This window comes from Paenibacillus sp. FSL H8-0260 (assembly GCF_045040625.1).
In the GTDB taxonomy this organism is placed as follows: Bacteria; Bacillota; Bacilli; order Paenibacillales; family Paenibacillaceae; genus Paenibacillus_AQ; species Paenibacillus_AQ odorifer.
The window spans coordinates 3114258-3171928 of sequence record NZ_CP150298.1 but is presented as its reverse complement, the minus strand read 5'-3'; the positions used below and the strand labels follow the sequence as shown (position 1 = coordinate 3171928).

The 57671-nt window shown below is 41.4% G+C and carries 65 protein-coding genes and 1 pseudogene (2 of these 66 cut by a window edge); 12 read left to right on the top strand and 54 right to left on the bottom strand.

The window, feature by feature from the left end; translation table 11 throughout:
* From MHI51_RS14180 to MHI51_RS14150, 7 genes are all read right to left on the bottom strand, one after another.
* Window positions 1-1187 carry the 5' portion of an extracellular solute-binding protein gene (locus MHI51_RS14180; RefSeq protein ID WP_179087440.1) on the bottom strand. Its footprint begins 499 nt before the window's first position, so only the first 1187 of its 1686 coding nucleotides appear in the window; its start codon is at window positions 1185-1187; its stop codon lies beyond the left edge, outside the window.
* 72 nt (window positions 1188-1259) lie between these two features.
* Window positions 1260-2156 (bottom strand): carbohydrate ABC transporter permease, encoded by an 897-nt coding sequence (locus tag MHI51_RS14175; RefSeq protein WP_036678249.1) that lies wholly within the window; start codon window positions 2154-2156, stop codon window positions 1260-1262.
* Window positions 2157-2185: 29 nt separating this feature from the next.
* Window positions 2186-3154 (bottom strand): sugar ABC transporter permease, encoded by a 969-nt coding sequence (locus MHI51_RS14170; RefSeq protein WP_076129315.1) that lies wholly within the window; start codon window positions 3152-3154, stop codon window positions 2186-2188.
* Between the two features lie 244 nt (window positions 3155-3398).
* Window positions 3399-4619 (bottom strand): FAD-dependent oxidoreductase, encoded by a 1221-nt coding sequence (locus MHI51_RS14165; RefSeq protein WP_405173972.1) that lies wholly within the window; start codon window positions 4617-4619, stop codon window positions 3399-3401.
* A gap of 84 nt (window positions 4620-4703) precedes the next feature.
* A complete protein-coding gene (locus tag MHI51_RS14160) occupies window positions 4704-5264 on the bottom strand; it encodes a YeeE/YedE thiosulfate transporter family protein (RefSeq protein ID WP_232061338.1) in 561 nt (186 codons plus the stop codon).
* A gap of 22 nt (window positions 5265-5286) precedes the next feature.
* Window positions 5287-5514 (bottom strand): sulfurtransferase TusA family protein, encoded by a 228-nt coding sequence (locus tag MHI51_RS14155; RefSeq protein WP_076129313.1) that lies wholly within the window; start codon window positions 5512-5514, stop codon window positions 5287-5289.
* Between the two features lie 66 nt (window positions 5515-5580).
* Window positions 5581-6270, bottom strand: coding sequence for a YeeE/YedE thiosulfate transporter family protein (locus MHI51_RS14150; RefSeq protein WP_076135115.1), 690 nt, complete (start codon window positions 6268-6270; stop codon window positions 5581-5583).
* 173 nt (window positions 6271-6443) lie between these two features.
* On the opposite strand from MHI51_RS14150, the gene MHI51_RS14145 reads away from it, so the two are divergent.
* Window positions 6444-7328, top strand: a complete 885-nt coding sequence (locus tag MHI51_RS14145) for a LysR family transcriptional regulator (protein ID WP_076135116.1) — start codon at window positions 6444-6446, stop codon at window positions 7326-7328.
* Between the two features lie 2 nt (window positions 7329-7330).
* Here MHI51_RS14145 and MHI51_RS14140 read toward each other — a convergent pair whose 3' ends face one another.
* The 9 genes and pseudogenes from MHI51_RS14140 to MHI51_RS14100 all read right to left on the bottom strand — a co-directional run bounded on the left by MHI51_RS14140 (window position 7331) and on the right by MHI51_RS14100 (window position 11983).
* Entirely contained in the window at window positions 7331-7546 is a 216-nt protein-coding gene (locus MHI51_RS14140) for a sulfurtransferase TusA family protein (RefSeq protein ID WP_076129310.1), read from the bottom strand.
* Window positions 7547-7560: 14 nt separating this feature from the next.
* Window positions 7561-7887, bottom strand: a pseudogene (locus MHI51_RS14135) (PhzF family phenazine biosynthesis protein); the annotation flags it as partial.
* 43 nt (window positions 7888-7930) lie between these two features.
* Entirely contained in the window at window positions 7931-8662 is a 732-nt protein-coding gene (locus tag MHI51_RS14130) for a DUF5071 domain-containing protein (protein WP_405173971.1), read from the bottom strand.
* Window positions 8663-8706: 44 nt separating this feature from the next.
* Window positions 8707-9147, bottom strand: coding sequence for a hypothetical protein (locus tag MHI51_RS14125; RefSeq protein WP_175617375.1), 441 nt, complete (start codon window positions 9145-9147; stop codon window positions 8707-8709).
* A gap of 386 nt (window positions 9148-9533) precedes the next feature.
* Entirely contained in the window at window positions 9534-9698 is a 165-nt protein-coding gene (locus MHI51_RS14120) for a GNAT family N-acetyltransferase (RefSeq protein ID WP_405174062.1), read from the bottom strand.
* Between the two features lie 96 nt (window positions 9699-9794).
* Window positions 9795-9926: a hypothetical protein gene (locus MHI51_RS14115; protein WP_256718900.1), complete on the bottom strand. Its 132-nt coding sequence runs from the start codon at window positions 9924-9926 to the stop codon at window positions 9795-9797.
* Window positions 9927-9936: 10 nt separating this feature from the next.
* Entirely contained in the window at window positions 9937-10452 is a 516-nt protein-coding gene (locus tag MHI51_RS14110) for a TlpA disulfide reductase family protein (protein ID WP_076217918.1), read from the bottom strand.
* Between the two features lie 15 nt (window positions 10453-10467).
* Window positions 10468-10995 carry a ClbS/DfsB family four-helix bundle protein gene (locus MHI51_RS14105; protein WP_076194318.1) on the bottom strand — a complete coding sequence of 176 codons (528 nt, stop codon included), beginning with the start codon at window positions 10993-10995 and terminating at the stop codon, window positions 10468-10470.
* A 121-nt stretch (window positions 10996-11116) separates the two neighbouring features.
* Window positions 11117-11983 (bottom strand): S66 peptidase family protein, encoded by an 867-nt coding sequence (locus MHI51_RS14100; protein ID WP_405173970.1) that lies wholly within the window; start codon window positions 11981-11983, stop codon window positions 11117-11119.
* Window positions 11984-12154: 171 nt separating this feature from the next.
* Here MHI51_RS14100 and MHI51_RS14095 point away from each other — a divergent pair, with 171 nt between their 5' ends.
* Window positions 12155-12649 carry a hypothetical protein gene (locus MHI51_RS14095; protein WP_076217920.1) on the top strand — a complete coding sequence of 165 codons (495 nt, stop codon included), beginning with the start codon at window positions 12155-12157 and terminating at the stop codon, window positions 12647-12649.
* Window positions 12650-12711: 62 nt separating this feature from the next.
* Here MHI51_RS14095 and MHI51_RS14090 read toward each other — a convergent pair whose 3' ends face one another.
* From MHI51_RS14090 to MHI51_RS14080, 3 genes are read right to left on the bottom strand one after another with little or no spacing between them, the layout of a single operon-like run.
* Window positions 12712-13185: a GNAT family N-acetyltransferase gene (locus tag MHI51_RS14090; protein WP_341002444.1), complete on the bottom strand. Its 474-nt coding sequence runs from the start codon at window positions 13183-13185 to the stop codon at window positions 12712-12714.
* A gap of 41 nt (window positions 13186-13226) precedes the next feature.
* Window positions 13227-14258 (bottom strand): Gfo/Idh/MocA family protein, encoded by a 1032-nt coding sequence (locus MHI51_RS14085; RefSeq protein ID WP_076275709.1) that lies wholly within the window; start codon window positions 14256-14258, stop codon window positions 13227-13229.
* Between the two features lie 18 nt (window positions 14259-14276).
* Window positions 14277-15164 carry a sugar phosphate isomerase/epimerase gene (locus MHI51_RS14080; protein WP_076217922.1) on the bottom strand — a complete coding sequence of 296 codons (888 nt, stop codon included), beginning with the start codon at window positions 15162-15164 and terminating at the stop codon, window positions 14277-14279.
* Window positions 15165-15288: 124 nt separating this feature from the next.
* Between MHI51_RS14080 and MHI51_RS14075 the strand changes: the two genes are divergently transcribed.
* Together MHI51_RS14075 and MHI51_RS14070 are read left to right on the top strand one after the other, a co-directional pair.
* On the top strand, window positions 15289-16173 hold the full coding sequence (locus MHI51_RS14075; RefSeq protein WP_076217923.1) for an AraC family transcriptional regulator: 885 nt from the start codon (window positions 15289-15291) through the stop codon (window positions 16171-16173).
* Between the two features lie 28 nt (window positions 16174-16201).
* Complete coding sequence (locus MHI51_RS14070) at window positions 16202-17023, top strand: DUF2785 domain-containing protein (RefSeq protein WP_076275710.1); 822 nt, start codon at window positions 16202-16204, stop codon at window positions 17021-17023.
* An 89-nt stretch (window positions 17024-17112) separates the two neighbouring features.
* On the opposite strand, the gene MHI51_RS14065 is transcribed toward MHI51_RS14070, so the two are convergent.
* From MHI51_RS14065 to MHI51_RS14035, 7 genes are all read right to left on the bottom strand, one after another.
* Window positions 17113-17907: a hypothetical protein gene (locus MHI51_RS14065; RefSeq protein WP_405173969.1), complete on the bottom strand. Its 795-nt coding sequence runs from the start codon at window positions 17905-17907 to the stop codon at window positions 17113-17115.
* Window positions 17908-17982: 75 nt separating this feature from the next.
* Window positions 17983-19086 (bottom strand): Gfo/Idh/MocA family protein, encoded by a 1104-nt coding sequence (locus tag MHI51_RS14060; RefSeq protein ID WP_076217926.1) that lies wholly within the window; start codon window positions 19084-19086, stop codon window positions 17983-17985.
* 20 nt (window positions 19087-19106) lie between these two features.
* Entirely contained in the window at window positions 19107-19829 is a 723-nt protein-coding gene (locus tag MHI51_RS14055) for a ThuA domain-containing protein (RefSeq protein ID WP_342410800.1), read from the bottom strand.
* A 25-nt stretch (window positions 19830-19854) separates the two neighbouring features.
* A complete protein-coding gene (locus MHI51_RS14050) occupies window positions 19855-21015 on the bottom strand; it encodes a Gfo/Idh/MocA family protein (RefSeq protein ID WP_076185992.1) in 1161 nt (386 codons plus the stop codon).
* A gap of 10 nt (window positions 21016-21025) precedes the next feature.
* On the bottom strand, window positions 21026-22069 hold the full coding sequence (locus tag MHI51_RS14045; protein WP_076194330.1) for a LacI family DNA-binding transcriptional regulator: 1044 nt from the start codon (window positions 22067-22069) through the stop codon (window positions 21026-21028).
* A gap of 189 nt (window positions 22070-22258) precedes the next feature.
* Entirely contained in the window at window positions 22259-23008 is a 750-nt protein-coding gene (locus MHI51_RS14040) for a sulfite exporter TauE/SafE family protein (RefSeq protein WP_340012539.1), read from the bottom strand.
* 359 nt (window positions 23009-23367) lie between these two features.
* Window positions 23368-24243, bottom strand: coding sequence for a LysR family transcriptional regulator (locus MHI51_RS14035; protein ID WP_076278999.1), 876 nt, complete (start codon window positions 24241-24243; stop codon window positions 23368-23370).
* Window positions 24244-24371: 128 nt separating this feature from the next.
* Here MHI51_RS14035 and MHI51_RS14030 point away from each other — a divergent pair, with 128 nt between their 5' ends.
* Entirely contained in the window at window positions 24372-25265 is an 894-nt protein-coding gene (locus MHI51_RS14030; RefSeq protein WP_076129293.1) for a DMT family transporter, read from the top strand.
* Between the two features lie 71 nt (window positions 25266-25336).
* On the opposite strand, the gene MHI51_RS14025 is transcribed toward MHI51_RS14030, so the two are convergent.
* The 6 genes from MHI51_RS14025 to MHI51_RS14000 all read right to left on the bottom strand — a co-directional run bounded on the left by MHI51_RS14025 (window position 25337) and on the right by MHI51_RS14000 (window position 31358).
* Window positions 25337-26836 (bottom strand): MDR family MFS transporter, encoded by a 1500-nt coding sequence (locus MHI51_RS14025; protein WP_076194336.1) that lies wholly within the window; start codon window positions 26834-26836, stop codon window positions 25337-25339.
* 247 nt (window positions 26837-27083) lie between these two features.
* The gene (locus MHI51_RS14020; protein WP_405173968.1) at window positions 27084-27824 is read right to left on the bottom strand and encodes a stalk domain-containing protein; all 741 of its coding nucleotides are present in this window, start codon (window positions 27822-27824) and stop codon (window positions 27084-27086) included.
* A 129-nt stretch (window positions 27825-27953) separates the two neighbouring features.
* A complete protein-coding gene (locus tag MHI51_RS14015) occupies window positions 27954-28718 on the bottom strand; it encodes a M15 family metallopeptidase (RefSeq protein WP_405173967.1) in 765 nt (254 codons plus the stop codon).
* A 14-nt stretch (window positions 28719-28732) separates the two neighbouring features.
* Window positions 28733-29644, bottom strand: a complete 912-nt coding sequence (locus tag MHI51_RS14010) for a hypothetical protein (RefSeq protein WP_076129290.1) — start codon at window positions 29642-29644, stop codon at window positions 28733-28735.
* Between the two features lie 59 nt (window positions 29645-29703).
* Complete coding sequence (locus MHI51_RS14005; RefSeq protein WP_405173966.1) at window positions 29704-31029, bottom strand: FtsW/RodA/SpoVE family cell cycle protein; 1326 nt, start codon at window positions 31027-31029, stop codon at window positions 29704-29706.
* On the bottom strand, window positions 31026-31358 hold the full coding sequence (locus MHI51_RS14000) for a PadR family transcriptional regulator (RefSeq protein WP_036678319.1): 333 nt from the start codon (window positions 31356-31358) through the stop codon (window positions 31026-31028). The genes MHI51_RS14005 and MHI51_RS14000 overlap by 4 nt, the downstream gene beginning before the upstream one ends.
* 81 nt (window positions 31359-31439) lie before the next feature.
* On the opposite strand from MHI51_RS14000, the gene MHI51_RS13995 reads away from it, so the two are divergent.
* The 4 genes from MHI51_RS13995 (at window position 31440) to MHI51_RS13980 (ending at window position 34299) form a co-directional block, all read left to right on the top strand.
* On the top strand, window positions 31440-31988 hold the full coding sequence (locus MHI51_RS13995; RefSeq protein ID WP_076218012.1) for a hypothetical protein: 549 nt from the start codon (window positions 31440-31442) through the stop codon (window positions 31986-31988).
* A gap of 137 nt (window positions 31989-32125) precedes the next feature.
* Window positions 32126-32620 (top strand): hypothetical protein, encoded by a 495-nt coding sequence (locus MHI51_RS13990; protein ID WP_076275718.1) that lies wholly within the window; start codon window positions 32126-32128, stop codon window positions 32618-32620.
* A gap of 268 nt (window positions 32621-32888) precedes the next feature.
* The gene (locus tag MHI51_RS13985; RefSeq protein WP_081387354.1) at window positions 32889-33422 is read left to right on the top strand and encodes a PadR family transcriptional regulator; all 534 of its coding nucleotides are present in this window, start codon (window positions 32889-32891) and stop codon (window positions 33420-33422) included.
* A gap of 58 nt (window positions 33423-33480) precedes the next feature.
* Window positions 33481-34299, top strand: a complete 819-nt coding sequence (locus MHI51_RS13980; RefSeq protein ID WP_076275719.1) for an SDR family oxidoreductase — start codon at window positions 33481-33483, stop codon at window positions 34297-34299.
* 195 nt (window positions 34300-34494) lie between these two features.
* On the opposite strand, the gene MHI51_RS13975 is transcribed toward MHI51_RS13980, so the two are convergent.
* Window positions 34495-35949 carry a DHA2 family efflux MFS transporter permease subunit gene (locus MHI51_RS13975; RefSeq protein WP_076130929.1) on the bottom strand — a complete coding sequence of 485 codons (1455 nt, stop codon included), beginning with the start codon at window positions 35947-35949 and terminating at the stop codon, window positions 34495-34497.
* Between the two features lie 50 nt (window positions 35950-35999).
* Window positions 36000-36569 (bottom strand): TetR/AcrR family transcriptional regulator, encoded by a 570-nt coding sequence (locus MHI51_RS13970; protein ID WP_076186025.1) that lies wholly within the window; start codon window positions 36567-36569, stop codon window positions 36000-36002.
* Window positions 36570-37743: 1174 nt separating this feature from the next.
* Here MHI51_RS13970 and MHI51_RS13965 point away from each other — a divergent pair.
* Window positions 37744-38178 (top strand): DUF4395 domain-containing protein, encoded by a 435-nt coding sequence (locus MHI51_RS13965; protein WP_076126204.1) that lies wholly within the window; start codon window positions 37744-37746, stop codon window positions 38176-38178.
* Between the two features lie 11 nt (window positions 38179-38189).
* Here MHI51_RS13965 and MHI51_RS13960 read toward each other — a convergent pair whose 3' ends face one another.
* From MHI51_RS13960 to mraY, 14 genes are all read right to left on the bottom strand, one after another.
* A complete protein-coding gene (locus MHI51_RS13960) occupies window positions 38190-38723 on the bottom strand; it encodes a hypothetical protein (RefSeq protein ID WP_076218015.1) in 534 nt (177 codons plus the stop codon).
* A 64-nt stretch (window positions 38724-38787) separates the two neighbouring features.
* Window positions 38788-39228 carry an NUDIX domain-containing protein gene (locus MHI51_RS13955; protein ID WP_076126199.1) on the bottom strand — a complete coding sequence of 147 codons (441 nt, stop codon included), beginning with the start codon at window positions 39226-39228 and terminating at the stop codon, window positions 38788-38790.
* A gap of 26 nt (window positions 39229-39254) precedes the next feature.
* Complete coding sequence (locus MHI51_RS13950; protein ID WP_076280737.1) at window positions 39255-40130, bottom strand: serine/threonine protein kinase; 876 nt, start codon at window positions 40128-40130, stop codon at window positions 39255-39257.
* 46 nt (window positions 40131-40176) lie between these two features.
* The gene (locus MHI51_RS13945) at window positions 40177-40446 is read right to left on the bottom strand and encodes a PQ-loop domain-containing transporter (RefSeq protein WP_076301900.1); all 270 of its coding nucleotides are present in this window, start codon (window positions 40444-40446) and stop codon (window positions 40177-40179) included.
* Window positions 40447-40526: 80 nt separating this feature from the next.
* Window positions 40527-41516 (bottom strand): ROK family protein, encoded by a 990-nt coding sequence (locus MHI51_RS13940; protein ID WP_405173965.1) that lies wholly within the window; start codon window positions 41514-41516, stop codon window positions 40527-40529.
* 36 nt (window positions 41517-41552) lie between these two features.
* Window positions 41553-43052 (bottom strand): PLP-dependent aminotransferase family protein, encoded by a 1500-nt coding sequence (locus MHI51_RS13935; protein WP_076301898.1) that lies wholly within the window; start codon window positions 43050-43052, stop codon window positions 41553-41555.
* A gap of 31 nt (window positions 43053-43083) precedes the next feature.
* Window positions 43084-43395, bottom strand: a complete 312-nt coding sequence (locus tag MHI51_RS13930; RefSeq protein ID WP_036686713.1) for an AzlD domain-containing protein — start codon at window positions 43393-43395, stop codon at window positions 43084-43086.
* Entirely contained in the window at window positions 43392-44108 is a 717-nt protein-coding gene (locus MHI51_RS13925) for an AzlC family ABC transporter permease (protein ID WP_076301897.1), read from the bottom strand. Before MHI51_RS13925 ends, MHI51_RS13930 begins: the two co-directional genes overlap by 4 nt.
* 148 nt (window positions 44109-44256) lie before the next feature.
* Window positions 44257-45360, bottom strand: a complete 1104-nt coding sequence (locus MHI51_RS13920) for a PRK06851 family protein (protein WP_076126187.1) — start codon at window positions 45358-45360, stop codon at window positions 44257-44259.
* A gap of 109 nt (window positions 45361-45469) precedes the next feature.
* On the bottom strand, window positions 45470-45907 hold the full coding sequence (locus tag MHI51_RS13915) for an NUDIX hydrolase (RefSeq protein ID WP_076218042.1): 438 nt from the start codon (window positions 45905-45907) through the stop codon (window positions 45470-45472).
* A gap of 67 nt (window positions 45908-45974) precedes the next feature.
* Complete coding sequence (locus tag MHI51_RS13910; protein ID WP_076126181.1) at window positions 45975-46595, bottom strand: thermonuclease family protein; 621 nt, start codon at window positions 46593-46595, stop codon at window positions 45975-45977.
* 152 nt (window positions 46596-46747) lie between these two features.
* Entirely contained in the window at window positions 46748-47917 is a 1170-nt protein-coding gene (locus MHI51_RS13905) for an MFS transporter (RefSeq protein ID WP_076305482.1), read from the bottom strand.
* Window positions 47918-47998: 81 nt separating this feature from the next.
* Window positions 47999-48310 carry a helix-turn-helix transcriptional regulator gene (locus tag MHI51_RS13900; protein ID WP_076183917.1) on the bottom strand — a complete coding sequence of 104 codons (312 nt, stop codon included), beginning with the start codon at window positions 48308-48310 and terminating at the stop codon, window positions 47999-48001.
* Between the two features lie 106 nt (window positions 48311-48416).
* The gene (mraY, locus tag MHI51_RS13895) at window positions 48417-49370 is read right to left on the bottom strand and encodes a phospho-N-acetylmuramoyl-pentapeptide-transferase (protein WP_405173964.1); all 954 of its coding nucleotides are present in this window, start codon (window positions 49368-49370) and stop codon (window positions 48417-48419) included.
* Between the two features lie 295 nt (window positions 49371-49665).
* On the opposite strand from mraY, the gene MHI51_RS13890 reads away from it, so the two are divergent.
* Both MHI51_RS13890 and MHI51_RS13885 read left to right on the top strand, forming a co-directional pair.
* Window positions 49666-50286, top strand: coding sequence for a TetR/AcrR family transcriptional regulator (locus MHI51_RS13890; protein WP_076218025.1), 621 nt, complete (start codon window positions 49666-49668; stop codon window positions 50284-50286).
* 47 nt (window positions 50287-50333) lie between these two features.
* Window positions 50334-52637, top strand: a complete 2304-nt coding sequence (locus tag MHI51_RS13885; RefSeq protein ID WP_405173963.1) for an MMPL family transporter — start codon at window positions 50334-50336, stop codon at window positions 52635-52637.
* 112 nt (window positions 52638-52749) lie between these two features.
* Here MHI51_RS13885 and MHI51_RS13880 read toward each other — a convergent pair whose 3' ends face one another.
* From MHI51_RS13880 to MHI51_RS13855, 6 genes are all read right to left on the bottom strand, one after another.
* Window positions 52750-53883 carry a GNAT family N-acetyltransferase gene (locus MHI51_RS13880; protein WP_405173962.1) on the bottom strand — a complete coding sequence of 378 codons (1134 nt, stop codon included), beginning with the start codon at window positions 53881-53883 and terminating at the stop codon, window positions 52750-52752.
* Between the two features lie 36 nt (window positions 53884-53919).
* Window positions 53920-54549, bottom strand: a complete 630-nt coding sequence (locus MHI51_RS13875; RefSeq protein WP_405173961.1) for a hypothetical protein — start codon at window positions 54547-54549, stop codon at window positions 53920-53922.
* Between the two features lie 113 nt (window positions 54550-54662).
* Window positions 54663-55448 (bottom strand): ABC transporter permease, encoded by a 786-nt coding sequence (locus MHI51_RS13870; RefSeq protein ID WP_076190041.1) that lies wholly within the window; start codon window positions 55446-55448, stop codon window positions 54663-54665.
* A gap of 6 nt (window positions 55449-55454) precedes the next feature.
* A complete protein-coding gene (locus tag MHI51_RS13865; RefSeq protein ID WP_051491475.1) occupies window positions 55455-56204 on the bottom strand; it encodes an ABC-2 family transporter protein in 750 nt (249 codons plus the stop codon).
* Window positions 56205-56331: 127 nt separating this feature from the next.
* Window positions 56332-57387 (bottom strand): ATP-binding cassette domain-containing protein, encoded by a 1056-nt coding sequence (locus MHI51_RS13860; protein WP_076126169.1) that lies wholly within the window; start codon window positions 57385-57387, stop codon window positions 56332-56334.
* A 78-nt stretch (window positions 57388-57465) separates the two neighbouring features.
* Window positions 57466-57671, bottom strand: partial view of a GTP cyclohydrolase II gene (locus MHI51_RS13855; protein ID WP_076126167.1) — the 3' portion only. Its footprint extends 577 nt past the window's final position; only the last 206 of its 783 coding nucleotides appear in the window; the start codon falls outside the window, past its right edge — the gene reads right to left on this strand; its stop codon occupies window positions 57466-57468.

Here is a 57671-nt window from a genome sequence, read left to right as displayed (position 1 = left end):
AGAACCATAGAACCTTCTGGTCCTGTCATCCAGTCAAGCATAGCGAATACAGCCTCTGGATTTTTAGCGTTTTTAGTGATTGTAGCAACGTTCCAACCTAACTGATTATACGTTCCTGGAGTAATCTTACTTTGATCCAAACCAGCTTTGTAAATCGGTTTAATAAACATATATCCAGCTTCCGGATCCGTCTTCTTCATCTCTTCATCAGCAGTGGCGAGCAATTTCATTGGATCAAAAGTCGCAATAACAGCAAACTTGCCATTCATCGCTTTCTCTCTAATTTGATCTTCTGTTTGAGTATTCGCATCCTGCGTCATTAGCTTCTCACGCATTAATTTAGCAGCAAATACAACTGACTCACGGAATCCTTCATCCTTGTATATCGAACCCATTTTGTCGCCATCAGGTACGGCGTATATTCTAGTATACGACAGATTACTCTCTTTAAAAGAGGAGAATAACTGGTCAATTCCGTTACCATCTCTCGCTAAACCCGTCTCGAACGGAATAACGTCAGGGAACTTCGCCTTAACAGCATTTAAATAAGCATACAAATCATCTGTCGTTTCTAGCTTAGGTGAACCAAGCTCTTTGTAAATCTTTTTATTAATAGCATAACCGGCGTTTCCGTTTGGTTGAGTTGTATAATAATTCGGCAGCTGATAGATCTTCCCATCAGGGGAACGAAGCAATTCCATATGTCCAGCTGTTAAGTATTTCTTAAAGTTTGGATATTTATCAATATATTCATCCAAAGGAACTAGCATATCCGCTTGGCGAAGACGTTCTACGTCAGCACCTTTCTCGGTCCACACAATATCCGGCAGCTCGTTACCAACGATCATCGTTTGCAGCTTTTGAGCGTTATTACCACCAGAGCTAATTCCTGTGACATTGATCTTCAGATTATCTAAAATCCATTTAGAAGCAGCATCTTTGCCCCATTTCGGCATTTGATACCAGCCGTAATTTCCGTAGAATGAGACTTCAAGCGGTTCTTTCCCTAATTCATACAAATCAGCCGCAGGAGCTTCAGTTGCTGTGTTGACCGCTGTTCCTCCTTCTTTCTCTGGTTCAGCAGTTGCCGCCGGAGCGCTTGAATTGTTGCCACCACAACCCGCAACCAAAGTCGTTAATAGCAAGGTAGACATCATACCGAGAAGCATCTTTCTCTTAGTCTTCAATGTATTTTCCCCTTTCAATTTGTAATCTATGTTCAAAGCAATACGCTCTAAACCCATTCTCATTCTATCATCCTACTCTTTCAATGATCCGACCAAGACCCCTTTAACGAAGAATCTTTGTAGGAATGGATACACACATACAATCGGAATGGTTGCAACCATGATCGTAGCCATCGTTAATGACTTCGAGGTTATTTTCTTTGCCGAGTTAATATGAGCAATGGAGCTTGCATCTACATTAGACAGCTGTTCTGAAGCAATATTAGAGAACAATATCTGTCTTAAGATGGTCTGAATCGGCATTAACTCCTCTTTCGTAATGTAAATACTCGCTACGAACCACTCATTCCAGTGATTTACTGCTGTGAACAAAGATAATGTTGCTATAACTGGTCCCGACAAAGGAAGTACGATGCGGACAAAAGTCCCCCAATATCCGCAACCGTCAATCTTTGCTGACTCCTCTAAACCTTGTGGAAGACCTTGAAAGAAGGTCCGGAATATGATCATATTCCATACGCTGACCAGTGCAGGAATTATAAACACCCAAAATGAGTTGAAGAGACCTAAACTTCTGATAAGCATGTATGACGGAATGAGTCCCCCACCGAAATACATAGTAATGATACACATAATCATGTAGTATTTGCGACCCATCAGTTCACGCTTCGACATTCCATAAGCGAATATCGAAGTGGCCAGTATCGCTGTTACTGTACCGATTACTGTCCGCAATGTAGCAATGACGAATCCACCCATTAGACGAGAATCTTCAAAAACGATCTTATAATTCTCAAGCGTGAACTCACGGACCCAGAAAGTAACTCCACCTTTCGAAGTATCCATCCCCTCATTAAAGGAAATAACAAGTGAGTTCCAAAATGGATAAAAAGCGGAAAATGCCAGTAAGGTCAAAAATACATATATGAATCCTATAAATATTCGATCTCCTATATTAATACGTTTCATAGTTTGGTCCCCCTATATTGAGTAATTCATTACCACAAGCTGTTCCCTGCTCTTCTGGCAATGAAGTTGGCAAAGGTAAGTAATGTCACGCTGATCACGGCCTTGAACAATCCGATAGCAGTCGCATAGGAGTACCTGAAATTGTCTATACCGACACGTACAACATATACATCAACTGAATCTGACACTTCTCGCAGAGCTGGATTGGAAGCTAGGATCAAAATATCTTCGAATCCTGCATTCACCAGATTACCGATTGCCAAAATCATAAAGATGATTACAACTGGCATAATTGAAGGCAACGTTATCAAATATATCTGTTTAAACCGACTTGCACCATCCATCGAAGCCGCTTCGTATAAATGCGGGTCAATACCAGCAATGGCAGCTAAGTACACGATTGAAGCAAATCCAATTTCTTTCCATACATTGGTTGTAACTAAAATGCCCCAGAAATATTCTGTCATGGAAAGGAAGTTGATCGGTTCATCAATGAATTTCAATTTCTCAAGCAGCATATTTATACTGCCGTTATCTACGGATAACATCGAGGTAACCATTGAGCCGATAACTACCCAAGATAAGAAGTGAGGCAAGTAAGTAACGGTCTGAATCACCCGTTTAAAGAACATCTTACGGACTTCGTTCAGCATTAACGCCAAAATAATCGGTGCAGGAAATCCAAAACAAAACTTCAGTAAGCTGATGATGATTGTATTTTTCATAACCACTTCAAATTCAGGAGCATTAAAGAAGTAAATAAAGTGCTTTAAGCCAACCCAGTCACTGCTAATAAAGCTATTACCTAACTTGTAATCCTGGAATGCAATTAGAATCCCGTACATGGGGATATAGGCAAAAATAAAAACTAGAACAAGTGCTGGCAATACCATAAGCTGTAGATCTATTTGCTTAAAAAAGCGTCTGATCCCGCTAGTTCGTTGCTTGTTGAGATTCGGTCCGGATCTCTTGTCTGGTGCGACGCTTGCGTTCGCCATAGGTGAATCCTCCTTGTGATGATTTTGAAGATATGTACAGATAATTGATGTCCTTTCTCCCTCCGATATAGTTGCAACATTTATAAAATAATCATAAGGTTTAAGCGCTTTCAAAAATATATGACAAAACAACTATTATTGATACTTTGACACTCTCTTGCATTAGCTCGTCTCATATTCCTTAAGCTTGAATAAAAAAAGACACATACAGAGATAACATCTGCATGTGTCTTTGACTTTCTCCTTAATTAGCAAGAGTCCTCAGTATTTCTTCATTTATCTTTTCAGTAATTACTTTTTGGACCTTCCCATTATCCAGATAAATAATAGAAGGAACTGAATCTATCCCTAGCTTGGCAGCAAGTCCGGGTGACTTATATACATCTACCTTTGTGACCCTGACCTCCGAATGGGATTGCTCAAATCCCTCAATTAAAGGCAATAACTCCCGACAGGAAGGATCTGTGGCATTCCATAAATAAACAACAGATGCTTTGCCTTGATTCAGAATTTGATGCTCATACACCTCACATTCAGAGATATACTTCTCTGCACCATACCCTGCAATGGCACCATCGCCAACAGCGGTAGCAACTTGTTTTAGAAATTTATCGCACACATCTCCTGCTGCAAAGACCCCAGGTATATTCGTTTCCATTTTCTCATTAATAAGTACATATCCATTACGATTCAAATCTACTACCCCTGATAAAATTTCTGTGTTCGGGGTGTATCCAATAAATAAGAAACATGAATCGACCTTAACGCTTTGCAGTACATTAGATTTTAAATTTTTCAGGACGACGGAATTCAAACGTTCCTCACCTTCGAAAGAACTTACCACCGTATTCCACATGAATTCCATTTTAGGGTTTTCTAGTGCCTGCGTTTTGGCAATTTCATTACAATCCATTTTCCCATGATCATGCATGACAGATACGATCACTTTATCTGCAAACTTAGTCAGAAACATCCCTTCCTCAATAGCTGCATCACCACTGCCAACGACCATAACTGTTTTCCCCGTATTTGCAGCAGCGTCACAGGTTGCACAGAAGGAAATCCCTTTATCATATAAGAACATATCTTCATTAGCTGCACCTGTAATTCTTGGTTTTCCTCCACTGGCTATGATAATGACTTTACATTCATATCGAACCCGAAAGGTTTCCACTACTTTAATCTCTTCCGCTACCGAGACAGATTTGACATCTGTCATTTTGAAATCAACACCAAATTTTTTGGCTTGTTTATGAAATAATCCCATAAGATCTGTTCCGGTCGTTCCTTCAGGAAAACCAGGATAATTTTCTATTTCATTAGTATAAGTCGCAAGACCGCCTACCAGCGATTTTTCCAAAAGAAGTGTCTTCAATTTTGCTCGTCCACAATAGATCCCTGCTGTTAATCCAGCAGCCCCGCCACCGATAATGACGACATCATACTGTTCTGTCTTCTTTTCCATTTCAATTGACCCTCCTGTGTAGACTATGATTTCAATAAAATAGGCTGACTCTCGTCAGCACTATAAGCTCAGTCTATTTCACTTTTACATAAAGAATTTGGCCAATAATTTACTGCCTATAAATGCACCAACCAGCAGGAACAATCCAAAAATCCAGCCTGAAAGCGATAAAGAAGCTATAGCCGTAAATAATGCACCTATATTACATCCATTAGCCAGTCTAGCTCCGTACCCCATAAGCAGCCCACCAAGTACAGCCGCCACTACCTGCTTTTTGGACTTAATTTTCTTAAGCTTGAACTCGGAAGCAAACAATGTCGCTGCTAATGCACCTAAGATAATCCCTACATTTCGAATGGACCCACCATCATTCAAAAATCCGGAAGATAATGTTTTTTGAGCTTTCTCCGTACTAAAGTAAGCCCAGTTATCTACATTTCCTCCTACCAGTCGATACGCCCAAGCTCCCCAGTCCGCGAAGGCGCTGGTTACTCCCCATCCTTTTGAGAAAACAGCCAGATGTGCTGTAGCGAACACAGCGAGAAGTACAGCTCCAGTTACATAAGTAAACGGTTCTTTGAGCAATTGCTTGTAAAAGCGGTTAGACGATATCTTCAACCAGAATTCGTTCACCGTTTCATTCACCGTCCTTTCCTACTTAGCGATCCTATTTTACCTTCTCAATAACAACTTCCCACTCGCCATCATCGACCTCTTCGATTTCCACATTATGTCCCTGTTTTCTCGCCCATTCTGGTACGTTTTTCATTGCGCAGCTATGATCAATAGCAACAACTAGAACGTCTCCAACATTTAGTTCAGTCATTTTCTTTTCTGTTCTCATTAACGGTACCGGACAAGCTTCTCCCAGGCAATCAAGTGTAAATTCAGCCATCTTAAAAACCACCTTTTATATTTTTTCAAATTCCTAATAGTGAAAATATTCACGTAATAACTTAAACTAATCTGCGCTTCCCATCTTTTTCTCTTGCCATTTAACTGCAGCGATGTACAACAGAAGAATGATCAGGAACTGAACAACTAGTGCTCCAAGCCAACCAAAAACGTCTGGTAAAAATACAGTGGGTGCATCCTTTATAACGTTAGCTCTCCACCAACCCATATCATGTGATCCCCAAAGTGACCCAATGACAAAAAACACAAGTGACAACATCTGCATCGTGAATCCTTCACCTACACGCATCAATGTACCCGAAGCGCAACCCCCTGCAATAACCATGCCAATTCCGAATAATACTGCGCCAATTATCAAAGCAAAACTGATTTGACCCACATTATCCATCCCAGGAATCGGTTTACCTTCCAGGAATGCTGGATACTTTATGGCTGTAAATCCGATCGTAGCGAGAGAAAATGCTATCAGTACAGCTCTTGTTACCGATGTGCTGCCTGTAATACATGGATCTCTAAGTGATGCAGTAAAACAGAAACGTGATCTTTGCAAAATAACGCCAAACGAAATACCGAAAAGCAGGTAGACAACCATTTTATCGTGGGAATGGTCTAGGAAAAAACCAAACCCAATAATGAGAACTGTGACCAGCAACGCGATGGGCAACTGACTCTTTTTAGGTTTTCTAGGAGCTCTGGTTCGGGTTGATTTCGTTTCGGGACTTACGGTTTGCCCCATAGTCTAACACCTCCATCGTTTTATGTAATTGACTATGTGAAAATAGTAACATACTTATTTATGCTGTGGTTATCTGCTTTCTTTATGCTGTATAAGTGTTACTAATGGCACAGATGGAGCGTAATCAAGTATGCTATAGTTTGCACTAACAGCGGGCAACAGGAGGAATAAGTATGAATATGGAAACGCTTAAATTATTTTTAGATATTGCTTCGTTAAAAAGTATATCTAAAGCCGCTCAGAAATCTCATATCACCCAATCCGCACTGAGTCAGCAGTTGAAATCCTGGGAGAATACCTTAGGTTCTGAGCTTTTTGTGAGAAGTAATAAAGGGGCCAGCCTAACAGAAGCAGGGATTATAGCAGAGAAGTATGCGGAGCAAATCTGTAAATTGTATGATGATATGGTCACAGAGATCAATCATTTACAGCCAACACAACATGAGCTGTCTATTTATGCGATTCCAGAAGTCTGTAATTATGCCCTGCCATGTACCTTATATGAGGTAAAAAAGCATTTTCCCAATTGCCATATCACTCTAAACGAAGGGGCATCGTCACTAGTAGAAGAACGTTTGCTTCTTGAAGAAGGTGATGTTGGCTTTATTTCCGGGCCTTCCCCGAAATCTGAATTAAGCTCCAATATGGTGTTTTCTGATCAAGTTATGCTAGTGGCAAGCAGTACGACCGTTTGTCCTGATAAAATCACACTGAATGAGCTCCCTAAATATCCGTTAATCTGGTCCTCACAGCTTCATTGTGTGCAAAGGGCTTTAAATAACATATCTGCGGGTGAGCTTAAATTAAACATACTGTTTAATCTGGACTCCCTTGAGGCGGTAAAGCTTGCTGCAATTAGAGGACATGGTGTTGCCTTTCTGCCTTATATGTCCATAAAAAAAGAGTTGTATAGTAAACAACTCAAGATTATTCATATTGATCAGTTCCAAGTAAATAACGATGTCTACATGGTAAAAAAACATAATCAGCGTTGTGACAATGATACGAAACAATTAATTCGTTATATAGAAAAGACATTGATTGATACATTGTGTTGAACTTATATCTCAATCGTAATCTCCCATACCCCATTAATAACTTCTTGGATGGTACATTTCAAATTTGAACCACGACAGTAATCCGTGATGGAAACTTTTGCGCAGCTATGATCAGTAACCAGCATCACCTGTTCGCCATTTTGAATGGCTTTTTGATGTTTTTTTAACATCATTACTGGTACTGGACAGATTTCTCCCAGACAATCAATTTCAATCATGAAGTTACCATACTGAATTGAATGGGTAGCACCCCCACGTTTGTTTCGATCTTTATCGAGCCAGCCTCACCAAGGATCCCCTTTGTTTTTAAAGCAAATAAAGATGCCATTGTAGCATGTCCACAAAGATTGATCTCATGGCCTGGCGTAAAATACTTAAGCCTTAAATCAGCTACATCTGATGAGACTACAAAAACTGTTTCGTTAAAACCGACCTTATGAGCTATCGCTTGCATGTCACTTTCGCTCAAATGAGCCGCATCTAATACTACACCAGCTGGATTTCCTTTGTTGGGATAAGGAGAAAAAGCATCATAATGAGGTACTTTTATGTTGTTCATTGGTTAGTCTCCTTTCAATTTATTTCAGTAAAGCTTGATAACTTCACGAAGTGAGAAACTCAGCAGTAAAAATTTCTATTTCTCTTAAAACTTCTTGGCGGTTAGATATCGCATTACATATATAAAAACGGTCTTTATTGTGCTCATGAAACTGTTTAATTACATTAGGCTGTTGATTTAAGAATTCTTTATGAAGAGCTTCACAATCAATTTCAAGATGAGTATCATGAAGTTCCTTGAGTTCAAATACAAGGACATCTTTTTTGTGCTGGATTATTTCACAGACCATATCTTTTGCGTATATACCGTGAGTTAATAAGATTCTTAATGCCGATAGGTCATTGGCTTTTTCCTGTGAAATCTTAATTAATTCTGCTTGTATCTGTTGGACTTGTTTCGTGTTCCAATGATCAATTAATTTTTCGAAAATCCAATACACCCATTCTTGATCATCGCTGTGTTGATTTAGTACATCTTTAACATATGGAATCATCGGATCCCCTATTTCAAGTAAAAAACCAGCTATTTCCCCCGCACCTGGCCAATTTAAATCTTGTATCCATTCAAGCAAACCCGGCAATATGCTTTTCACACGTGGATATCCTAAACGTATGACTGTTTCAGCCGCTCCATCCCAATAGTCTTTTGATATAGGTTGTACTAATAAATGCAAAGCTTCATCCTTTATATATTGTAGCTTATTAATTGCATCTTCCTTTTCCTCTTCGCGTGTGTGCCATGATAATTTTTTGATTAGACTAGATGCTTCTTCCACTAGATTCACCCTTTGAACTTGAATTTTCCACCACGCCGTTCTAGCTACAACACTGCTTTCTTCCGCTTCATTATCCAAATTATTAATAAGACGATAACCGATGTCCCCAATAAGAAATACATCCAAATCGTTTTTTTAACCAATTCATCATTGGGATAATGGCCTTTATTATAAGCTTTTACAAAGATATCCTCTTGGGTCTTAATAGCAATGTAATCTTTTGGATCGGTATTGATAATTGAGTAGTAGGGCGTACCTTTAGGATAAATATTCGAGAAATTCCCCCTGTACGTGCCTTCCTCATCGGAATATTTAGTTACATGCCCTATCTTCTTATCGATTTCTTCGGAGGGGATGAGTTCATCGTCTGATATTTCGTAGATGTCACCTGAATAAACAACAAACGAACCGGCCCAATCCGCGTAGACCGCATGTAATGGCAATAAAGCAATTATGGCTAGAATTACAATAATGAATTTCTTCATCTCAACCTCCTAGCTTTGGGATTCGATTGATTTATAGATTGTTTTGGAATCTTTTCCATTATTTAATCCATCAATAAGCTCCACTAAACCTGACAAAGATTCCAAACCATCTATTAATTTCTGAATGGGCGATCACATCCGCGTTAAATACGTCTGGATCAATATCGTTCAAAAGTATCGTTGTTGTGACCTCTGTAAAATCTGGTTCTACATAACAGGTTGAGGATTTATTATATAGACTACAATCAGCATCAGAAGCAAAAATGAAAGAAATGCGGTGATGATTATGAGTTTCTTTCTTTTTTTGATCATAGGGATTAACTCCTTACGGTTTAGATACAAAGTGATTTCCGATAAATGTATTTATGATCCTCATCCATATCCGATTATTTCATATACCCCACACTGCGCCAAAACCTTTCATTTGCATCATTAGTCGGGGTTAACTCGATATACTTTGCACCGTCTGCATAAACATGTTTTTCGACCATTGAATAGGCAAATTCACCATACCCTAAATTCCGATACGTAGGTTCAATATAATACTCCATTAAAAAAACACTTTCCACCCTCATCAAAATAAGTAACATACATTAAAAATCCAAGCACAGTACCGTCCTTATGTATAAGAAACAAATTTAAAGGATTTATATCTCTTGTTCATCGCCCATAGATACGTGGAGAGATAATTCATCAATGTAACTATTAAAAAGTCCCCAAAATATATCTACATCCGATTGATCTTTTGCTGCAAAAACCTCTAAATGAATCGTATTCATTTCAACCTCCTTAATCATAGTTTTTAATGAAAATCTTAAACGAGCTCTCAATTGCGTCAAAATCAGTCGAGCCAATAATTTGATCCATAACCTTGCCATCAGAGTTTATAAAAAACAACGCTGGAAAAGCTTGTTCACCAAATTGTTTATGGAGATCACCTGTTTCATCTAGGAGAACGGGATACTTAATGTTGTAATCCGCCACGTATTGTTTTACTTCAGAAAGATCATCTTGATAAAGCAAATTGATTCCGTATATGTTCACTCTATTTTTATATTTCTCATACAATGAGACAATCTTAGGAGCGTCGTCATTACAATATGGACACCATGAGGTGAAAAATACGAATACAGTCGGTTTCTCCGAAAAGTCCACTTGAATTTTGTTTCCATTCGCCAACTCTTTTAGTTCAATGTTCTCAGGACTCTTAATGGGTTTAGAAGAGTTGTTTACTACGACAAGTATAATCGAGCTTAATGCAATCAAAAATATAAATGTACTTACAATAATAGATATCTTCTTCAAAAATAATCCGTCCTTTTATACTTCCTTAGTTACATTAAGCTTTTTCCATTTACGAATCTTAGAACGAAAAGTCTTAAACGGTGCTACTGAATTAATATGAATCCATTTGACCATTGGCCATCTTGGATTGTTTCCTGTCCATTTCCGCACGCCTTGCGTAAAAAGTTCTTCATCACTTAAAGAATCAATCCAGTTCTGCCACTGATGTTCTGTCTCTTGAAATAAAGATCTTAACTCATCTAATGAGTAGGCAGCATATGTATGATAAAACGATTGATATAATCCGCCAAGTTGATTCCATTTATAATCTGGTGAAGGTGTAATAACGGTTAACCCTGCTTTTTCATCCTTATCCCATTTCATAACAAGATGCAACCAGCCCAATTGATAAGCAATGATTTCTGCTGGGGTACGATCAACCCCTTCCATACGATTGTCTCTTTGGGAGTTCTCAATGCCATCAAATTCATGATCAAGAGACTGATAGGAAATATGAATCGCATCTTTCAATTCTTCTTTTGATAGATAATCGTGTGTTGACATCATACCCCTCCTTTAAATCACTTTATTAAATTACTTTACAAATGTATTATGTACTCGCTCTGATTTCAATAAATATGCTCCATTTCCAAGTTCTCTGGCAAGAGGAATTTGATAAAGAATTTTACAAAGTGATTTTATCACCCACAACAATACACTTACTGTTACTGCCATGCCCAATCTCAGCTGTCTTTATGATAGGAATGGAGGCGGAATGGCTAATTTCCTTCACATACTCTTCTACTATCGGGAATTCATTAAAGTTCTCAAGTTCTGAAAACGACCCTAGAATCAATCCAGCACAAGCATCAAAATATTTCAATTGCTGGAGCTGAGCAAAAAAGGAGACTATTTTGTTAGCTCTGCCACTTAAACTCTCCAACAATAAAATTTTGTCCGAAGGATCCGGAAAATAGCTTGTCCCTGCCAGCTTCAAAAAGCAGCGAATATTCCCCCCGATTACTATCCCGCTCATCTGGTTACCACGAACCCAATGATACCGGAAATCGTAAAGATCGTTTTGACCCTCGAAGAATGTTCGATAAAAAGCCCTTTGCTGCTCCGCCCCATCAGAAGACACTAGATTCATCAACTGATAATGATAGGATTTCGAATTATTTTGCGTATATAACGCGTTCAAAATAACTGACAAATCACTCATTCCGAAAAAGGGTTTGGGGTTCATTCGGATACTTTCATAGTCTATGTACTCTAAGATCTGATTGGCAGAATCCCCACCTGAAATATCGAATATCGCGCTAATTTCAGTATTTTTAAATAGTTGATTCAGCTCCACTGCTCTTTCCTTGGGATTGCCGCTGAAATATCCCTCTTTTCTAAACAAAGTATTAGCCACCACTACATGGAGTCCAAAGGAATGCAAAACTCTTTTTAATTCCTCTACTTTTGCTAGGTTTTCTACTCTCACACCATCTGAACAAGCAATCAGTCCTACTTTATTCCCGTGAGTAAATTTTAAGGTTGTGTTCATTTTTAATAATCCTTTCGATTCTACTTTTTAGTTTAATCTCCTCAAATTTACGATCATATTTACACCATACCATATTTAGGGATTTGAATCATTTTCTTCTTGAAATTATGAAACCACAACATGGTAATATAAGTATAATAATGCAAGATCAAATACATTGGGGGTGTACTAATGCGTAAATCACCGTTGATATTAAGCATGATATTATTATCCCTGGCGTTAATTATGGGATGTAGTTCAGAAGTAGATGATGCTACTAAAGCCGCAGAGAAATATAAAAATGTAGAATATACCGTCAAGGCTTCTGAGGATTTAATGTCTGATGAATCCATTCTTGCGCGAAATGAAGAGATGAAACCGTATTTTACAGAATACTTTTCCGAAAAGGCTATAGCGAACCGAATTACAACTATCCCATTTAAAATCGCTGATACACAAAAGCTTTCTTTAAAACCGGAAAACCTAAAATTCAACCTTTCCGAACAAAAAAAGGATATTGTCGAGTTAAAATATACGGTGGATCTTGTTTTATTGGATAAGGATGACAAAGAAAGTAAACGTGTACCTTTGGAAGGTATATTGACTCTCTTTGATGTGGACGGTAAATGGTTAGTGCAAGGGGATCGATTTGATACTGTAGCATTAATGAACTTGATTGATGGGTAAATTTGAATATCCTTCTTATCATAAAAAGCAGACTGCTCTAATGAGCAACCTGCTTTTTTGAATTACATTATTTTTTTGCTCATCCTATAATTGACCAACAAAACACCTTTTCGTTCTACACTTTGTTTCGCAATAACCTGGTACCCCAATCGTTCAAAAAAAGGTTTAGCAGTGATGCTTGCTTCGGTATCCATTTCATAAAGACCCTGTTCTTTTGCTTTCAATTCAAACTTATTCACCAATGCAGAGGCTACACCTTGCCCTTGGTAATCTTTGTGAACATATAATCGATCCAAATGTCCTTCTGCTGTCATATCAGAAAAGCCCACAATAATATTATCAATTTCGGCTACATAAGTGATATTTTGACGTAAAGAAGCTCTCCAAGTATTAAGCTTAAGTGCCTCTTCCTCTTTAGGTGCCCAAGCATCCAGCTGTTCCTGTGAGTAGTCTTGTTTGTTTACGGAATGAACTGTTTCGTAGAACAATGAGACAATTTGACTAAGATCCAATTCTCGGTAAGCTCTAATATTCATTTTGATCTCCTTGCTGGCGATTGTAGTAACAGAAGTCAATCTCAAAACTCCACTAGATCGATTTTCCGGCCAGATTCAGCACTTTCCAGCGCTCCGAACACCATTGCCATACTATACCGATTATCTCTACAATTCGTCTCTGCAGGACGTTGCTCTGCCAATGACAAGAACATCTCATCCAAACACCCTTGATGGAATGTTTTACTCATCTCAACGTTTTCACCATTTACACGCTTTACGTCACGAATGAACTTATCACTCTGATCTCCTGCAGTAACTACCTCAGCATATGGCAGCTCATGACCATCCCAGATTGCGGTTCCTTTCTCCCCGTTAACCCGCCAAGAAGCTTCCCATGACGTGGATGCACCTTCTGCACACCAAGATCCCTGATAGGTAAATATTGAACCGTCGGACATCTCGAAAATGCACACTGCCGAAGCATTCCCCTCATACCATGAGCCGGGAGGATTAAACTCCTGACAGTATACGGACACAGGGTTCGCGCCACTAATAAACCGGGCCTGGTCGAAGGTATGAATCGCCATATCCAGCAGCAACGGACTTTTCATAACATCACGGAATCCCCCGAAATGAGCCCCAAGGAAAAAGCTTGCACCGATAAATCCTGTTCTACCAATCGTTCCTGATTCTATGATTTTTCTTAAAGAACGAATACGAGGATCATAACGGCGGTTCTGCATCACAGCATGAGCGTTTCCAGTCCGTTCCGAGATCTCAACAATCTTATTACATTCCTCCATAGTCTCAGCTAAAGGTTTCTCACTAAACACATTACATCCAAGTTCCAATGCAGTGCTAGAAATATTGAAATGACTTCCTGGAACAGTAACGTCAAAGATGAGATTTGCTGCGGTCTCCTGTATCGCCTGCTTAATATCCGTAAACGTCAGACATGAAATCCCATGCTTCGCGGCCATCGCCTCAGCCGACTCCAACCTTATATCTACTAGAGCAACGATCTTAGTATCTGGACGCAATAAAGCGTATTCAATCCATGCATTAGCCATTCCTCCGCAACCTGCAACCGCTACACGGTACTGTGCTGTCATATTTCTCCCCCTGACTTATTAAAGCGGATTAGGCACAAAGCTGCCCCCGCGGCATTGTTTTAAATGATTCAAGGCATGTACTTGACCCGTCATTTCCAGTTCATCCCGATAGACAGGATCATGCCAACCTTCAATATCAATGGTGCCTTTATAACCAGCCTGACGCAAAATGGAGATAACATCCGTCCAGTTCGTATCACCAAAACCCGGAGTACGGTGCCATACATAAGGTTTCGGGCCGTGGATTCCATATTCTTTTACAATATCCCAAGCGATGGTGGCATCCTTGCCGTGTACATGGAAAATCTTATCTGTCCATTTGCGCAGCTGTGGAATCGGGTCAATCAACTGCACCATCTGATGGCAGGGCTCCCATTCGAGTCCCATATTGTCAGCAGGGACAGCGTTAAACATCTTTTCCCAGGCTATTGGATGATGAGCGATATTCCAGTCCCCTGAAGTCCAATTGCCATCCATGGAACAGTTCTCAAAAGCAATTCTTACTCCGCGATCTGCTGCTCTTTTTGTCAGCTCACCAAATACCTCGGCAAACTTCGGAATCGATTCATCAATGGACACTCCTGGTAGTCGTCCCGTGAATCCTGATACCATATCAGTACCAAATACATGAGCATGATCAATAAGCCGTTCCCAGCTCGCTAATGCATCGGAATTGTCACCCGTATTCGTCAAAGGATTGCCAAAGATGCCAACCGATGAAATCACAAAATCATGTTTTGCCGCAAGTTCTTGCACACGCTTACCAGTTTCCACAAGATCTGTTTCACCTGTAGTCTGCCAGAAGGTTAAGCTAAAAGATTCGAAGCCATGACCTACGATTTGCGGAATCACTCTAACAGCATCTCCGCCACCAACTAATGTACCTATACGCATTGTATCCTTCATCTTGTGTACCACTCCAATATTGGTTTATAGTAAGTTCTATAACCCGAGTATATACTGCATTTGAGCTTAAAACTCTTATTATATTGTGTTTATATAGTCGTATATTGTGGGAGTTGAATAAATATTGAGCTATCCTAATGATCTTAAAGAATACCCTCAATTAGAAGGAAACACCTATCCGTTTCGATTGTTTTTTAATGAATGCAGACATGCGAAAATCGGCCAGAACATCCTTTTTCTACACTGGCATGAGCATTTCGAAATCATTATCATGCAAGCAGGCAGCGCCATTTTCCACATCGACAGCAAACCCTACGAACTGCATCCCGGAGAGGTTTTGTTTGTTCCTTCTGGAGGTTTGCATGTTGGATATAGTCTGCGGGATGATCATGTCCGATTTATATCCGTCGTATTTCATAGTTCTTTATTTAAAGATTGGAAGCAAGATCCTCAACATGAACAATTCGTAGCTCCCTATTTGGAGAATCGATATCAGCTACCAGTTAAACCAGCGGCACTAGTTCCAACCTGTTCCACTTATTACTCTCTTCTGAGCACTATCGTGGATGAAGTGCATCAGAAAGGTCCTGCATTTCAGCTGATCATCAAAAATCAACTTCATCTGCTTTTTGTATTGCTCTCCCGTACCTTTTTGCCTGAACAGGTTTCTGGCAGAACAAATGAACGTCAATCCTTCAATCGTGAGCGTTTTAAGCCACTGCTGGAGTACATGGAGAACCATTTTGATGAGAAAATGACCATTGAAAGTGCCGCGAGATCCGTTAATCTAAATCCATACCATTTCTGCAAAACCTTTAAGAAGCTCACCGGCCGAACCTTCATCGATTATGTTAATCTTTGCCGCGTAAATGAAGCAGAACGTCTGCTGCTGGAGACAGATTTTACTGTAACGGAGATTGCTGGACGAGTGGGCTGCGACAATCCTAATTATTTTACCAAGCTGTTTAAGCAATATAAAGGAACTACACCATCCGGTATTAGAAAATAATTCACACTGGAAAATAGGAGCATGTAAAATGAATTTAAAAGAAACGTTGATATGCATAAAAGAAAATGATTACCAAGCACCTCCCGATACCTTCCAGTTGGTACAAGAAATGATAAATAACATTGGTTCTTTAGATGCCCAACTACGGGATGAGCTAATTTATACAACCTTATCACATTGGATCCCAGGTAATTCTCTAACTACAAACGAACTGGAACAACTTATACCTCTTATCTTGGATAAAAACCATTTGCATTTTAAGCTTGGTGAAACCAATACAGACTCTGTCTTTACTAGATCCTTCTCTATGCTAGTCATCCCACTCCTCTTCATGAGGCATAAAGAATCACCATTTCTCTCAAGAGAGCAAATTCATCAGATAAAAGAGAAGGTATTTTGCAGTGTGCAAAATGAGCGGGATTACCGGGGGTATGACGAAGAAAAAGGCTGGGCTCATGCTATAGCCCATGCAGCAGATACTTTAGATGAATTGGCTCAATGCTCCGAACTGGATGAAAATGACCTCATAACTATCCTCGATTTGTTTTACGAAAAGATGACCATAACAGATCGAATATACTCCGATGGGGAAGATGAGCGAATGGTAAGATCCATAATGAGTGTTTTAGATAGAAAAATGCTTAGTCAGACTTATGTAGAGCAATGGATTCAAAGTTTTGGTGATGTGGAGAAAAATCCAGAATTTCTTCCTGCTTTTAAACAAAAAAATAATATAAAGAACTTTTTGAAAAGTTTATATTTTCGAGTTAAATATTACAAAGTACATGCCAATCTCTGTCCAACAATCGAGCATACATTATATAAAGTAGAAAAAGTATACTATTCCTAATTAAAAAAAGTGAGGGTTAGAGCACCCTCACTTTCCATCTACAGTTCAAATACGTGGAGCACTTGCTACCTGTTGACGGGTCTATTAGATTACTCAGTAATTGCTAGCTCCATCCTCCGCACACTCGCAAGCGCGGGAAAAGATTCCAGCACCATCCCTGTATTCCATAACTTAACCTGCTGTCCAACCTGTAAATCCTTAAAGCTGATGGTCTCTCCAGCTTCATTAAACATTTCAGATTTCGCATTGAATGTGAACCAGTAAGATGGATCTTCGTTACCAGGTTCAAGGATTAGAATCCGCTTCGCCTGTTTAGTATCGATATCAACGATTGTACCTACTACATGCGGATCACCTATTTCTGAAATATCATAGGTCAACATCTTTGGATCGATCCACTTTTCAATTTCAAGCTTAGCTGCTTCCGCATCATCTGACGGAATGGTAATAGTTACTTTATTACCAATCGTATCTACACCAGAGCCGTAGAGATTCAGCTTCTGGTATAGTTCTTGTTCATGCAACAATTCTTGAGCAGCTAATAACTCTTGCATCGTATATTTCACATCATGAAGCTCATAAGTACCTGCAGTGAAAGTCTGAGCAAAGCTTTGCTCAATCTTCGAGTTCAAACCTACAATATTAATATGAACCTTGTTATCTTGCAGATAAATATCTCCGTTAGGAATCCTCTGAGCAGATAAGAAAGTCTTAACCGCGCCTGGATCATCCATTGCAGGGTTCGGAGAAGCTAGAATTTGTGGTTCTGAACTAATTACAGGAGTTGGAACCGGCTCCTTATTCGCTTGTTGAGCCTCTGAACAGCCACTGATTAACAAAATAACAACGGGAATCCATATCCAACCAATAATTATCTTACGCATCCTATTAACACCTCCACTCTTCATCTTCTCAAACGAAGACCGGAAGTGATAGGTTGCAATTTCAGGAAGAATTCTCTAATCCAAAGTGTAAGGAGCAAGACCGATTGGAAGTGCCGCAGGACGAGTGCAGGTGCTTTCCATTTCGTAGAATGAATGAGCATCAGAAGAATCATGAAAAGCCCACATTGCTTCTAATACGTGATAAGCCAGTTCACCACTGGCACGATGCCCTCTACCCGTCCGAATGGCGTAAGCCATATCTGCTGGTCCAATCCCGCGGGTATTCTGATCATACCCTGACAACAACGGCTGTTCCGTCCACTCATTCTCACCCATAAGCCGGAGTTTCACGGGACCCCCAAAGTTATTCGGGTCTGGAACTTGAATCGTTCCTAGCGTTCCGTAGATTTCTATATGCGGCAGGTTGCTCCCGCCAAAGATATCAAAGCTTGTAATCAACGTTGCAATGGCACCATTTTCAAATCGTAAGGTTCCGGCTACGTGAGTTGGAATTTGAACAGGAATTTTATTCCCAAATTTCTTCTCGCTTGTAATCGTACGTTCTTCCAGCGCTTTCCCAGTCATTCCGCTAACCGTATGAATAGGACCCAGCAGCTGCACCAAAGCCGTCAAATAGTAAGGACCCATATCGAACATTGGACCTCCACCAGCGGCATAATAAAATTCCGGATCTGGATGCCAATGCTCATGTCCACGGCCCAGCATAAACGAAGTAGCTGCAACAGGTTCGCCAATTACTCCTTCATCTATCAGCTTCAAAACCGTTTGAATTCCCGCTCCGAAGAATGTCTCCGGTGCACTGCCCACAAGTACTCCCTTTTCCCGCGCAGCTGACAGAACTTTGCGGCCTTCTTCTCTCGTCACAGCTAGAGGTTTCTCAACGTATACATGTTTACCCGCTTCAATAGCTTTCAGGCATACTTCCGCATGAACAGCTGGGATCGTTAAGTTGATTACGATTTCTATCTCTGGATTATTCAGTAATTGTTCTGTGGTATAGACGTTTGGAATATTGTATTTATCCGCTTGTTCTTGTGCTCTCACCAAATCCAAATCTGCACATGCAACTAGATCAAGGATCTCGAACTTTTGACAGTTCTCCATATAGATGCTACTGATTTTACCGCATCCAATAATACCAACTTTGACTTTATCCATTCGCTGATCGCTCCCAGAATTTATTGACTGTCTGCCATTCCACTATAGCTATTCCTAACCCCCGAAACATTGGATAATGCTTGCGCTTTACCTTCAGCTGCCCATATTAACCCTCTGCGCATCATTTCACGCACTTGCGGCTGATCTACAATGTCCGCATGATGCCCCAGTGAATTATAATAAACTCTGCCCAAGCCCCAACGTTTTGTCCAAGCTACTGGCATATCAACAGCCTTATTATACGAATGAGGTCCTTCAACTACTGGAAAACGAGTCGTAGCAAGCACTTCAACAGCTGGATCTACGTGCAGATAATATTGCTCTGAGCAAACGCTGAAATCTTCTAATCCTTCTACCAGAAGACTTGAGCTTTGACAAATCTCTACGGTATAGTTAACGCCGTCATTCCCAGGATGAGCTACCCATTGTCCACCCGTCATAAACTGCCAATCTACATTATTACGAAAAGAATCACACATCCCGCCATGGCAACCGGCAAGACCTGTTCCATGCTGTACAGCTGCGGAGACATGATTCACAAAATCCTGCTCGATTGTACCCATCGTCCATACCGGAACGATCAAATCTAGTCCAAGAAGCTTATCTGCATCAGCAAAAGCCTCCAGTGTATTCGATACTTCAACTTCAAACTGTTCCTCTTGCAGCATTTTAGCGAATATATCCGCTACCTGCTCAGGCTCATGACCATCCCAACCGCCCCATACAATCAATGCTTTTCTCATCTTCAGCACTCCTTCTAAGGTTAGATTACATCTCAGATAAATCGACCCACCGGCGTTCATCAATAGAGCGTTCTACTGCCTCTAACACCGCTTGGCATTTCACTCCATCATTGAAATTTGGTTCTGGCTGACGACCTTCTTCAATTGCGTTAGAAAGCTCCAGCATTTCGTGAATAAACGTATGTTCAAAACCAATCGTATGACCAGGCGGCCACCAAGCCTCTGCATACTCATGAGCAGGATCGGTCGCCAGCACACGGCGAAAACCTTGCACATCCTCGGCATCCGAGGTCAAATAAACTTCCAATTCATTCATACGTTCAAAGTCGAATTTCACACTGCCAAGACTTCCATTGATCTCAAAAGAATTGGTAGAGCGATGACCCGCTGCGAATCTTGTAGCTTCAAAGCTGCCCAGAGCACCATTATCAAAACGGGCTAAAAACAAGGTGGCATCGTCAACGGTAACCTTACCCTTGGGTGCATCCTTATCTCCTTTAGCGCTTAAACCAGTCATTTCAGCGGCGAGCGGACGCTCTTTTATGAAGGTCTCGCTCATGCCGATTACTTCCTTCATATCACCTACTAAGAAATGAGCCAAATCTATGAGATGCGCCCCCAGATCTCCATGCGAACCCGAACCGGCGATATCCTTCTGCAGTCTCCATACTAAAGGGAAATCCGGATCTATTATCCAATCTTGTAGAAACCAAGCCCGAAAATGATAAATCTTTCCCAGCCGCCCACTCTCTATGAGCTTCTTAGCCAGTCGAACTGCCGGAGAAAAGCGATAATTAAAACCAACCATATGTGTAACTCCCGCGTCTTCAGCAGCTTGCAGCATTTCACGGGAATCCGCCAAGGTCAGCGCAAGTGGTTTTTCACAAAAAATATGTTTACCTGCTTTGGCTGCTGCCAAAGCTATCTCCTTATGCGCGTTGCTGGGAGCATTAATATCTATAAGATCAATATCCTCTCGAGCGATCAGATCCTTCCAGTCCGTAACACAATCCGCCCAGCCTAACTGCGATGCAGCTTCTCCAAGCGCTTCACTATTACGTCCACAGATTACAGACATTTCCGGTTTAAGCGCTTTCGGGAAAAACATAGGCAAACTGCGATAAGCATTACTGTGGGCTTTACCCATAAATTTATAACCGATCATTCCAATGCGAAGCTGTTTCATCTTATTCCTCCTAAGTGTTGATAGATTTAGATGAAGCTCGTATAACTAGTTCTGTCGGTAATTTGATCTGTACGGCTGGTGCGGGTACTTCTGCCAGATTGTTTCCCAGCAATTCAATGATTTGGGCTGCGGCAAGTTCACCTAGTTCGTAAAAGGGAACCCGCACACTGCTTAATGCAGGTGTGGTAAGCTCCGCAGCTTCCGAATCATCATAACCCACAATAGCTGGCAGGCGATCCCTTGGTATTCCTAACTCCTGTAGTCCTTGCTGCAAACCTATGGCCATCCGATCATTGGCGGCCATAATCGCATCAATCTCATTCAGCAAAGGCAACATTTCTTTGGCAGCTATAATTCCGCTTTTCCGGCTGAAGTTACCTTCGAACAAAAGTGAAGAGTCTACAGAAAGATTCACCTCTGCCAAAGCGCGGGTATACCCCGTTAAACGATCTCGGCTGTTGGAATAAGATTCTGGCCCATTTAGAAAAGCAATCCTCTTAAACCCTTGTTCCAGTAAGTGTTTAGCCGCTTGCCAGCTTCCTTCGACATGATCGGCATCCACCTCGTGAAAAGCTTCCCCAGCAAAATGCTGATTAATCAGACAAAAAGGATGGTCTTCTTCCTTCAAACGGCGGAGTGAGGCTAGCTCACCTGGCTCTTCTTTAGCGCCAAGCACAATGCAAGCATCGATCTTCCGCATCTTAAACAACTCGTTATAATCCATTGGCGCTTCGGCATTCCGAAACAGCATTAACAGATCATAACCCTCTTCTCGCGCCTTGCTCCCTATTCCACTTAATATTTCCGAAAAATAATAAGTGGAGAACAAGCGGGCTTTCGGCAAATAAGGCATCACTACACCCAGGTTCCCGCTCCGTCTACGAGCAAAGCTCTGAGCAAGTGAACTAGGGGTATAGCCTAGCTTCAGTGCAGCTGCCAACACACGTTCCTTCGTTTCTTCCTTAATCGGACCAACATTGTTTAACACGCGAGATACTGTGGCTTCTGAGACACCTGCAAGCTCGGCAACCTCTTTACGGCTGGCGATATAAATTCCTCCTTCTCATAGGTTATGAACAGTGACATTTAGCCTCGTTCAATTCGCTATTCGAAAACGCATTCATTTAATGTACGCGCGTACATTTTCTCATGAACAAGGCTCTTCGTCAACCCTAAGATTGGATAAATTTAAAAGACGTTCATATACAGTAAGGGGGAAGAACGTCTTTCTTTTTCTTTTCAACTATCCGCGAGGCACTAGCATTAGGACACCAAGTAAAATGATAATCAGAAATAAGTAACTCTCAAATTTTTTAGCAGGAATACGTTTATTCACATATACCCCAAGGACCGTAGCTAAGAGAATTGCTGGAATAGAATATCCATAAAGAACAAGAGCATCCACCGTCCACAATCCCCCGATAGCATGACCCGTTACAACGAGTACACCAGAAATAAGAAAATGAGCTTGCAACGTACCCCGAAAACGATCCGGATTCCATTGTCGTAAAGTACCATAGATCACGACAGGGACACCATTAAAGTTATAAGCACCGCCAAGTACACCCGAAGCGAATCCGAAAGGATACACCCAGCCTTTTGCCTTAAGCAAGGGATGATCGATCGTCTTAAATATTCTCTTCTTAATCACCGAATAAACTCCATAAACAATCAAAAATATACCAAGTCCAGTCATAATTACACTTGCCGGTGCTAAATAAAGCATGACAAGTCCTACAGGAATTCCTATCACTGTTGAGAGTGCTAATCGAATCAAAATAGATCGTTCTATATGCCGCCACCCACTCACAACTGTAAGTGAGGCAACCGTGAGGCCTGCCAATCCAATCAAAGAAACTGAGGTATGTAGAGGAATCGGGAGCAGTGCAAGCAGTGGCATGCTCACAATCGCTTCACCAAAACCAAACACGGTTCTCATTAAGGCACCTATAAATACTGCTACTACGACAAGTGTAATTATTGTAACGCTCAATCGCTTAATCCTCCTCCTAATCTTATCCATCCGTAATTGTGCATAAAGTCCTCACATTTCCAGAACATCTGAATACATTCCTTATTTCCACTCTTCTAATTATAACATATTAATTATTGTAAAACAGATATTAATAGAGGATAAACATGCAATTTAACGTCTCTCAAATCCTCTATAATGCCGTAAAAACTATAAGATAATGGAGATATACATATATTTAATGAAAATCCTTTAAAATCAATTACAGCGGCCTGTGTGTAGTTCCTGTTTTCTGAAAAACTAGCTGAAGTACTAAACAAAAAAACTGATCTCCCTTAACTTTGATGAGGTATCAGTTTCTTATTTTTTGACGTATTTATTTAGGTGTTATCTTTCAGCCACACCTGCACATGCTTTAGGAATTTTTTGGTGACGGGAGAAGCATATTTCATAGAGTGGACAGCAATTCCTAACGATCTGAAACTACGTTCCTCCAATTCTAGCATGGCCACATTATAATTTTGCCGGGTCAAGACAAGCTCTGGCAAAATACTAATGCCAAGGCCTTTCTCCACCATCGACATAATGGCATAGTCATCACCTGCTGAGAATTTAACATGAGGTTTAATACCCGCCTTATCCAGCACACGTCTAACATCATAATCCGAGCCTGCTTTCGGGATAATGAAATCCTCCTTAGCAATTTGCGATAAGGAAAGAAAGGGTTCTGCACTAAGTGGATTCTCTTTAGATACAATCCCTAACATCCGGTCTTTTTTTAAAGGAATTACGTCAAACTTCTCACGTGTAGGCAGTGAAATAAAACCGCAGTCGATCACTCCAGCCTCTATCCACTGCTCAACCTCCAAATAACCGCCTTCCATCAGCTTGATTTCTATATATGGGTATTCACTGCGAAATTGCTTAATCATCCCTGGCAGCCAATGCACAGACACACTGGTGAACGTACCGATGGTGATCGTGCCAATCTCTAGCCCGTGGATGTCCGCTACCTCCTGCTTCAATTTCTCGTTCCATTTCAAGATTTCACGGATAGGCTGCAGAACTTGTTCCCCGTTTACCGTTAATTTCACACCGGATCTATTTCTAATTAATAACGCGAACCCAAACTCCATCTCCAAGCTGCTAATGGTGTGACTAATTCCGGATTGCGTAAAACCCAACATTTCTGCTGCTTTTGTTAAGCTGCCTAGCTCTACAACTTTCAGAAAAATCTCATATTTATTAATGCTCAACCTCTGTTCCCACCCTTATAAATTACATAAGTTTTACTCATGTATCCTATGATAAACATTCAGTTACCTTATGTATAGAGCCGTATTATACTATATTGAGTTGAAAATGAAGAAGGATGGATGAAGAGATGAAACCGCTCAAAGCTGAGCTGCTGCTGTTAGTTGTAACATTATTTTGGGGCTCCTCCTACATATTTATGAAAATGGGGTTAGGTACGTTAGGCGAATTCAATCTGATTGCACTCCGCTTCGGACTTGCTTTTATATTAGCCGCTATGATATTCCACAAACGATTAAGACGAGTAGACATGAGAACATTAAAATATGGTGCTCTCCTCGGATTCCTCCTGCTAGGCGTATTCACATGTATAACCTTCGGACTTCAAACAACCACCACCTCAAATGCAGGATTTTTAGTTGCATTGACGGTTATTTTTGTACCGATCTTGGATCGAGTTATTTTCAAAAAAAGAGTTGCACCTCCGCAAGTGTTCGGCTCCATCCTCGCCATAGCCGGGATTGGACTTCTTACCTTAAATGCAACCTTAACTATTCAACCGGGTGACTTTCTGTGTATTCTTTCGGCAGTGTTCTATGCGGTACAGATCTTATTTACAGGCAAGGCGGTAAAAGAATGTGATTCCCTGAATATTGGAATCTTGCAGTTAGGATTTGCCGGAGGGTTGGCCTTAGTGTTGTCCGCAATCTTCGAGACACCTTCGCTCCCCTCTACTTTGCCAGGTTGGGCAGCAATTCTAGCGCTTGGTATCCTATGCAGTGCCTGTGGCTTCATCCTGCAACCTATTGCTCAAAAATATACTTCACCAACCCGCACCGGACTAATCTTCTCCCTTGAGCCGGTCTTCGCTGCGATGTTTGGTTATTGGTTCGCTGCTGAGAAGTTATCGATGCAAGGCTATGCTGGCGCAGCGCTTGTTCTGTTGGGAATCGTGGCTTCTGAGCTGCTTGGTAAAGCAAGTCTCCCCGCATCGTGGGCTCAGAAGAAACCAGAGCATTTATAACAATAAAGGCGTCGTTCAACTATACAAGCTGAACGACGCCTTTTCTATATTATCTAAGTTTATGGATTCCATTAATGCCCCATCATCATCGCCGCATCTGCCTTCTGTCCCTCTCCAGAGGTAGGATCGCCAGCAGAAAGCTTAGGCTTGCGCAAAATAATACTCATCAATACACCTACCACTCCTATGCAGCCAGACAGGAAGAACACATCATCAAAACCACTAACTGCGGCTGTCAAAGGATTACTTCCCGCTTTCAGTGCTCCCATATGAACAGCGATCTGACTAGTCAGGTAACCTGTCATTCCAGCTATAGCAAATGAAACAACGACTTGTTGAGCAGCAGCAGTAAGTGAAGTTACACTTCCCACCCATTCACGTGGAGCAGCATTCAAGACATGAGTATTCAAAGGCATCATCGTTAGACCCATCCCAAAGCCTAAGAAACCCAGGTATGTCATAATTAACGATAAATTTGTTGTAACACTAATTCCGGATAACAGGAACAAGGTGACCGTAATGATACTAAGTCCAACAAACGCCAGCGGACGAGCCCCGATCTTATCAAACAACCTGCCGCCAATCGGCATTCCGATTGCTGAAGCTAAAGCCTGCGGAAGTAGAATCAAACCGGTCTCCAGCGGGGTATAGCTTCGAATCTGCTGCAGGTAAAGGGGCACAAATAACATGGACCCAAACAAAGCAGCTTGCATAACCCAAGTTAAAATAATACCCCGAGTGAAATCCGACGAACGGAAAACTCGCAGTTGTAAAAGCGGATTTTTGTGAAGCAGCTCCACAATGACAAGAAGGATCAATGCAACCCCTCCAACAGATAAGCCAACAATAGCGGGAGTAGACGACCAGCTTGTTCCACCGCCTTCATTCACCCCATAAGCCAACATAGAGAAGGCAATTGGGGCAAGGATAATGCCTAGGATATCGAGTTTGCCTTTGCTCTTTTGTTCAGACTTCGGCAAATATTTAACACCAAGAATAATGCCAACAATTCCAATAGGTACATTAATCAGAAAGATCCAGTGCCAGCTTACGTACTCCACCAGCCAACCGGATAAGACTGGACCGAGTGCCGGTGCTAAGAGCATTGGAATACCAAGCATCCCCATAATAGAACCTCGACGTTCTACTGGAGCTAATTTAAAAACCATCGCCATCCCAATGGGAGCAACCATCCCCCCGCCAAGACCTTGAATGACTCGAAAAATAATGAGCTGAGATGAGCTTTGTGCAACCGAACATAACATAGAGCCAAGAATAAACATCGTAAGAGTTGCCAGAAAAACTTGTTTCGATCCAAAACGATCGGTCATCCAGCCCGCGAGTGGGATTACTGCCGCTAAAGCTAAAGTATAACCCGTAATCGCCCACTGAATCGTTTTGAGATCGGAAGCAAAATAATCAACCAGCTTGGGAACGGCCACATTCACAACAGTACCATCCAGAATAACCATAATCATACCGACAATAATAGCAAGAAGCGGGGGGATGATTGCTTTTAACGAAAAGGGTTGCTCTTCTGCAGAACTCATTCCGGTCAATGTTTTTGTCATCCAGTACTCCACTCATTTCTCTAATTTAATTAAATGCTTTATTTATTATTTCAAATTTTAATTTACATTCGATGAATCTGGAAGTCAACAAATAAAACCATTTTTTACATTAAAAACACATCGGGTTTACGATACCCTTCAGAAATTATCTGGGAAAGTATATTAGAACAGCAAAAAGACTATGCATAATCCCCTAAAATCTTCTCGCTTGGGAAATGTGCATAGTCATCATGGAATCATTTTCCGATTAGAGTGTCTCTCTTAATTCTATAATTTTGCCCGATGTGTTCAAAATAATTTCAAGTGGAATCTCTGTCTCTGCAAAATCCAATACACAGCGGATAGAAAATTGATCCTCGTTATAGCTACTTTTTGTAGATTTAATCCCATGATAATTCCCGGCTTTTATCGTAATTTGCTTCCAGTCTTCCAGTAATCCATTTGAGCTTGGCTTATTTACGACCACATCATAATGATATCGCTCCGATAATTCATTATATTTACCGCCGACCAGTAACCCCGCTATAACACTCGCTGTCACTTCAGGGGTATACACTTCAACTTGATTGGACTCCCCATCATATGAGGTTAATAAACCAATTGTCTTAAAAAAGGAGATTGGAACATAGATATGATCCTGTCTGAATTCGAAATCATCTTTAAAAACCAACTCTTGTGCATTATTGATGCTAACTAAATGTTCGTTAAGCTTCCATTTAATTATTTCATTTATCTTTGTTAGTGTTATAGTTTCTGAACTTTTTTGATATGTTGTTGTATATTTCAGTGCATTGGAAGCCTCTCTGAGCGGAATCATGACCGTGGAACCCTTATTGTAGGCTGAATGGGGATTAGTTTCCAGTAGTTTACCATTCAAAATTACGCTAACCTGGCCGAAGTCTGCCCATACTGTTGGAGCGGCAAATCCACCAAATCCATTAGTTAAAAACAGAACACCTAACACAACTACCGCTGCCATTTTGATCATCGCTCGAAACCTCCCTTTAGTTATTACAAGTATTATGTGCGTTTCCAGCATGTGCTAATCCTAAGGATAATAAAGCCAAGAAAAAAAAGAAGCCGTTCAACATTATGTTGGGCCGCTTCTTTTAAATAACTATTCCACCTTGAAGTCAAAATACTGCTTAGGAAAAGGTTCTTTTATCAGCGTAAAATGCCACCATTCCTTACTATAAGGTTTAAAGCCTTGCTTCACCATAACCTCTTTGAGAATTGCGCGATTTGCTTTCTGAGTCTTGGTGATCAACGATGTATCATAAAAAGAGATATCTCCGAAAAAATCAAACGGGCTGCCCATATCTACATCTAGACCGGTCTCTTTATTGACGATCGTTAAATCGATGGTACTGCCACGGGAATGTCCTGATTTTTTCGCTATAAATCCGAGTTTGAATAAATTACGTTTATCCAGTAGCGGGTAATATTGCTGCTTCATCTTAGTATCCGCGGAATTCTGTGACCATCTTACAAAATGATTCACCGCGGTCTGCGGACGATAAGCATCATAGATTTTTAGGATATATCCTTTTTTGGCTAAATCCTCACTTACTGCCTTCAAGGCTGTAGCTGCAGTCTGTGAAAAGATCGCTAAAGGCGCTTTATAACCATCAATCCGCTTCCCTACAAAATTATTGTCTCCGTAATAGCGAATTTCAAATTGGGCAGTAGGTATCACTTCATCCAAATAGACAAATCCTTGCGGCAGACGGTTTTTCTTCTCCAGCTGCATTTGCTGCAGTACATTGTCTGTAGATGATCCAACGTAAGCTGCATCTGCACTGCCCATAAAAATAGTGTTTGTCCATAACAACAGCACAAATGCGAAAACTATGATTTTTGTTCCTCTAAATCCGCTTCTCAATAGATCCCGCCTCTTCATTTCGAATTAACCGTTTGATTTAGAAATTTCTCCACTTCAGGTGTGAGTTTATTATTCGTGGAATCAAGTAACTGCAGTAGTTTTTCTAAAATCATTAGGATTCTGGTGTCGCCTTTGTTTCCTTTTAATGCATTCTCATACGCCTTCTTTACTTCAGGTTTGATTACTTGCTCATCATAGTCATAAGCTGGTGTGTTGCTTGATCCATATAATAAGCGTGAAGTTGCATTGAGCAGCTCTTTTTGAAGAATGGTTGACCGATTGGAAGCTGGGTATTTCGTCACAAAGTCCTCCAGTGCAAGCGCCCTGTTCGTTAACTCTGTCCAACTAATCACAATAGCTGCATCAAAAACACTTGGTTGATTCGATTCAGTGGCCATGATGTCTATATAAGCAGCGATGTCCTTCGTGACATACGGCTTAAAGCTTTTGAACCCCTCATAATGCATCACTGGATAGTACATGCCCTCACTAGTCTCCAGCTTATACCCCTTATCCCGTCCTTCAATTAACATATTGCGTACATTAGCATCTTTGATCGCATTAAGGAGTGTGCTGTAGGTTAGATTTTTGCTTTTGGAAAAAGCATTATTTATCTCTTTCTGAACATTCTCCGGAAAAACCTTCTCAGAGTACACAGGTAAATATGCCTTCTGTGCATTTTCGAGCTGGAGTGTCATCTGAGTGGCTGTCCAGGTATCCACTTCTTTGATATGGTTAATCAAATAATTCCGTGCGTTAGCAAGAGATGCCGGTTTCTGTACATATTGTTGGAATTGGTTATAGACTTTTGCAGATTCTTTCACAGTTGCGGCAGCTACAGTATCAGTTGTATGTATACTCCCAAACCCTCCCATAGAGCCTAGGGCAAAGGCAACACTTAACAAGCCTGTTTTTTTCCATCCCATTAAAAGACCTCCCTTAAGTATTCATACTTAATAATTAGACATACGAGAGGATCCTGAATCTAACTCAGTACAGTATTATCCTGGACGGCTCCAATATCCTTCCTACGATAAATTCCCATCAAAAGTCCAATAGCCGCATATTCAAACCATACATGACTCCCATAGCTCAGGAAAGGGAACGGGATAGAAGTCAGCATCATTCCGCCGCTCAAAACAGCAAGACCATAGGTTAGTCTTATGGCTAGCAAAAATGCCAAACCCAACACTAAAGCTTGTCCATAGGGATCACGAATCGCTCGTATCGTAGATAGAAGCTTGATAAAGAACCAGGAGATAACTGCAAGCAAAAGCAGCGCCCCCGCCCAACCAAAACAATGAATAAGATAGACAGGCAACATATCTGAGTAAACATACGGCAGCTTTTGTTCTACTGCTCCGAATCCGTGCCCCCACCAACCCGCTGAACTAATAACTTCACGCATTACTTGATAGATATAGCCATAACCTTCTGGATCTAAAGATGGATTTATTGCACTAATAATTCTGGCCATCAGGTAGTCGCTATTGAAGATGAACATTAGTCCAACTATTACAAAGAACCCTAATAATACTACACTCTTTATCCAATCGCGAGTAATCCATACATATAATACTAGTGAAGAGATTAGATACACCACAAGCTCTGGAAGAGAGTTTAGAGAGATAAGAAGCCATGCAGGTGCTAACAGAAGGCTTATGTCGAACAACCCACTCTGCCAAGTTTTCTTTTTAGCCGATTCCTTACGATTCACTAAAATCCCTGCTAACGCGACTATCAAAACATAAGGACGATAGGATGTCATATCAGGTAAGATCAAAAAAATCCTAGGACCATAATTTACTCCATTTATTGTTATCCCCCAGAATATACTCGACAGAATTCCTGCTATTGATGTTCCGTATAATACCCACGAGAAACTTCTCAGCTTTCTGAAATCAATGAAATACAATCCAAACATCAATACAATTCCAATGAGTATATTTATCGCTTGGCGTCTAAACGCATTATCCAAAAAAGCACCTTTAACAATATCACTGTAGCCTACATCCACAGAACTCATTCCGATCAGACTGATCGCGGATAATAAAGCTACAACGCCAAACAATTCCCAAGGTACATGTGGTTTATGTATTAGATGAAGTTCCTTTCCTAACGTTTGCGGATTTCCCATTTGTGCGATCGCCCAAGCTATGGCTTCTTCCCGTGATACACCGTCTGATTCTTTTTCACAAATTAAATCTTCTAGATGACTAGCTAATTCTTGACGTATCTCTGGGTGAGTTTTTTTCGCTTTAATCTCTGCACACACTTCATCCAAAAATTGCTGCTGCCTCTCTTTCATCATACACCACCCTCTCCCAGAACGGAGTCAACTGCACCTTTAAACATAACCCATTCTGCTTTTTTCTCCTTGAGTTTCTCTTTACCTTCATCCAGAATTCTATAGTATTTACGCTTCCTTCCCTCTACCTCCATCCAGTAAGCCTCTACCCAGCGCTCACTTTCCATCGCATGCAGAATTGGATACAAGGTTCCTTCTTTTAATGAAAAAACACCCTGTGATCTCAGCTCCAGCTCTTTGATTAACTCATAACCATATAATGGCTTCTCCAGTAAAAGAGTCAGAATTAACGTACCCGTACTGCCCTTCAGCATCTCTTTACTTACTTTCAACGGCTAACACCTCCTAAATTCTAACTTTACAATTGGCGTGGGACCGGATTCGGCTCATTCTACGGGATTTATACCGTTGATTTGCTTCCTCGGACCGGATTCGGCTCATTCTACGGGATTTATACCGTTGATTTGCTTCGTCGGTCCGGATTCGGCTTATTCTACGGGATATATACCGTTGATTTACTTCGTCGAGCCGGATTCGGCTCATTCTACGGGATATATACCGTTGATTTGCTTCGTCGAGCCGAATTCGGCTCATTCTACGGGATTTATACCGTTGATTTGCTTACTTGGACCGGATTCAGCTCATTCTACGGGATTTATACCGTTGATTTGCTACCTCGGACCGGAATCGCCTCATTCTACGGGATTTATACCGTTGATTTGCTTCCTCGGACCGGATTCAGCTCATTCTACGGGATATATACCGTTGATCTGCTTCGTCGGTCCGGATTCGGCTTATTCTACGGGATATATACCGTTGATTTACTCCGTCGAGCCGAATTCGGCTCATTCTACGGGATTTATACCGTTGATTTGCTTATTTGGACCGGATTCAGCTCATTCTACGGGATTTATACCGTTGATTTACTTCCTCTTCTAACGACTAATATCTGTATATCATGAATATTAGTTATCCTTTTATACCTAGGACAACTATACATCGTAAATCTATGCATGTAAAGTTTCTATTAATAATCCTTATTCCCTCCTCATTCATGTATAATAATGGTAATACAAGCAGGATGTTGAGGAGATCAACGATGAGAAAAACAACAATAACAATCTTGAGTTTTACCGTTCTATTCATATTTGTTTTCGTTGGATATATGCTCCGTAACAATTCGATGAACTATTATGAGACGTGGAAGATAAATTGGGGCATATCGATCTCTAAACCTACAGAGTCAAAGGTGATATTTGAAAGTCTACCTAGTTTCCATGGGGATGGCGAAAGCTATTACGTATTAGATTATGACGAAAAGCAATTCAAAGAAATCAAAGACGCAGCATTTTGGCATCCCCTCAATGTTGATTCCATTGACCTCTTAAAAGAGAGAATATCAAGTTTCAAAGACTCTGTGATTGCCATTTATCCAAATGAAAAAGAAAAATACGAAAAATTATTTCAGGCGAACCCTATAGAACACGAAGAAAGAGGATTGTATTATTATAAGAAAAAAGATGATGGTAGCTACTGTATCGTGATCCTTAACGTGGAGTTACAACGAGTATATATGATGGAATGGACACAATGAAAATTAATAAAGTGAGAATTAAACGACGATCGCTCCCCGGTATTCTGCCAGGGAGCGATCGTCGTTTTTTTCGGAATGCCTATTTATTATTATAATCCTCATACTTGTAGTCCTCATTCTACTGCCACTGCATTTATATTCTAGGGAAATGAATACATAAAAAAACAACTCCAAGTATCCGTCCAATATATATTGACTCAATATATAAAGGTCTGATATATTTTGATAACGATATACAAATATTTAGAAACTTAAAGGAGGCCCTATTTTGAACAGTCAGGATGTTATTTTAGGCATGCTTATGAAAAAATCGTTGACTGGATACGAAATAAAGCAGTTATTGGAGGAAATATTCTCTAATTTCTATAGTTCTAGTTATGGAACGATTTACCCTACGCTTGCTCGCATGGAAAAGGAGGGTCTGATTACTAAGGAAAACATACCTCAAGAAGGTAAGCCTAATAAAAATCTTTTAAACATCACGGATAAAGGAAGAGATAGTTTTAATGCCTATTTACTAGCTCCACTAGAGGCTGACAGTATTAAGAAATCTGATTTTATGATGAGGCTTTATTTTGGTGAATTTGTCGGGTATGAGAAGGTGATTATTTGGTTGAAGCAAGCTCAAGAGGAATCACAACATAAGTTAGATCAATTACTCGCTCAGTATTCGCTTTATAAAGATGAAATGCATCCAGCACAGATCATCTGCATTCAAATTGGCATAGAAGAATATAAGGCTAAACTAACAACCATTGCTGAGGGATTGTTAAACATGGAGAAGTTAGCACTTCCGAAGTGAGTTTAATACGAACCAGGTTAAGATGTACCGCTCATAAAACTTTTAGGAGGAATTGTAGATGAAAACAATTTTTATAACGGGTGCTTCGTCTGGTATCGGTAGAACTACAGCAAAACATTTTGCTGAAAGAGGATGGAATGTGGTAGCCACGATGCGTTCACCTGAACAAGAAAGTGAATTCACTACACTCGATAATGTGTTGGTGTTACGGCTCGATGTTGAGAAAGCAGACACGATTCAACCTGCGTTAGAGGAGGCGATCAAACGGTTCGGTAAAATTGACGTTCTTCTCAATAATGCTGGTTATGGAACAATGGGACTTATAGAAGTAGCTACAGATGAGCAGATCAGAAGACAGTTTGAAGTCAACGTTTTTGGTCTTATCAGTATGACTAAAGCCATGCTGCCACATTTTAGAGCTAACCAAGATGGTTTGCTTATCAATATCTCTTCTATGGGTGGGAAAGTAACCTTTCCTACAATGTCTCTGTATCATTCAACGAAATTTGCCGTAGAAGGTTTTTCTGAATCCGTATCTTATGAATTAGCATCACAAAACATCAAAGTTAAGTTAATTGAACCTGGTGCCATTCAGACAGACTTTGGTAGTAGATCGATGGAGTTCTTTTTTAATGATGCATTAACGGAATATAAACCTTTTACTACTGCATTTTTGGGTAAATTGGGTGAGATGGAAAAACAACCTGCGTATGCTTCGCCTCCAGAACTTGTTGCGGAAACAATATATCAAGCCGCCACAGATGAGACAAGTCAATTCCGATATGTTGTTGGTGAAGATGCAAAAATGCTCATTCAAATGAAAGAAAATACGGCCGAAGAAGAATATCTGACTAATATATCCCAGCATTTTTCTTAAAAAAGAAAGCTTTAAGTGGAGTCGCTTTTCGGTATTCTAACGAGGAGTGGTCCTCTTTCTTATTGCGAAAAAAAAAATCCCCTTCGATCAACAGTGTTAAGTCCATGAGATCATGAACTTTTTTTCACTGTCTATCCTAAGGGGATTTTACAAACTAACCTATTCGAACACCTTTTCTTGCGTCAAATTTATTTATTAATGCATCGGGGTATTCATTTTATGATTAACAACTACTCTTTTTATGAAGAAAGCAAGAATTAGTCCTACAATCGCCATACTCATTCCGAAAATAAAAGCATTTTGTACACCGTTCGTGAACGCAGGTAACATATTAGCTGGATCTGCTGGGTTCTCCACAGTTTTCATGTAGCTTTTTGAACCCGCGGTCATAATGCTGACTGCTAATGCAGTACCAATCGCACCAGCAACCTGCTGCAGTGTATTCATAATAGCTGTACCATCTGGATAAAGTTCTAGTGGCAACTGGTTAATACCATTCGTCTGTGCCGGCATAAATACCATCGAAATACCAATCATAAGCGTACTGTGAAGTACGATTACGAACACAACCGTAGAAGCTACAGTAATACTGGAGAAGAACCACAAGGCTACTGCTGCAATAATCAGACCTGGAATCACGAGCCATTTCGGACCGTATTTATCAAACATACGACCCATAATTGGGGACATCAATCCGTTTATAATTCCACCTGGAAGCAGCAACAGACCCGCTTTGAAAGCTGTATAACCTTGTCCTTGTTGAAGGTACATCGGAAGAATCAACATGGAGGACAGAATAACCATCATACAGATAAATACCATAGCTACACCAATAGCGAACATTGGATATTTAAAAGCACGCAGATTAATCATTGGCTCCTTCATCTTCATTTGACGAAGTCCAAACAATAACAGTGCTACTACACCTACGATGATCGCAATGATCACTTTCGGACTTCCCCAGCCCGCTTCTTCACCGGCACTGCTGAAACCAAACACAATACCGCCAAACCCGAGTGAAGACAACACAATGGAGAGGATATCAATCTTCGGTTTCGTCACCTTTGTTACATTTTGCATGAACAGAATCCCGAATATCAATGCAATCACTAAGAATGGCAATGACAACCAGAAGATCCAGTGCCAGCTGAGGCTTTCAATAAGCAGTCCAGCAATGGTAGGCCCAATCGCCGGAGCAACCATAATAACCAGACCGATCATCCCCATTGCTGCCCCACGTTTTTCAGGAGCAATGATGATAAGGATTGTATTAAACATCAGTGGCAACAGAAGCGCTGTTCCCATAGCTTGAACCACTCTTGCTGTAAGTAAGAACTCAAAGTTAGGTGATACTGCTGCTAGGAATGTTCCTAGGATTGAAAAACATAAAGCCGCTATAAACAGCTGTCTCGTCGAAAACCATTGAAGCAGCATCCCCGAAATTGGTACTAGTATACCCAGTGTAAGCAGATAAGCTGTTGTCAACCATTGTGCTGTTGCTGGGGTAATTTGTAGGACATTCATAAGATCACTTAAGGCAACATTTAATGCCGTTTCACTGAACATTCCGATAAAACCTGCTAGTAATAAAGAGACAAGAATTGGAATAGTCTTAAACTTCTTGACCTCTTTTTGTTGGTTCCCTTGCATAGTTGCTTCCACCCTTAGTCCTCCTGATAATCTTATCTATTTGTCTGTATCTAACCAAGTATTACTGGGATAAACTTTGCCGCCGCGAGAAGCGGTTGTTCCTCCCGAAAAGTCAGCGTCTGGAGAAGCGCCCCTTCAAATAAAGAGATTACCACTGAAGCCTTATCGGCCGCGGGCTTGTTCTCTACGCCCTCATCCAAAAGACGTTTCTTGATCACATCCTGCAAGTCCATAAACACAGATTTACACGCAGTCCGCAGCTCCTCACTAATACAGGATGTCTCCGCCGCCAACCAAAAACTAAACGGAACAATCCCTTCGTATGAGGATTCCACAGCATCTTTAGCCATTCCTAGAATGAAATCCTCCATTGCCTCAGACGCACTCTTGCTGTTCTCCATATGATGTCTAAGCTTCTGAGCGACAACTTCACTAGTCCGGTTAATACATGTTAAAGCCAGTTCTTCTTTACCGTGAGGAAAGTAGTAATAAAGAGACCCCTTCGGTGAATCGCTGTCTTTAATAATCTGATTCAGTCCTGTTGCATGATATCCCTGAGAAAAAAACAATTTCGAAGCTGTGTCCAAAATCGCCTCACGCGTATTCGGCTTGTTCGACAAGCTGACACTTCCTTTGCATTATAACAATTGGTCTACATAATAAAACCATATTTCAAAGAGATATGTCAACACATAAATTACTTAAATTCAAAGTAATTTTGGTGGAAGATCGTGGGGGTTGGGTTGGGTTAGCTCCATCCTCCCTATCGGACTCAGATGCAGCTATTCGCGCTAAAACATGCTTTTGGGCTCATTTTCGGACCTGAGCGCCGCTATTCCCCTGAAACCGGACTTTTTTTATCCCTTTTTGTACTCATAGCTGCATTGGAGTCCGATAATTACTCAAAAGGTTACTTTTCCAGCATATAAGGACTGTGGGGTCCAATAGCTCCTAATTTCGTACATCCTTCTACTTCACATTTACTTCTCATCGAGCTATTAGCTTCATTAGGTCGCACACTTGCCTCACACTATTTCCGCGCATGCATTTGTCCGTCTACTCCCTTGCTTCACACTTACTCCCACACTTTTGTTTTCCATGTATTACACTTGCTCTCAAGCTAACATTCCTATCGGACTCAGATGCAGCTATTTGCGCTAAATCATGTCCTTTCACAATTTATCGGACCTCACCGTCGCTATTCCCCTGAAACCAGACTTTTTTTATCCCTTTTTGTGCTCATAGCTGCATTGGGGTCCGATAATTACTCAAAAGGTTACTTTTCCAGCATATAAGGACTCTGGGGTCCGATGGAGTGATTGAGATGAGGTGAAGCAGATGGGGTGAAGCAGATGAAGTGAGGCAGATGAAGTGAGGCAGATGAAGTGAGGCAGATGAAGTGCAGGAGATGGTGTGAACGAGAGAAGGCCCAATGTGCTGTGGAGAGGAGGTGAGGACGTAATGTGCTTGGGGTGGGATGCTATTAATGTCCATCTGTATTTTCTCAATAAATTACTACCTGCCTCCATCCAGCCCATCTGCTCCTTCTGCCCCCACTCGCCCCATCTGCTCCATCTGCCCCCTTCTAGCCCGTCTGCTTCATCCGCCCATCTGCTCCACCTACCTCCATCCGCCCGCCCCATCTTCCCCATCCGCCTCCAGCCATCTCCATACCTTCTCTCTCCCTCACTAAATTAACTCCCGACACCCCACGTCCGCTTGAAATTATCTACTTCCCATTCCCACAATCCCAGCGTATACTATAATTATTCCAATGAGAAAGGTGTGAATAAAATGCAAAACGTGCCCAAAGGAATTCCCCGGCCATTAGTAAAAACTAATCAGGCGTTTATCGTCATTTCTGTAATATTAACCTGGCTAACAGGACAACACTGGATACTAGCGCTGCCCTTGTTTGCCGGATTGCTCGGTCTTTTGTTCGGTTATAATCCCATCATTAAGCTAGCTGCCAGGTTTCTGACAAAAGAGCGTTCCCACTATGTACTCGAAGACTGGTCACAACAACAGTTTAATCAAAGCATAGCTGTCTTCTGCCTCGCAGGGGGTCTCATCAGCTTCATCGTTGGCTGGACGATCGCAGCTTACATTTTCACAGCGCTCGTTGCGGTGGCCGCCACTGTGGCAATCCTAGGTTTTTGTATCGGATGTTTTATCCATTATCAATGGAGAATGTACAATTACAGACGTAAACAAAGCAGCACAAATTAAATTTGTTAATTTTAATCTCTCTCTTCTCCAACAACATCCCAGCGATGGCGAAATTTTAGTAACCGTGGATGCAGTGATAAAGGTGCAGCTGGCAACAATAACCGAATCTTTACAATCCACTCTTCAAAAGAAGAATAAGACGCAAACTGATTCGCCACCTCAGGCGTTAAATACAGAAAAATCGGCGAAGGATAGATCTCCAAAAGATGCCGCAACGCTGAATCAAGCGGAGTATACTTCTTTCGCTTCCCTTCCAAACTCTCTACCGTGATAAAGCTACGCCCTTGCTCCCTTTTCCATTCATGCAGCCGGTCCTCTCGCTTATAATAAGCGCTCACCGGCTCTTTGGTCATCCGTCGCACCGTTTCCTCATGAAGCGGATATAACACCAGTTTGGTGAAACGCCGGTCTGTTGCAGTTTTTGCCGCCACTTCAAGCTCTTGATCTGTTATATGTTCAAAAGAGTCGTAAAACACTAAAGTCCCTTTACGTTGCTCAACTGGCGGCTCATAGCCATAGGGTACATGCTGAATGTCTCTTTTCAATGAAATCCCTCCTGCTTGTTCTATTTATTAATCATATCATGTGACAACAGCAGGGCTATCATTCTTATCCTACAGCTGAAGATGAATGGTTAATGAAATCCTGAACTTTTGATATCAAGGCTGGGTAAATCAAGGGATACGTCAGCTCTTTTGGTATCTCAGTAAATCCTCTGATTTCTGCCATCTCATAAGGAGGAAGTTCTGCGAACTGTTCCACATTTGCAAAATATAACTTACCATAATTTTCTGGAGCGTCGATACTAGTGACCCTATAAATAGCTATTGGAAAAAGTGAGCATTGTTCCGCACCCGTTTCTTCATATAATTCTCTGGCAGCAGCCTGCTCCGGGATTTCGCCAACCTCTATATGCCCTCCGGCAAACTCCCACGTCGAACGGTTCTGATGTCTCGCTAAGATCCATTCTTCACCATGTTTAACCATAATAACAACGTACTTCAGCTCAACTTCTTTTTCCTTATCCAAATCATAAAAGTTTACCAGCAATTATATCCCTCGCCTTCCCTCCAGCCTCAAACATTTTTTGCCGCATCCCAAGCCAATTTAAATTCCGCTATATTCCGATACCGCTGCTCCCTCACCGCACTGACAGCCCGCAAAGCAACCTCGTAGAGGGCTTGGCTGGTTTCCCATTTTGCAAACGATCGATCGGATGCTCCTCCTAACAAAACTAATGCTGTGGCGCCCATATTAAATACATTCGTAACTTCATCAATCGGCGCATCCAAGATAAACTCTTCCGGTGACTTAAATCTGGATGAACCCCAGAAGTTCTCTCCCAGATCATTTACAGTAGGCTTACGTCTATAATAATCAATATCACAAATTTTAGTTTCATCGTTTACAAAATCATATAGAATACTTCCATCATAAAAATCGACAGCCACATAACCCTGTAACTCCACATATTCATGAAACGAAAAGATTACATCTAATGAAGACAGACGTTTTTCAACGGATAATTGCTTATAACGAAAAAAAGGCGACTCCGGATGACTCAGCTTCGCTTCTCCCGCAAACAGCCAATGCGAATGTAAACATTCACCTGCAAACCAATCAAAGACTGCTACATACCCCGACTCAACTTCAAAATGTGACAGTAGCGTGATCAGCGCATCATATCTAAGTTCGTTATATAACGGAATAGCTTCAATTAAACGGTTAACAGCATCCCGAGGATTCCCGGCATAAGTCAAAGGTTTCGCCCCAGCAAATTTCACAAAATACTTCTTCCCCTCCTGCTCCACGCCAAAAGAAAGATTTCCGGAGTCCTGCTGATCGAACACTTTAAACACTTTTCCCAGCTTAGTTAACCAAGCAAAATCACAGGCTTCCTGTAATTGAAAAGTTACCGCATCGATTTCATATGTATAATTTTTTTCGCGCAAATTAACCTCCTGCATTCACTTTCTAGATTAAATTTATAAGCTTCATTCATGGTCTTGTTCGATATTTAATCACTAGAATAATAACCAGCAACACAACACATAAAGACATCGTATTCGTAATCAAAAAAGCTAATCCAATCCCCGTAACCGCCAAACTGATCGCATAAGCTTCCATTAGACTAATCCCCAGCAGCATAAGTAAATACGATTTGAGATTTAAATCGGCTACGGATTTTGATTTGAGGATTTGAACAATCTGCGGGATCCATCCCAAAGAAAGAATCACTCCACCTATTAATTGCATGATTGCAAACATAAGAGCACCTCCACGGTTTTATACAGTTGTATTCCGGGCGGCTCGATCTGGTTCCATTTCATGTAAAAAAACAAATAACACTAAGCAAAGTTTAATTTCCCTGCATCTTGCAGCTTACTATACGCATAAGAAGCCGCACCTATAGTTCCTGCTCGACTCCCAAGCTCTGTTTGAACAATTTTACACTTACTGCTTGATAGCTTCAACGCATGCTGATGCACAGTCTCTCTTACAGGTTGGAGCAATTTATCTCCCGCCGCTGCCATTCCCCCACCTACAATAATAAGATCCGGGTTGAGGATATTCACAACATTCGCTAATCCAAACCCAAGTATAGTTCCAGTCTCCTGCATTACTTCCATAGAGAGAGCGTCTCCAAGTTCGTAAGCCTCAGATATCATTAACGCGGTAATTTGCTCATCTTGATCCTTAGTCCAAGTCTGAATAATACTTGTTCGACCTTCTTTCAGCTTTTCTTTAAAAGTATTCACCATGCCAATCGCGGACACATATCGCCCCAAACAACCGGAGCTTCCACAATTGCAGGGACGCCCGTTCCTGTACATATTCATATGCCCAATTTCACCAGCGCTATAAGACGTACCGTAGATCACTTTTCCGTCGTTCACAATACCCGACCCTAATCCCGTTCCCAAGGTAATCAGAACCAGATTGTTATACCCTCTTCCTGCACCTTGTTGCCATTCACCATAAAGATTAACCCTAACATCATTATCAATAAAAGTAGGAAAGTCATAGAATTTTTTCATCTCATCTACAACATGTACATGCTCCCAATCCGGAAAATTCGGTGAGAAAAAAGAAATTCCCGTTACTGGATCAAGTAATCCTGGCACTCCGATTCCCATTCCTTCTACCAAATCTAATGGAATATTCGCTTCATCCGTGATTAAACGTACTGCTTCTCTAATCCGTCCCAACACATGGGCCGGGCCCTTAGCAGCCTCTGTTGGTATAGATCTTTCTTTTACAGCCATAAAATCAGTATCGTAAATCCCTGCTTTAATATTGGTTCCGCCAAGATCAATCCCTAACATATACCGTTTCATAAAAACCTCCAGAATTAGATATTCTATCGTTTTCGATTAAGTTCTAGTACTAACTGCCGCTTCCGTTTCAGCTAACATCAAGCGGTTCACACCCATCTTAATCTGATTCTCGGTGAGATTGGAATAACCAAGTAGAAAGACAGGACCTTGAGGTTTAATGCCCACAAAATAAGAAGACGCAGGATAAACCCGAACTCCATATCGTAACGCCAATTCAGCTATACGATGCTCTTCGGCATTGGATTCCAGCTCAATTAATAAATGAAGACCCGCCTCTTCCCCATAATAGCGGACACGACTGCCAAATTCAGCATCCAAACTTTTTACTAGACAAGCCCTGCGGGCAGCATAAAGTTTCCCCATCTGCGTAACATGCCTTGCATAATGTCCATTCTGAATAAATTCCGCCAACGCTTCCTGATCCAAAGCAGAAGACATACGATCTGTTATCCATTTGACCGCCAAAAAAGGTTGAATCAAAGTCGGAGGCAATACAACATAACCTATGCGCAGAGAAGGAAATAACACTTTACTAAAACTGCCTACATAAATTACTCTACCCTCAACATCTAGTCCAGCAAGTGATGATAGCTTCGGACCCTCGTACCTGTATTCACTGTCATAATCATCTTCAATAATAAAAGCTTGATTGGCTTTGGCCCATTCCAGTAACTGCACTCTTCGTTTCATCGACAGGGTCACCCCGAAAGGAAACTGATGCGAAGGAGTGACATAAGCTAGTTTTGGTTTTTTATGGGGATCTTCTTTGATGGTATCACAGCTTGCTTGGAGCTCATCTACACAGATACCCTCTAGGTCAACTCTGATGGGTGTAACCACCGCTCCAGCGAACGAAAAAATCTCCCGCACAACGTTATGTGATGGATCTTCAACAATAACATGATCACCTTTTGAAACAAAAATTCTCGATAATATATCCAATGCCTGCGTTGCCCCGGATGTAATCACAATTTGCTCCGGAACCACGGGCATCGAACGTGTGGACCGTAATAAACGTGCAATCTCTTGGCGTAGTCCCAAAGAGCCCTCGACCGGGCCGTAACCCAAAGTATCAGGAGATGCACGACGACAGGCATTCATTAATGCTTTTTGCCACTGATCCATTGGAAAAGCGTCCCATGCAGGTACACCGTGCCGAAAATTACATAATACTGTGTTCAAGTCGTTTTCTATAATAGAAGTAGGATTGAGTGTTAGGAAATCAGGACCTTTCGTTATAAAATTGTAAGGGTTCTCAGAATCCTGGGGGTCTTTCTCCTCCACCGGCAGCCCCGCTATATAGGTTCCTGCCCCTTTTCTCATCTCCAGATAACCCTCTGCTTGAAGTAGCTCGTAGGATTGAAGAATTACACTTCTGGATACTTCCAGTTGATTAGCCAAAGTCCTTGATGGAGGCAGTGAATCCCCCCCACATAAAGCTCCTGAATGGATAGCATTACGAACCTGCTCATAAATTTGACGGCTTAATGGAATAGGTCTTTGTTTATCGAGAGTAATCAGCAATTCATGCTTCATAAGATTTCCTACCCTTCTAATCCGGGTTTTCTTAATGGTTCATAGTAAGGATTTTTACAATTAGTGCTGCAGAAACAGCACCTAAGATCACGAGTAACAGCGGTATTTTCCTAATTAATACCAGTATAACAGCGACTATACCCGAAGCGATACCTACAAGATTGTCATCTGCGTCCACCTGAAATATCCCAGGAACCGTTAAAGCACTAAGAACCGCGATAGGCAAATATTCCAACAAAGCTTGGACTTTGGAAGAGCCATTCGTATGCTTTGTCAGCAGCAAAGGTACAAAACGAAATGAAAATGTAAGGATTGCCATCCCGATAATGATCAGAATAGTCATACGGATACCTCCTTTTCTACTTCAGCTTGCTCTCGAAATAAGGAGCCTACTGCCATACCCATTAACATAGCTGCAAGTATCGAGGAGTTTCCAAGTACGGGATGTAGGAGCCATGAAGAACCCGCCGCTGCTAAACATATGGCCAAATTCCGAATGCTTCCCTTTAGTTGTGGCACTATTAGTGCTATCAGTAAGGCATATAATGAGGTGTTCAAAGCAGGTAAGTATACAGCCGGAATGTAGGATGCCAGCGATATTCCCGCAGCTGTTGCCAGTAAATTTGCTATATACGGAGGAATTTGTAGACCCAGCAAATATGGAAGAGTTATATTTTCTTTTGAATGATTGCGGGGGATCATACTAACAGCGTACACTTCTTCTGTTAAACTGAACCCAATCCAGACTTTGGCCAGCAGATTGATTGTACGGTCAAGCTGACTCCCAAAAGATAGGCTAATAAACAAATATCTTAAATTAATGATCAACGTAAGCAGCAGGATCATTGGAGCGGCGGCCCCAGCAGCAAGCATTTTCACGCCAATAAATTGGCTGGCTCCCGCAAATACGAGCGCTGACAATAAGAACACTTCCAGACTCCCCAGGCCTAATCCCTTACCGACCAATCCAAACGTAAAACAAGCAGGAATAAATCCTGCAACAATAGCTACAGAATCCTTAAGACCCGTTCTAAACATCACTTTCTGATCACTCATAAGTTTCTCTCTCCCTTATCGTTGTCCCTAGAGAGAGCATACTTGGATACAATTCTGGTGGAAATAACCGCATGGGTGCGTATGTACCATACCAATTTCTTGACATAGAAAAAAGACCGCCCGCTAAGAGAGCGATCTTTAATGAAGGTTAAACCTCCTGAGGACTTTCCACAATCCCGCTGATTTCTTGTTGAATTTGGGATTTAATCTGATCTACATGGTCAAAATCTGTAGCGGCGGCATAGATTGTCTTTAACTCATCCAAAAATACTTTGGCATCTGTCAGATGTTGAATGGATTGTTTCATGGTGCTGGAATATCGCTCTTTAATACTTGCGATGGCTTCGGCAAAAGCTTCATCCGTACCTGGCTGAATGCACCGTGAATACATATCAACAATCTCGTCGGTAGCACGATCAGGGAAATACTCATGCGGAGCTGTGCTGTCAAAAATAGCAAACCCAAGCTCGCGTACGATAATCATATCAAGGCTGTTCGGATCGAAACCACAGTGGTAAATCTCAACATTGACACCACGTTTTATTCCTTCAGCCGCCAATTTTTTTAAAAGTGTAGATTTACCGGAACCCGCGCGACCTTTTACAAGATATCTTTTTAGCCCTGCGGTTAAATTAGGTACAAAATCCACTGCACCCTTAGGCGTAGCTGCACCTAAAAAACGGTGATCCACCCGGCTTACTTTTTCGAAGTTCTGATCACCATACAGAAGTTGAATATACTCCTGAGTCAGCTCATCAGCGGCTTGGAAATTCATTGTCGCAATATAAATCGCTTCCCATTCGTCATGAATGCGGAGTGCTTCAGCAAAGCCTGAATAAGCGAGTTCATGCTCTTCCGTGTACTGATCAACTAAGCTGTCGATCTCAACACAACGCTGGCTTAACTGGAGCGTATCGACGGCCTGCTCCAAATTCACATGTATGATGGCCTCTTCAGGCAATTCTGGCTTAATGACCCGTGGAGCCGTACCATCTATAATTCCTACTTTTAATTCAGGAATAACCACTCCGTCGAGTGAATCATTATCTGACGCTGTGTGAATTAACCAGATCTCATAACCTTGTTGAGCCAGAAGATCTCCGATTTCTCGAATGATTCTAGTTTTCCCCGTACCGGGGCCTCCTTTTAAAACAAACAAACGTGTTAAACCTTGCAATGACGACTCATAGAGGTTAGAGAAGCCGTGAGCTGTGTTGCCGCCAGCAAAGAAATTCAGGATTGTTCCGTCCATAATCGCACACCTTTCCGGGCTGATGTCATGTTTCATTGTTCATCTTATTAATGTACCCAAGGAAAGGTGACGCTTTGAGTGAGATGTGGTTTCGTTAGATAATTCAGTTTCAAACAAAACGATCCAAAAACCTCTTAATGACGGGAACATCTGGAGGAGACAGCTCGCTTGGCAATTCTGCATAATTAAAAAAACGCAATTCTTGCACTTCAATTCCATCTACTTTTAGCGCCCCATCAAAGTCTGTGCATAGATATGCAGCCACAACATTATATACTTCATCCCCGTGCGGGTATTTATAATAAAGATCTTTTCCAGAGAACATGTCGAACAATTCAAGACCTTTGGCTGTTAAGCCCGTTTCCTCAAAAAGCTCCCTCTTAGCGACCTCTTCTAAAGTCTCCCCAAGCTCCATCGAGCCACCTGGCAAACCCCAGCATCCGTTGTCCGTTCTACGTTGTAATAATAATTGATGATTGCTGCACAATAAAACACAGGCTCCTGCCATTATAAGGGGTCTGGTACCTACCAGCTTTCTTAACTCCATAATATAATCGCTCAAAAAACTACATCCTTTCTTCTAATAGGCTCAAATATCCTAAGCTAATTAAAGTTTATTTCTTTTTCTGCACATGAAAACCATTGTCTTGCGCGTAATTTTCAATGCTCCAAATACCTATTCCCCGCTCTCGCGCCTTATCCTGAATCGCTCTAAATTGATCTACGTATTTTGTATTAGGTGCAAATACATAGGCTACACGTGCATAACCCTGCTCTAGCAGAATCTCATTGAACATTTTCCCATCTATATAGAGGTAACAAAGTAGGCGGCCATATTTGTCCCGCTCCGATACATCAAGTTCAATTTGTACATCTTTATCCGTAAGCATCTTTTTGGCGAAATCAGAAGCTTCTAGCGAAAAGGGCTGTGGTTCGGGGATGTTCGGATTCACTGACTCTGGAGTATCAACCAGCAATAAACGAATGGTTTCCTTTTTGCCGCCTATAGTCAGCTTCATGGTGTCACCATCGACTACTCGTGTTACCTTTGCATCTATTAAACGTTTGTTGTCCTCTGTTGTATTGTCTGGCGTAGAACCCAATCCAGAACTGGAATCAGCCGTAATCGTTGGAACTGGCTCTAAAGTAATCTGCTCGGCTAAGTTGCAGGCAGTTGTTGTTCCAAGTAAGAGTGTGATAGCTAGAAAGCTTTTTACTAGATAAATCTTATTCATTGTTAACCTCTTTCTTATACACGTATGTAATTTCATGGGGTCTATTAAAAATAAATTAAAAAACTTAAAAACACAAGACTGTACTACTAATCATAGAAAACAGCGACAGCCATGTACCAGAAAAAAGATACTTGGCTATCGCTGTTTCGCCTTTACTCTACTTCCACCACGTTTAATTTGGAAATCTTTATTTTGATTATGATCGATAAGAAAGCAAGCAGGGAAAACATAATTCCGATCCAGATGAGTTGATGTATTCCTGCGTGAGAAATAAACCAACCACCGATAGCAGTCCCTATAGTAATTCCAAGGTTGGAAAATGAGATAAACAAGCTGTTACCGAATTCGGGAGCTTCTTTCGCTTCGGTCGTTAACCATGCTTGACTGACAATCAGTCCGCCGGAATGCACTGCCCCCCAAATAATTATGATAACAACCATCGGAAGGAAATAAGAACCTAGATAATATACGAATAAGTAAGTTACCGCATATAACAATGGAAACATGATAACGGTCTTTGTAATGCCTTTATGCAAAAGGCTTCCAAATAAAAAATTCCCAAAAATCATGATTATCCCAAAGGCCATCAACATGATACTAATCCATGACCCGTTCATATGTGTTACCTGCCCAAGATATTCAGCAAAGTAACTGTACACAGAAAACATAGCTGCAAAGATAAAAATAACTGCCACAATATTTAACCACAATAGGGGTTTGCGTAAAATACCAAGTTGTTTACCATATGACATTTTTTCTTTAACTGGCATGGAAGGAAGCCAAGCTAGTATTCCTAAAAAGGCAATTATACTTACGACAGCTCCAAACAGAAAAGCGACTTCTAACGAAATTTTGTCCGCGAGATAAGAAGTCAAAGGCACACCAAAAGCAAACCCGACCGTTATTCCGGCGAAAACCTTTGTAACTGCTTTGGTGCTCTTTTCCGGAGGGACAAGTTGGGCAGCGGTAACAAGTGCAACTGAAAAAAACACGGGATGAAAAATAGCAGGGATAATACGGAAAATCAGCATTACTTCAAACATGGTCGTATACGCATAAACAATATTTGAAATTGCAAAAATAAGCACAGCAGTTAATAGAATTATTTTACGATTAATTCCAGAAGCCAATAAGGTCAGAAATGGACCTGAAATAGCAACAACTAAAGCAAATATACTTACAAGCCATCCAGACTGAGAAGTTGATATATTAAATTTTTGAGTTACCTGTGGCAGAACACCTATAATCCCCATTTCCGTTGTAATAATGCCAAATACGCCTAAAGCCAAAATAATAATAAGCAAAGGGTTAACCTTTTTCATTTTAAAATAATCCTCCATTTATATTTACATATTTAGATTTGTAGATATGTATTACCAAAAAAAAGCCCTTCCTCCTTTCTCCTATAGTTTCTCTTTAATATACTCGGAAAACTCTTGAATTGTCTTTTCGTTTCGACGATAATACGTCCACTTCCCAATTCGCTCAGATTCCAGCAAACCAGCTTTTTGCATAGTCAATAGATAGCTCGAAATAACCGACTGTGCAAGCCCCGCTTTAGCTTGAATATCTCCCACGCAAATCCCAATTTGAAAATTTAGGCCTTGTTGTAAATAAGGCTTTTCATCAAAAAATTCCTCGGGAGTTTTTAGCCACATCATAATTTGACTACGAGTCTCGTTAGACAACGCTTTGAATATCAATAAAGGTTCCATGTGTTCCATTATATCTATTTTTATAGATTTGTAAATACAAAAGATGCCGATGTCTCGTTGTTGCAATAACATTATGTAGATTCATGTTTCGTATCGAATTGTTCGTTTAGTGAATTAAATATTTCCATATCAACCAGCACAGCAGTACGGATACCCAAGAAATGAAACCGAAAATCATCACGATTTTGTTCTCACTCCATCCGTATTTTAAGCTGAAGTGGTAATGGATCGGAGCCATCCGGAATAGCCGCAGCTTCGTCCGTTTGTAGTACCAAACTTGTAAAATGACCGACAACTGCTCCGCAAAATAAATGAAAAATAAAATCGGAAGCAAGAGCTCAACCTTTTCAATGACAGCCAGAACGGAAAGGGAGCCACCGATCGCGAGTGATCCAGTATCGCCCATAAACGCTCTTGCTGGATAAATATTGTAAAGCAAAAGCCCTAGCAGACAACCGATCATAACAAGTGAAAAAGTCTGCACTTCAGGTTTGTCCGAAATCATAAAAAAGAAAAAATACGACGGTATGGCTACATTGATCAGTAGCCCATCGAGACCATCTGTAAAATTGATGGCATTCGCGGAGCCGACCACAAACAGCAAAATGATAGTCACATAAAGGTATAAAGGCAACTGCAGATTTTGGCCTTTAAATAACTCGATATTACTCGTCAGGCCGAACGAATGGAACAACACATATAATATAATTCCAGTAAAAAGAAATTGAAGCACTAGTTTTGAGCGGCCGCTGATGCCGGATGGATTTTGCCAAAAAGCCTTTTTGAAATCATCCAAAAATCCGACTGAACTAAACAACAAAAACGTAACGCATAAGAGTAACATTAGAGGCCCGGGTTGAAACTGCAGCGAAATCGCTATCCCGATAAGCAGGATCAACCCTGCCATTAGTGGTGTACCCCGTTTGGCCTGATGATCTGCTGGAAGCTCGGCACGAATCGGCTGCGTTAACCTCAGTCTATGCAGCGTCCAGATTAATAGAGGCGTAAACACCGCCACCAGAAGAAATGACAGGCCGGAAACAGCCAGAATTCCATACATATAACGAACTCCCCTCTTTGAAAAAGATCATTTATAATACTCACAAAATATTTCTAGAGTTAATGAGGTCGTCTGTAATTATGTACTCTTTTCATCTGTTGATAAAGAGAAATTATTCTATTTTTATTTCCTGTTTTCTGCTGTGAAACTGCTGGGAATTTTCTATAAGCAGATCCCAAAGTATAAACTTGCCCAATGAGAAAGTTTGCACATTGGGCAAGTTTGCATTAGTATATAGTCATTAATCCTAATCTTCACCACAATAACAGCCATATGGGAGGTGTATACATAAATTATGATTAAACAAACGTTGAGAGATTTCAAAAAAGAAGCCACTGAAAAAGCGCTAGCTGAAGCGGCATTCGAACTTGCACTTGAACATGGGTTGGACGGTTTTGTTGTTGAAGATATCGTGCAAAAAGCCGGCTACTCCAGAAGAACTTTCGCAAACTATTTCACATGCAAGGAAGAGGCAGTTGCGATGGGAGCAGTTACCGTACGGAACACGAATGAGTATGAAGAATTGCTCACCAAAATCCCTGAAAATGCCTCCCTGCTGGATACCTTATATCAACTAATTAAGATGCAACTTACATCTGAGCTTATAGGGAGGTTGCGTGAGCTTTCTTTACTTTCCCGAAAATTCCCAGCTCTCGAGCCCCATTATCTAAGAGCAATACATCTTACGCAAACTGGAGCACAAAAAACATTGTTGCACTTGTCAAATGGTAAGTATGACGAGGTCTATACTTATCTGCTTATAAATTCGGTTTACGGAACTGTACTTCCCTTAATTGACGGAAAACTTAATGTGCTGCTTCCGGGACAAACGACGAGCGACGATCCAAGTCCTGAAACGCTTACTTTCGATCAATTTTTGGAAACTATTTACGGATATTTACGCAACGGATTCTAATAGGCTAACAATCAGTTTTCATCATCGAGGGAGTGTAAAATAGATACATGTCAACATTATTATACAGAGTGGGAAAAACCGCTTATCGCAAACCTGGGTACTTCATTTTAGGTTGGATTTTAATTTTAGGAATAGTCATCTCTATGATCAGCATGAATGGTATTCATATCAGTTCAGAAATGAAGATTGAAGGCACAGAATCGCAAAAGATTTTGGATCAATTAGCAACAGAACTTCCGGCTGCATCTGGTGGACAAGGGAGTGTCGTGTTCAAAGCACCTGAAAATGAGCGATTGGATACGCCAGAACGTTTGGCAGCGATCACTAAAGGTGTTAATGAGGTTTACGGTATAAACGAAGTGATTAATCCTGCGGATTATGCAGCGGAAGCAAGTAGTTCAACTACTGAAGCAACTCAGGCTGCCAGTATGGATCAGTCTGCAGCAGCCACAGCACCCCTTTCCTATGGTCCTCTGATGACAGATGGCGTTCCAGTACCTGGAGTTATTCTTTCCGCAGACGGTAGCATTGCATTGTTCCAATTCCAGTTTACTATTGAGCAATCTGCTATCTCTCAAGATATTTTTGATTCTGTAATTGATACCGTCAAGAATGTCGAGAAAGATACTAACATTACTGTACTGCCGGGCGAGACACTCAAATCAGTATCTATCGGTGTAGGATCAGCTGAGATTGTCGGACTTGTCATTGCTGCAATTGTTTTGCTGGTGACGCTTGGCTCTGTCGTTGCAGCAGGTCTGCCCCTTATAACTGCACTGCTTGGAGTCGGCATCGGTGTAGGTGGAGCATTTTCTATTTCCAAATTCATTGAAATGCCTAGTGTCACTTCCGTCTTGGCGCTTATGATTGGATTAGCCGTCGGAATCGATTATGCTCTTTTCATTGTAAATCGCCAACGCCGGATGATTATTGATCAAGGATTAAGCGCACAAGAAGCTGCGGCTAGAGCTATTGGCACATCCGGCAGCGCCGTATTTTTCGCCGGTTTGACGGTTATTATTGCTCTCTGCGGTATGCTTGTAATCGGGCTTACTTTCTTATCTACGATGGCGTTAGTAGCAGCTGCTACCGTCCTTATCAACGTATTTGTTGCCTTAACCCTATTGCCGGCATTGCTCGGATTGGTGGGTGAACGCATCTGTTCGCCTAAAGCTCGCAAGAAAAACAAGGATCATCATACAACGGGTAACCGCGGTATAGCTGATAGATGGGTTAAATTCGTCATCAAGTATCGTTGGGTCACTATTGTTGCCATCGTCGTGGTACTTGGCGTAGCAGCAACCCCTATAGCCAAAATGGAAATGGGCATTCCCGGAGCCGCCTCAGCGAATTTGGACACGGTAGCAAGACAAAGTTATGATGCTATATCCGAGGGTTTTGGAGAGGGGTTTAACGGACCGCTTATTCTGGTTGCAGAACCAAAGAATTCTTCCACTCCAGTCACTCCGGAGCTCCTAGGAAATCTTGTAAAAGAGCTCCAAGCTCAAAAGAATGTCGCGTTGGTCACTCCTCTGGGCATGACTAAGGATTTGGCTATCTTCAGTCTGATTCCAGAAACGGGTCCTAGCGATATAACAACCAAAAATCTGGTGAATGATTTACGGGCTACGGAATCTAGTATCGCTCAAAGTAATGATGTTAAACTCGGGGTTACCGGATTTACCGCTGTTAACATCGATATGTCGGCCAAACTGGCAGATGTATTTCCCATTTATGTAGGAATCATCATTCTCCTATCGCTCATTATTCTTCTGTTGGTATTTCGTTCGATTATCGTTCCTATCAAAGCTACGATCGGCTTTCTGCTTAGCATACTCGCTACCTTCGGGATCACCACAGCCGTGTTCCAATGGGGCTGGCTCCATTCTCTCTTTGGTTTCGACACCGGTGGCCCATTGCTAAGCTTTATGCCAATCATCGTTACGGGTATCCTATATGGGCTTGCGATGGACTATCAGGTTTTCCTTGTCAGTTCCATGCGTGAATCGTACGTTCATGGTCATGAGGGATCAGAGTCCGTTGTTCATGGATACAACCAGGTGAGTCGTGTCGTAGTAGGCGCTGCTATAATTATGATCTCCGTTTTTGCAGGGTTTATTTTTACGGATGATGTCATGATTAAACAAATCGGCTTTACACTGGCCGTAGGGATCTTAATCGATGCTTTCATTATTCGAATGGGATTAGTTCCTGCTGTAATGTCTATTTTCGGCAACAAAGCTTGGGCACTTCCAAAATGGCTCGACCGTATTCTGCCAAACCTGGATGTCGAAGGCGAGAAACTGATTGCTACACTCAATGCTAAAGACAAACCTAATTCCATGAAATAGATACAATAATAAACAGCCTGAGTCCTGTATTCCTAGGGGTTCAGGCTGTTTTGTTTCTGTGGCAGGGTTCACTTCCCGCGAAGAGCAGATGGGCAAGGCTCTGGAAATTATCTCATTGAAGATTAAGGATTAAAGCGGGGCGCACACCGTAACAAGCTAAGTTGACATGTCCGTAACTGCGAATACTGCTACGAGTACCTACAAAATACGCACGTGAGGAAATCGCAGGTTGAGTTCTCAGCCACCACCATGAGCAGCCAAACTCTTCATCCTTCTCAAGGATATAATCAGCTTTGACTTTTTTATCATACACATACAATTTACATCCATCGTTCTTTTTCTCTTTGGAGAATCCCGTTCCTACCGCCCTACGCTTCGCACGTAAAGTATCTTCTCCAAGTTTAAAGGTGAATTCATTCGCCTCCGAAACACTAAGCAGAAAAATCTTATCTTCCGTGTTTATACTTCCCTCTCCGTTATCTGTGCATTGTGTAGTCTTGATGAGTCTGTGCTCGGAGTCATTAAAAGCGGCATTATAAAACTCATCGTTCAACCACTTTCGCAAATCGGAGTCATGCCATGTAACGTCAACATATTCACCGTGATACCGCCTGCAATCCAAAATGTACTCGCTCAAAATGAACAGTTCTCTACCTGAATTTTGCAGCACCCGCCACTTTATCGGCATTTGGTCTGCTCCGTCCGCCATTTGCGGATAAGCGCCAAAAGTAATTATTTCGCCGGGTTTCGCCCGCTCATACATGGAAGCAAGATTATCATTTTCATTACAAATCATAATTATAAATTCTGTAGTTCCTTTAACGATTTCAGCTTCCCTGCTAAATCCTAGTTTTTCATACAAGCGTATCGCTCTATCGTTGAACTTCGCCACTGTCAGCCGCTTTGGTTTTTCCTCGCATCTCTCATTAATATAGTTAAGGACTGTTGTGAAAAATAGAGTCCCATTCCCCTGTCCGGTTAACTCAGGCTTCATTCCTAAACCCACATCTATAAAATCCTGAGAATATGTATATTTATCATTTGGAACCTGTGCCGGACTTCCTACACAGAAGAATCCGATCAATTGTTTATCTGCATCAAGTACAGAAAAAAATGCTTCCTCTAGCATTTCACTTATAGCTTCAGGAGTTAGTTCATTATTGTAAAAATCATAGGGTGGATCATATTGCCAGCTTAAAATATCCTTAGCAGCATCAGCATTCAGCTTTTCCACGTAAAGTTCCATTTCGCATCCCCCTTTGTTTTCAAAATCGATAAGTCCCTAAGAGTCTAGCTCTGCTAACTCCTGAAGGATTGTCTCTACATCACCATCAGGATTTAACGCTTTGATCATCTCTTTTGTAATGGCTGCCCCCTCATAAACTTGTGCAACAACCTCTAAAGGGAGTGTGAGTTCAAAATAACCTTCGGCAAATTCCACAAAATCCTCAGCTGTGCGGAAAATAGTCCCTAGCAAAAAGTCCGAACCATCTTCTACTCCCGCTGGAATCTCTACCTTCCCCTTCTGCCACGTCAAATCATTATTTTCACGCCAAAAACAAAAAGTAACATCATCCTTAGCTATCGCCTCATCTTCCAGTAAAGACAATAGCGAGGTTGGGACCTCTTCATAGATTCCTGGCCAAATTTCATGTTCGTCACGCGCATATGGACTTACTTCGGATTCATGATCAAAACCTTTAATTATCGTTCCTTGAGGTGTAAAAATAATAAACAAATTATCGCCTGAGCCATTATCGATCGATGCTAGAGAAACATTCTTATCAAATTTAGAATCAAAACTATGATAGCGAAGCCATTCCTCTGGACATAAGACAATATTTAGAGAAGCAAGTATTTTCATAAGTTTTTTTAAGTTTTCGGGTGCTGGTAAAATATCTAACACATTCATCTATGATTCCTCCCCATTGTAGATATAAATGATTTTAGCATATTCATGATTCCGAGTGAAAAAAAAGACTACCCGAAGGTAGCCTTTCCAACTTAACAAAACACTAGCTTAACTTAAGACCCCGCACCTTTATATCTTCGTACGCCATAACTCCAGGCTAACAAACCAATCCCCAGGAATATAGCGCCTACTACAGGTGTCATCAGAGCAAGGCTGGTCATCTCCTCCCGCTGTAGAAAAAGCGCGGCTGGATACACTCCGACGAATGCAAATGGAATGATCCAAGTAAGCAATACCTGTATAGCACGATTGTAAATCGTTACCGGGTACCGGCCATAAGTCTGAATGTTGTACATTAACGGAAGAATGCCAGTAGGAGCATCCGAATAGAAAGACAATGAAGTCAACGTTGTGTAAATCCCCGTATAGATGGCGACCGCACTTAACGTTAGAACGATCAGAGCCGGTATCGTCCACCATTCAAAAGGAAGACCCAGATTGCTGCCACTGATGGCCATAATAATAATACCTATGAATGAGCCCATAAGTGCTGGTGGATCAACATTTTCCAAAAAGATCTGGAACAAATTATGAGCTGGGCGTGTCAAAATACGGTCCATCTCACCTTTAACGATGTAACGTTCACTAAATCCCCATAGATTCACAAAACAACTAAACACCCCAAAAGGCACCATAAAGAATCCATAAACGAACACTACTTCATTCTGATTCCAGCCGCCCAGGCTATCTGTGTGCATAAAAATTACGAGAATAAAGATAAAGTTGGTAGCTTGAAAAAGTAAGTCTGAAATGACCTCTACCCAAAAGTCAGCGCGATAGGTGAGCCGGCTCTTCATATAGTTTTTGATATATTCAATTAATAATCCCAGGTAATACATGTTTCCTCAACCTCCCTGCACGAAGAGACGCTGCCGCGCCGCATGATATAACCAGACAATTGGAATCAGCAATACCAGGAACCAAATAATTTGTATCCCTAATACATTCCATATTCCAACCCCTTGCACCCGTCCCGTAAACACTGAACCTGGCAAGTAGGTAATCGCCTGAAACGGCAGCACCTCAAGTACGGAAGATAACCAGTTAGGAAACAGACTGATCGGTACGATTAAGCCGGAGAATAAGTCTACAATCACCCGCTTCATTCGCATCATGCCTTCATTATTTTCTACAAAAAATGCCGAGAGCCCTGTAATGATATTGATCTGTGAATTAATTAAAAAGCTGAAAAAGAGCATCACCAGGAACCCTGCCCAAGCAGATGGCGCTGTTGGCAATTGAACCGGGAACAGCAGCATCGCTATGGCCATGCCGGGAATCATAAATAAGAGGAAGCGGAACATTCCCTCTCCAAGACCTTGCATCATTTTGACTAAGACATAGTTATAGGGCCTTATAAACTGGATAGCGATACTTCCATCACGGATATCCGTAGAGATTTCGCGGTCTAGGTTATTAAAATAAAAGGCTCTAGCCATCCACGATACAGCTACATATGACGTCATTTGCGTTGCAGTAAAGCCACCCAATGAATCCCCATTGCCATAGATGGCCATCCAAGTGAAATAGTTAACCCCAATATTCAGTGAATAGATAAGAATACCTGAGTAGTAGTTAATCCGATAAGCAAGCATGGTAAGAAAACGGATGCGTATAAAATCTAAGTAAGCCCCGAATAGTAATTTACGGCTATTCTCCTGAGGACCACCAGAAGATGCGCCTCCTGAGGAGGAAGACATAGCCGTTGCAGGATTAAGCTTATCAGACATGTAAAGCCTCTCTTTCATCCTTCAGAGCGGCAGCCATTTCATCAGGCTTGTCTGCAGACCCGGATTGATAAATACTGCGAACAATATCGTCCGTATTGGTCTCTATGATTTTGATATCAGTAATGTCTGCTTTTCCCACTACTCTGCCTAATACATCCGATACATTTAGCTCTAGCGGTATCCAGACAGATGCCCCTAAATCGTTCTCCGCAGACCAAGTAACAGGCAATCCCTCAGTCCATAACTCAAGTTGCTGACGTTTCGTAGCATTTCCAAATTGAAATTGAACCTCACGTCCGGTTCCCCAACGCTGCTTCAGGTCTTCCAGTCCTCCGTCATAAATGATACGGCCATCATCAAGCATTATCACTCGGGAGCAAAGCGCCTCAATATCTTGCAGGTCATGTGTAGTCAGCAGTATGGTTGTCCCATGCTCGCGGTTCATATCTTTTAGAAATTCACGGATCTCTGACTTCACCACAATATCTAAGCCAATGGTCGGTTCATCCAGAAATACAATCGACGGATTGTGAAGCAATGCTGCCACTAATTCACAACGCATCCGCTGACCTAGACTTAGCTTACGAACCGGACGATTCAGCAGTTCTTGCAGTTGCAGTCGTTCGACCAATTCATCCAGCCGTTTCTTGAAATCTTGTTCAGATACCCGGTAAACCTTGCGCAGGAGCTGGAACGACTCAATCACGCCAATGTCCCACCATAGCTGACTGCGTTGCCCGAATACCACACCGATATTTTTCACGAATTTCTCGCGCTCCAAATACGGAACATACCCACCTACTGTCAGGTTTCCGGAAGTCGGCACGAGAATACCTGTGAGCATTTTGATCGTGGTCGATTTCCCAGCACCGTTCTCGCCGATATATCCACAGATCTCACCTTCAGGAATGGAAAAGGAAATGTCCTTCACCGCAGTCACTTCCGTATATTCCCTTTTAAACAAATCAGCGAAGGCCCCTTTGAGACCCTCGCGGTTTTTTTGTACTTTGAATGTTTTGCGTAAGTCTTGTACTTGAATAGCAGTCATATTGTACCTCACTAAGCTTAGAGTTGGTTCCCAGTACCCCATTATAATAGAAGAAGCGCAAAAGCACTACTTCATTCTTTACTTAGCCAGTCTTTCATTTAGCGAAATGGTGTCCTTCACAGCTTCTAAATGCCCTGAGCGAGCGACTTTAGTCCGCAAATATTTCTCGTTAAAAGAAGATACATCTCCCCATAACGCTACTCTTTTCACGGCATTCATCCCTGCAGCCTTGAGCGCATCCAATTTCTTCGGATTATTCGTAATCAGCGTCACTGGTTTGTGAC

Excerpts from the sequence above, each read along its gene's own strand:
- MHI51_RS14030 (WP_076129293.1), top strand. The coding sequence starts at position 24,372 with ATGAAACCGCTCAAAGCTGAGCTGCTGCTGTTAGTTGTAACATTATTT.
- MHI51_RS13880 (WP_405173962.1), bottom strand. The coding sequence starts at position 53,883 with ATGGAACTTTACGTGGAAAAGCTGAATGCTGATGCTGCTAAGGATATT.
- MHI51_RS14060 (WP_076217926.1), bottom strand. The coding sequence starts at position 19,086 with ATGGATAAAGTCAAAGTTGGTATTATTGGATGCGGTAAAATCAGTAGC.
- mraY (WP_405173964.1), bottom strand. The coding sequence starts at position 49,370 with ATGTATGGAATTCTGGCTGTTTCCGGCCTGTCATTTCTTCTGGTGGCG.
- MHI51_RS14065 (WP_405173969.1), bottom strand. The coding sequence starts at position 17,907 with ATGCGTAAGATAATTATTGGTTGGATATGGATTCCCGTTGTTATTTTG.
- MHI51_RS14115 (WP_256718900.1), bottom strand. The coding sequence starts at position 9,926 with ATGAATACGATTCATTTAGAGGTTTTTGCAGCAAAAGATCAATCGGAT.
- MHI51_RS14120 (WP_405174062.1), bottom strand. The coding sequence starts at position 9,698 with ATGGAGTATTATATTGAACCTACGTATCGGAATTTAGGGTATGGTGAA.
- MHI51_RS14145 (WP_076135116.1), top strand. The coding sequence starts at position 6,444 with ATGAATATGGAAACGCTTAAATTATTTTTAGATATTGCTTCGTTAAAA.
- MHI51_RS14050 (WP_076185992.1), bottom strand. The coding sequence starts at position 21,015 with ATGAAACAGCTTCGCATTGGAATGATCGGTTATAAATTTATGGGTAAA.
- MHI51_RS14070 (WP_076275710.1), top strand. The coding sequence starts at position 16,202 with ATGAATTTAAAAGAAACGTTGATATGCATAAAAGAAAATGATTACCAA.
- MHI51_RS13910 (WP_076126181.1), bottom strand. The coding sequence starts at position 46,595 with ATGAATAAGATTTATCTAGTAAAAAGCTTTCTAGCTATCACACTCTTA.
- MHI51_RS14175 (WP_036678249.1), bottom strand. The coding sequence starts at position 2,156 with ATGAAACGTATTAATATAGGAGATCGAATATTTATAGGATTCATATAT.
- MHI51_RS13975 (WP_076130929.1), bottom strand. The coding sequence starts at position 35,949 with ATGCAAGGGAACCAACAAAAAGAGGTCAAGAAGTTTAAGACTATTCCA.
- MHI51_RS13965 (WP_076126204.1), top strand. The coding sequence starts at position 37,744 with ATGCAAAACGTGCCCAAAGGAATTCCCCGGCCATTAGTAAAAACTAAT.
- MHI51_RS14085 (WP_076275709.1), bottom strand. The coding sequence starts at position 14,258 with ATGACAGCACAGTACCGTGTAGCGGTTGCAGGTTGCGGAGGAATGGCT.
- MHI51_RS13900 (WP_076183917.1), bottom strand. The coding sequence starts at position 48,310 with ATGGAACCTTTATTGATATTCAAAGCGTTGTCTAACGAGACTCGTAGT.
- MHI51_RS14080 (WP_076217922.1), bottom strand. The coding sequence starts at position 15,164 with ATGAAGGATACAATGCGTATAGGTACATTAGTTGGTGGCGGAGATGCT.
- MHI51_RS14095 (WP_076217920.1), top strand. The coding sequence starts at position 12,155 with ATGCGTAAATCACCGTTGATATTAAGCATGATATTATTATCCCTGGCG.
- MHI51_RS14140 (WP_076129310.1), bottom strand. The coding sequence starts at position 7,546 with ATGATTGAAATTGATTGTCTGGGAGAAATCTGTCCAGTACCAGTAATG.
- MHI51_RS13930 (WP_036686713.1), bottom strand. The coding sequence starts at position 43,395 with ATGACTATTCTGATCATTATCGGGATGGCAATCCTTACATTTTCATTT.
- MHI51_RS14010 (WP_076129290.1), bottom strand. The coding sequence starts at position 29,644 with ATGGGATGGAAAAAAACAGGCTTGTTAAGTGTTGCCTTTGCCCTAGGC.
- MHI51_RS13905 (WP_076305482.1), bottom strand. The coding sequence starts at position 47,917 with ATGAAAAAGGTTAACCCTTTGCTTATTATTATTTTGGCTTTAGGCGTA.
- MHI51_RS14155 (WP_076129313.1), bottom strand. The coding sequence starts at position 5,514 with ATGGCTGAATTTACACTTGATTGCCTGGGAGAAGCTTGTCCGGTACCG.
- MHI51_RS13945 (WP_076301900.1), bottom strand. The coding sequence starts at position 40,446 with ATGTTTGCAATCATGCAATTAATAGGTGGAGTGATTCTTTCTTTGGGA.
- MHI51_RS14020 (WP_405173968.1), bottom strand. The coding sequence starts at position 27,824 with ATGATCAAAATGGCAGCGGTAGTTGTGTTAGGTGTTCTGTTTTTAACT.
- MHI51_RS13915 (WP_076218042.1), bottom strand. The coding sequence starts at position 45,907 with ATGGAGTTAAGAAAGCTGGTAGGTACCAGACCCCTTATAATGGCAGGA.
- MHI51_RS14090 (WP_341002444.1), bottom strand. The coding sequence starts at position 13,185 with ATGAATATTAGAGCTTACCGAGAATTGGATCTTAGTCAAATTGTCTCA.
- MHI51_RS14055 (WP_342410800.1), bottom strand. The coding sequence starts at position 19,829 with ATGAGAAAAGCATTGATTGTATGGGGCGGTTGGGATGGTCATGAGCCT.
- MHI51_RS13940 (WP_405173965.1), bottom strand. The coding sequence starts at position 41,516 with ATGAAACGGTATATGTTAGGGATTGATCTTGGCGGAACCAATATTAAA.
- MHI51_RS13875 (WP_405173961.1), bottom strand. The coding sequence starts at position 54,549 with ATGAATGTGTTAGATATTTTACCAGCACCCGAAAACTTAAAAAAACTT.
- MHI51_RS13860 (WP_076126169.1), bottom strand. The coding sequence starts at position 57,387 with ATGACTGCTATTCAAGTACAAGACTTACGCAAAACATTCAAAGTACAA.
- MHI51_RS13920 (WP_076126187.1), bottom strand. The coding sequence starts at position 45,360 with ATGGACGGAACAATCCTGAATTTCTTTGCTGGCGGCAACACAGCTCAC.
- MHI51_RS13990 (WP_076275718.1), top strand. The coding sequence starts at position 32,126 with ATGAGAAAAACAACAATAACAATCTTGAGTTTTACCGTTCTATTCATA.
- MHI51_RS13865 (WP_051491475.1), bottom strand. The coding sequence starts at position 56,204 with ATGCTTGCTTATCGGATTAACTACTACTCAGGTATTCTTATCTATTCA.
- MHI51_RS13885 (WP_405173963.1), top strand. The coding sequence starts at position 50,334 with ATGTCAACATTATTATACAGAGTGGGAAAAACCGCTTATCGCAAACCT.
- MHI51_RS14150 (WP_076135115.1), bottom strand. The coding sequence starts at position 6,270 with ATGGGGCAAACCGTAAGTCCCGAAACGAAATCAACCCGAACCAGAGCT.
- MHI51_RS14100 (WP_405173970.1), bottom strand. The coding sequence starts at position 11,983 with ATGAACACAACCTTAAAATTTACTCACGGGAATAAAGTAGGACTGATT.
- MHI51_RS14125 (WP_175617375.1), bottom strand. The coding sequence starts at position 9,147 with ATGAAGAAATTCATTATTGTAATTCTAGCCATAATTGCTTTATTGCCA.
- MHI51_RS14005 (WP_405173966.1), bottom strand. The coding sequence starts at position 31,029 with ATGATGAAAGAGAGGCAGCAGCAATTTTTGGATGAAGTGTGTGCAGAG.
- MHI51_RS13925 (WP_076301897.1), bottom strand. The coding sequence starts at position 44,108 with ATGAGTGATCAGAAAGTGATGTTTAGAACGGGTCTTAAGGATTCTGTA.
- MHI51_RS14165 (WP_405173972.1), bottom strand. The coding sequence starts at position 4,619 with ATGGAAAAGAAGACAGAACAGTATGATGTCGTCATTATCGGTGGCGGG.
- MHI51_RS13870 (WP_076190041.1), bottom strand. The coding sequence starts at position 55,448 with ATGTATTACCTGGGATTATTAATTGAATATATCAAAAACTATATGAAG.
- MHI51_RS14025 (WP_076194336.1), bottom strand. The coding sequence starts at position 26,836 with ATGACAAAAACATTGACCGGAATGAGTTCTGCAGAAGAGCAACCCTTT.
- MHI51_RS13935 (WP_076301898.1), bottom strand. The coding sequence starts at position 43,052 with ATGAAGCATGAATTGCTGATTACTCTCGATAAACAAAGACCTATTCCA.
- MHI51_RS14170 (WP_076129315.1), bottom strand. The coding sequence starts at position 3,154 with ATGGCGAACGCAAGCGTCGCACCAGACAAGAGATCCGGACCGAATCTC.
- MHI51_RS13890 (WP_076218025.1), top strand. The coding sequence starts at position 49,666 with ATGATTAAACAAACGTTGAGAGATTTCAAAAAAGAAGCCACTGAAAAA.
- MHI51_RS13980 (WP_076275719.1), top strand. The coding sequence starts at position 33,481 with ATGAAAACAATTTTTATAACGGGTGCTTCGTCTGGTATCGGTAGAACT.
- MHI51_RS14105 (WP_076194318.1), bottom strand. The coding sequence starts at position 10,995 with ATGTCAACACACGATTATCTATCAAAAGAAGAATTGAAAGATGCGATT.